The sequence below is a fragment of the Mesorhizobium oxytropidicola genome (assembly GCF_056174625.1).
In genome coordinates, this window is record NZ_CM149692.1 from 2115982 (window position 1) to 2173298 (window position 57317).

The following is a 57317-nucleotide window of genomic DNA, read 5'->3' on the forward strand; positions in this document are numbered from 1 at the left end:
GTCTGGGGTTGATGGTATCTGGCTAAATTATATACGCTGTACGGAAACGGACAAGGGCGCCGCGGGTTCCCAAGCGGTAGGTATCAGATCGCCCCGACGCCGCCGTCGACGGCCAGCGCATGGCCGGTCATGAAGGAGTTGGCCGGGTCGGCGGCGAACAGGATGGCGGTGGTGATTTCGTCGACTTCCGCCACGCGCTTCATCGGCACGCCGCGCGTCAGTTCGGCCAACGCCTCTGCCTCCGGCGCGCCGGAGACGCGCACGAAGCTGTCAACCACCGCCGTCCTGGTGTGGGCAGGGCAGATGGCGTTGATGCGCACACCCTTGGTCGCGTATTCGGCGGCGGCCGATTTGGTCAGCCCGACGACGCCATGCTTGGCGGCGGCGTAGACCGAAAGCTTTGGCGCGCCGACCAGCCCGGCAACCGAGGCGATGTTGACGATGGCGCCGCCCTTGGCCGTGGCCTTGAACTGTTGCTCCATCTGCGGGATCTGATGCTTCATGGCATAGAAGACGCCGAGCAGGTCGATCTCCAGCACGCGGCGGGCTTCGTCCGACGGCACCTGCGGCAGGCGCACGAAACTCTGGACGATGCCGGCATTGTTGATGGCGACATCCAGCCGGGCGAATCTTTCGACCGCCAGCCTGACCAGGTCCTCGGACAGTTTCTCCTCCGCTACGTTGCCGGCCAGGATCGCGGTTTCGGCCGGCAAGGTCGCGGCAAGACCGGCGAGCGCCTTTTCGTCGATGTCCGACAGCACCAGCCGGGCGCCTTCGGCGGCAAAGCCTTTCGCGGCACCCCTGCCGAGGCCGCCGGCGGCACCCGTGATCAGCACCGTTGCTCCGTCAAAGCGGCCCATCCCGTCTCCCCATCAATTCTGCTTGTCGATCAGTCTGGCGGCGAGATGCGAAAGCAGTTTCACCGCCTCGCCATAGGTCCTGGCCTTTTCCGGATTGGAGGCGTTGCCGTCCAGCGCGCGCTTGTAGACACCCTGGCAGATCGCCGCCAAACGGAAGAAGGAGAAAGCGAGGAAGAAGGTCCAGTTGCCGATATCGCTGAGCCCGCGCCGCCGGCAATAGGCGGCGACATAGTCTTCTTCCGAGGGCAGGCCGAGCGCCGCGCGGTCGATGCCGCCCAGGCCGCGAAAGCCCGAAGCATGCGGCAGGCGCCATTGCATGCATTGATAGGCGAGGTCGGCAAAGGGATGGCCCAGCGTCGACAGTTCCCAGTCGAGCACCGCGATGACCCTTGGCTGGTCCGGCGCGAAGATCAGATTGTCCAGCCGGTAGTCGCCATGCACCAGCGATATCAGGCCGTCATCAGCCGGCATATGCGTTTCCAGCCAGGCGATCAACTGGCCCATGTAGGCAATGGTGCCGGTTTCCGAAGCCCGGTACTGGCTGGTCCAGCGCGCCAGCTGCCGCTCGAAATAATTGCCCGGCCGGCCGAAATCGCTGAGACCCACGGCCTCGACATCGACATCGTGCAGCGCCGCGAGCGTGCCGTTCATGGCGTCGTAGATCGCGGCGCGCTCGTCATTGTCGCGCGCCTCAAGCAGTGCCGGATCCCAGAAGATGCGGCCGTCGAGGAAATCCATGACATAGAACATGCGGCCGATCGGCGAGTCCTCGGCCGACAGATGCAGCGTTGCCGGCACCGGCACGGCGGTGCCGGCAAGCGCCTTCATCACGCGGAATTCGCGGTCGACCTGATGCGCCGATTTCAGCAATTGCCCCGGCGGCTTGGCGCGCAGCACATAGCGGCCGCTGGCCGCCGTCAGGAGATAGGTCGGGTTGGACTGGCCGGATTTGAATTTTTCGATTGAAGCAAGCCCGGAAAAGCCGGGGATTTCCGCCTCGAGGTAAGGCGCAAGCGCTGCCCGGTCGAGCGCGTTGGCGTCGCTCATGCGGTCTCGGGCTGGCGTTCGATCAGCGTCAGCGTCAGCCAGCGGGCGGTCAGCGCCGGTTTCTTCGAGCCCTCGATCTCGATCGTCACGTCATGCGCGGTCTGCACCCAGCCGGATGGCCTGACCTTGACATCGGCCAGTACGAAATGGGTGCGGATGCGCGCGCCGGTCTTCACCGGCGCCAGGAAGCGCAGCGAATCGAAGCCATGGTTGACGCCCATCTTGCCGTTTTCCAGCGGCGGCATGGTCTCGAACGTCATTGCCGACAACAGCGACAGCGACAGGAAGCCATGCGCGATGGTGCCGCCGAACGGCGTCTCGCGCTTGGCCCGCTCAGGGTCGCAGTGGATGAACTGGTGGTCGTCGGTGGCGTCGGCGAACTGGTCGATCATGCGTTGCGTGACCACCCGCCACGGCGAGATGCCGACTTCCTTGCCGACACTGGCCAGAAGCACATCGAGACTGATCGGTTCCACGCTCATGTCCTCCAGTTCACCTCCGGCTTCTACGGCCGGAAAATGTCATTCCTTGAACAAGGTCAATCCATGCTGCACCGACTGCCCACCGTCGATCGGCAGGATGGCGCCGGTGACATAGCTGCCTGCACGGCTGCACAAATAGAGCGTTGCGCCGGCAATGTCATCCGCCGCGCCGATACGGCCGATCGGAACATGACTACCGACATGTCTAGCCTGCTCATCCGTACCGGTGGCAAAGGCCGTCATGCGGCTCTGGAAGGGGCCGGGAGCAAAGGCGTTGACGGTGATGCGGCGGGCGGCGAACTCCAGCGCCAAGGTGCGCGTCAGATGATGCACTGCGGCCTTGGACGCCGTGTAGGAATAGGCGTCGTCGGCCAGCGGCTGCGTGCCCATCACCGAACCCAGATTGATCACCCGGGCCGGATCGGCGTCGCTGGCGGCTGCTTCGAGCAACGGCAGCAATTCGCGCGTCAGATGGAAGACCGCGGTGACATTGACGCCGAACACCTTGGCCCATGCCGAATAGGGAAAACTTTCCAGCGGCGCGCCCCAGGAAACGCCGGCATTGTTGACCAGAATGTTGAGCCTGTCGGTCCGTGCCTTGACCTCGGCGACGAGCGCGGCGATGCCAGCCTCGCTGGAGACATCGCCGGCAAAGCCCTCGGCCCGACCCGGGGCGCCGAGCGTGTTCAACGCATTGGCGACCTTGATGCAATCCTCGCCCTTGCGCGAGGCGATCATGACGCTGGCGCCGGCTCTGACCAGCGCTGTCGCCGCCATGCGGCCGATGCCGGTCGCCGCGCCCGTCACCAGCGCGGTCTTGCCGGCCACCGAAAACAGCTCGTCGAGATAGGCCATCACAATCCTCCGCGCACGGCATGCGGGCAAAACAGTTCGCGTTGACAAGGCTATCCGAAGTACGGTCATCCTTGCCACTGACAAAATGCCGGGCCTCTATGAAGGGTTAGCGACCGATGACGGAGATGAATCTCGGCATGACCGAGCGGCTGAAGCCGATCCACGCGCGCGTCGCGGCCATGGTGCGCGACGAGATCATGCCGCTCGACAAGGAATTTTTGGGCGAGGTGGGCAAGGCAGGCAACCGCTGGACCTACAGCGCCCGCCAGAGCGAGATCCTCGAAGGACTGAAGAAGACCGCAAAAGAGCGTGGCCTGTGGAATTTCTGGCTGACCGGCTCGGAACGCGGCTACGGCCTGTCCACCGTCGAATACGCCTATCTCGCCGAGGAGATGGGCAAGGCGCATCTCGGTGCCGAGACCTTCAACTGCTCGGCCCCCGACACCGGCAATATGGAGGTGCTGGAGCGCTACGGCTCGGCCGACCACAAGAAAACATGGCTTGAACCGCTTTTGGACGGAAAAATCCGCTCGGCCTATCTGATGACCGAGCCGGATGTTGCCTCGTCCGACGCCACCAACATTTCGATGCGCTGCGACCGGCAAGGCGAAGACTATGTGCTCAATGGCGAAAAATGGTGGGCATCGGGCGCCGGCGATCCACGCTGTGCCATCTACATCGTCATGGTGCGGACCGGCGGCGACGGGGAGCCGCAGCACCGCCGCCATTCGATGATCCTGGTGCCTGCGGACACGAAAGGCGTGACCAAGGTCCGCGCCATGCAGGTCTATGGCGACGATGACGCGCCGCATGGCCATATGCACCTGCGCTTCGACAATGTCAGGGTCCCGGCAACAAACCTGATCCTCGGCGAGGGCAGGGGGTTCGAAATCGCACAAGGCCGGCTCGGTCCCGGCCGCATCCATCACTGCATGCGCGCCATCGGCCAGGCCGAGATGGCGCTGGAGATGCTGTGTCAACGCTCGGTGCGCCGCGAGGCCTTCGGTCAGCCCCTGGCAAAACTCGGTGCCAATTTCGACATCATCGCCGAGTGCCGCATGGAAATTGAGATGGCGCGGCTGCTGTGCCTCAAGGCGGCGTGGATGATCGACCAGGGCGATGCGCGCGCCGCTGCCCCATGGATCAGCCAGATCAAGGTCATCGCACCGCGCGTCGCACTCAAGGTTACCGACGAGGCGGTGCAGATGTTCGGCGCGCAAGGCATCAGCCAGGACACGCCGCTGGCGCGCTCGTGGACGCATCTGCGGACATTGCGCCTCGCCGACGGGCCCGACGCCGTGCATCGCCGCCAGGTGGCGCGGACGGAGCTGAGGAAATACACGCAGGAGAAGGTCTGAGCAGCAGCTCGGTCCTCTGCGCTATGGTCCTTCTGCCAACAACCAAGGAGTGTCACCGATGACCATCCCCTCCGAAATGAAGGCACTGCTCCTGGTCGGCGACGGCTACACCAAGACGCCGAGCGGCAGTTTGCTCGAGGCGATGGAGCCCTATCTCGAGCCGGGCAGCATCGCGGTGCCGTCGCCCGGACAGAGCCAAGTGCTGATCAAGGTCAGCCTGGCTTCGATCAACCCATCCGATGTCGCCTTCATCAAGGGCCAGTACGGCCAGCCGCGCGCCAAGGGCCGGCCGGCTGGCTTCGAGGGTGTTGGCACCGTCGTCGCCGGCGGCGACGAGCCCTATGCCAAGAGCCTCGTCGGCAAGCGCGTCGCCTTCGCCACCGGCCTCAGCAATTGGGGCTCGTGGGCTGAATTTGCCGTCGCCGAGGCGGCAGCCTGCATTCCGCTGCTCGACACGGTTCGCGACGAGGATGGCGCGGCAATGATCGTCAATCCGCTCACCGCCATCGCCATGTTCGACATCGTCAAACAGGAGGGCGAAAAGGCCTTCATCATGACCGCCGGCGCCAGCCAGCTTTGCAAGCTGATCATCGGCCTTGCCAGGGAGGAAGGGTTTCGGCCTATCGTCACCGTGCGCCGCGACGAGCAGATCGCGCTGCTCAAGGAGATCGGCGCGGCCCATGTGGTCAACGAGAAGGCGCCGGATTTCGAAACCATGCTGCGCGAGGTGATGAAGGCCGAACAACCGCGCATCTTCCTCGACGCGGTCACCGGGCCGCTGGCCTCGGCCATCTTCCATGCGATGCCGAAACGGGCGCGCTGGATCATCTATGGCCGGCTCGACACCGACGCCACCATCATCCGCGAGCCCGGCCAGTTGATCTTCCAGCACAAGCATATCGAGGGCTTCTGGCTGAGCGAATGGATGCGGCAATTCAAGGAGCGGCGCGGTTCGGCGATCCTGGAAGCGCAGAAGCGTTTTTCCGACGGGCGCTGGTCGACCGACGTGACAGCCGTCGTGCCGCTCGCCGAGGCAATCGCGCGGGTGCCGGCGGAACTGGCCAAGCCCAACGGCAAGGTTTTCATCCGGCCTTGAGTGACCATGACCGAGTGAGATGAAGTCCGGCAACTGCAAAGAAACGGGGGCTGCTTATGAGAAGATGGTGGTTTGTGCCGATCGTCCTGCTGTCGATGGTCGGCACCATCGGTGCGCAGGCTGCCGACAAGTTTCCGCCGTTTTGGCGCAAGGCCATGACGAACGATCCGAATACGAATTACTTTCTCAAGAAATATTCCGCTCCCCTGGACGACCCCGCCGCGACCGCGGTCAGGAACATCATGCTGGCGCGGGTGGTCGGTGCCGAATGTCAGTCGTCCAGGCTCAACAAGGCCAAGATCAAAGCCTACCGCGACAGGACGATAGCCCCGCTCACGCCCGAGCAACTCAAAGCAGCAGCATTCGACAGTGGTATTGCGTTGCGCGGTTTCGGCTACCAGGATCTCGCTTACCTTTGTGCCGGCATCGACTATCAATTCGGACCGAAAGGGGTGCTCATCCCGGGGGCTGTTTCAACCGGCAAGGGTGAGCCAAAGCATCGATACGACCCGAGCAATCCCTATTTTAGCCTGCCTGAATTTACAGGCGACTAGTCAGGTCGCCTGCTTCGGGGTGGCGAAGATGCGCCGATCAATCCCCCTATGCCTCGCCGCTTTGTCCGTGATATGCCGCCGCCATCGTATGCCGGGACAGTGCTGGACCGAGCCTGTTCCGGGTGTTGTGGGGTGTCTTGATGACGATGTCCAAGCTGGTTTTCGACCGTTTGGGACTTGGCCTGTGGATCGGAGCGTTCCTGGTCGTTCTTGTCCTCGTCCTGCTGGCGCCCGACACGCGCAGCGTGCTGTCGGCCTACAGATATGGCAGCCAGGAATTTCTGGCCGGCCGGCCGCTCTATGATCTTCAGTCCGAGATGGGGTATCTCTACGCCCCGGCCTTTGCCGCGCTCTATGTTCCGCTGTTCAAGCTCGGCCCACATCTGGGCGGCCTGGTGTGGCATATCATCGGCTTCGCGGTGCTGACCTTCGCCGCGATGCGGCAGGTGCGCAAGCTCGGCGGCGGGGAGTTGCCATGGTTGCTGTCCTTCGGGCTGTTCCTTGCCCTGCCGATGGCGCTGGGGGCGATCCGCAACGGCCAGGCGACGATCCTGTTGACCGGCGCCTGCTGGCTTCTCACCTTGTCGGCGCTCGAAGGACGGCGCGCCGAAACCTTCTTCTGGGGTTCGGTCGCCATCATCGCCAAGCCGACAGCGATCATCATGCTGTTGTTGGTGGGCGCCCTGCGCCTGCGGCTGATACCGGTGCTAGTGCTGGCGGTGCTGTTCGTGCTCGCACTGCCTTACGCTTTCGCTCCCGCAAGCTATCTCAACGACCAGTATCGTGTTTTGGCCAGATGCTGACCTCGATGGCCGTCGACAACACCAGCCATTTCGTTCCCACCGATTTCACGGCGCCGTTCACCCGTGTGGGGCTGCCCCTCCCGGAATTCGGCGCCACGATCGTGCGCATCGTCATGGCCCTGTTCACGCTTTCAGCCGTCATCTGGTTCGACCGCAAGCTCGAACGCGGAACGGCTGGTCTCGCCATCTTCCTGACGGCGACGTTCTACATGTGTGTCTTCAACCCGCGCGTCGAGCCCAACACCTATGCCATGATCGCCGTGCCCGCCGGTCTCGCTGTCGCCTTGTTGTGGCGCGAGGAACGCGGCGGTGCTCTGGCGTCGGTGCTCGCGGTGACCCTGTTCCTGACAGGGCTAACCGGCGTCGAGCGCCATATCCAGGATTTCACCTACCCTTGGTTCCGGCCGATCGCGGTCACCGTTATCGCCAGCTCCCTGATCTGGTGGTTCTGGGCGAAAGCAGGAGACAAGGTGACGCGAGGCAAGATGATGAATGAAAGGCCTGTCGCAAATGGCTAAGTCGCGGCCCGTTCTCGATATCGTGGCGCCGTTCTTCAACGAGGCACAATCGGCGTCGGCCTTTGCCGCATTGCTCGACAAGCTTGAAGCCGAAGTGTCGCAGCGCTTCGGCATGGAAGTCCACAAGATCCTGGTCGACGACGGCAGCCGCGACGATGGCGCCGAGCGGTTTTCGCGGGCGCTGTCGGGGTCCTGGGAGATCGTGCGGCTCAGCCGCAATTTCGGCAAGGAGGTCGCGGTGCTCGCCGGCCTCGACCAGTCGCGCGGCGACATGGCGCTGGTCATGGACGCCGACCTGCAGCATTCGATGGACACCAGCCTGAGGATGATCGCCGAGCTGGTGGAAAACCCGGATATCGATGTCGTCTTCGCGCAGAACGACCGCCGCGAGGCCAGCTGGCGGCGCAGCCAACTCGCGAAGCTGTTCTACAGCCTGATCAACAGCAGCCAGCGTTTCGACATTCCGGAGAACGCGGGGGATTTTCGCGTCATGCGTGGCGCCGTGGTGCGCGCACTGACGAGCCTGCGCGACAAGCGGCGCTTCAACAAGGGCCTGTTCGCCTGGGCGGGCTTTCGCCAGAAAGCCATACAATACTCGCCGGAAAACCGCGCTGTCGGCACGTCGAAATGGAGCCGGCTCAACCTGATCGCCTTCTCGCTGGAAGGGTTTACGTCGTTTTCCGTCATTCCGCTGCGCATCATCAGCCTGAGTGGGATGCTCGCGGCGTTGGCGGGCATCATCTACGGAGCCAAAGTGTTCTTCGAGGTGCTGTTCTACGGCATCGCCGTCCCCGGCTATCCCAGCCTTATGGTCGCCGTCGTCCTGCTCGGCGGTCTCAACCTCACCTTGCTCGGCCTGATCGGCGAATATGTCTGGGTCACGCTTTCGGAAAGCAAGGACCGGCCGGTCTATCTCGTGCGCGATGTCGTGCGCGGCGACGTTTCGGACAGGCCACCAGGCCCATGACGCGGCGCATCCGCCTGATTGCCGACGACTACGGCCTGGCGCCTGGCGTCTCCACCGCGATTCTCGACCTGCTCGATCGCAGGCGCCTGACCGGCACCAGCTGCATGACCGGCTTTCCGGAATGGCCTGTGGAGGCTGAGCGCATAAAGCCGCTGTGTGGTCGTAAGGCGGTCGGGCTGCACCTGACCCTGACGGACCAATCGGCTGTCACCGGCCGGTCGAGCCTGGCGCCGGAAGGCCGGCTGCCGCCGCTGCGTTCCTTGGCACTGCCGGTCCTGCGCGGAAACATTAACGAGCGGGATGTCCATGCCGAGCTCGACGCGCAGTACAGCCGCTTCGTCGAAGCGCTTGGCCGCCAACCTGACTTCATAGACGGGCACCAGCACGTGCATTTCCTGCCCGTCGTGCGCAAATGGCTGCGGGCGCATTTTTCCGAAGCTGGCGGCAGGCCGGCGCTGCGCGGTGCGCCGGCGCTGGGCAATGCCGCCGTGGCGCCGAAAGTCGCGGCAATCGCTGCCGTGGCTGCCGGCTTCAACCGCTCGATGGCGCGCGCCGGGTTCGCCCTTTTCGCGCCGCTGACCGGCATCTATGACTGGCGGCAACCCGATAGATTTGCTCCGGTTCTGCAGGCCGCTGTCGAGGCGCTGCCGGAACGAGGCCTGTTCATGTGCCATCCCGGCCATGTCGACGAGACGCTGCGGGCGCGCGACCCGATGCAAGGCGTGCGCGAGGTGGAATACGCGGTCCTGGCCTCGGACGCCTTCGGCGCCAGCCTCGCCCGCGCCGGTGTCGAGATCATGGACGGCAAGGGATGAGCGGCACGGACCAGCCCCGCCGTTCGACCGGCAGCAAGATCGTGCGCTTTGCCATTGTCGGGCTGGCGAACACGGCGATCGACCTTGCCGGCTTTTTCCTGCTGCTCAAGCTGCATGTCCCGCCGCTGCCGGCCAACGTCATCTCATGGTCGATCGCCGTCGTCTTCTCCTTCGTGGCCAACGGCTTCTGGTCGTTCGAGCGCAACCACGCCATCCGGCTGCATGATGCTTTCCTGCGTTTCGTTTCGCTCGGGGCGCTGATTTCGCTCGGCGTCTCCAGCCTGTCGATCGCACTGTTCGCCGGCATCGCCGGAGTGTGGCCGGCAAAGATCGGCGGCGTCATCGTGGCGGCGGTGCTGAATTTCCTTGCCGCGCGTTGGTCGATCGAAGGCCGATTGCTGAAATAGGCTTACTGCGCCGCGCGGATGTTGTGTCCCGCGCTACAAGACATCAACTTCCCATCTTTGCCCTAACGCAGCCCTTCCATTTCCCGAATACGCCGGGCCCCGTCGGCCTCGAGCTGTCTGGTGACGGCACCGATCAGCGTTTCGGCGACGACGAAAAGTGCTGCCGAGGAATCCCATGCGGACGGCACAGCGGTTCGTCCGGCGATGACGTGGCGGGCAAAACGGGCAATCGGCGACAGCCACTGGTCGGTGAACAGCACGATCTGGACGCCGCGCTGATGCGCCTTCTCGGCGAAGCGGACGAGGCTGTCCTGGTAGCGCCTGATGTCGAAGATCACCAGCACGTCGCGCTTGCCCATGTCGATCAGCCGGTCGCGCCACATGCTCTCCTGGCCGGCAAGGTGAAAGACATCGGGCTGGATGACGGCGAGGTGGGCGGCCATGTAACGCGCCAGCGGATCGGTGAAGCGGCCGCCGATCAGGAATGTCTTGCCACGCCGGTCGGCAAGCCGCGCGGCGATATCCGCAAGCTGCTTGTCGGAGAGGTGGCGGAAGGTCTCGCGCATATTGTCGAGCGTCGCTTCCAGCATCGGCGACACCGTGCCACCGCCGGGCAAGGGCGGGTTCAGCGTGCGTATCGCCGGCGACTGCAGCTGCGCCGCCAGTTCGTCCTGCAGGCTCGACTGGAATTCCGGATAGTTTTGGAAGCCGAGCCGGGCGACGAAACGCAGGATCGTCGGCGAGGAGACGCCGGCCGCGGTCGAGAATTCGGCGACTGTCTTCAGGCCGATCATCGGATAGCTCGCAATCAGCGTCTGCGCCGCGCGCCGTTCGCCGGCCGGCATCGTGCCGAGGCGGTCGGCGATCAGTTCGGCAATGCTGGAAATCATCTTTTCCCCCACCCCTTGGCCTGGCCCACGAGATCGCATTTGACAAAGCCGGGCAAAGTGTATGAAATCATCCATAGGGACGCAATGAGGCAAAATACGTAACATACGATACAGCGCTCCCCGGGGACCGCAGACTATGGAGAAAGCACGGCCCGCCAGCCTTGCATCGTCCGATACCGTGAGGGTTACCAACCCGAGCGGATCGAGCCCTTTCGTGCTGACCTGCGACCACGCTTCCAATTTCCTGCCCGCCGGATTCGGTACGCTCGGCCTTGCCGCCGAAGACTTGTCGCGCCACATCGCCTGGGATCCCGGCGCGCTGCCGGTGGCGCTGCGCATGGCGCAGGCGCTCGATGCGACGCTGGTCGAAACCCGCATTTCCCGTCTCGTCATCGACTGCAACCGGCCGCTCGACGCGCCGGACCTTGTGCCGCCGGTCAGCGAGACCACGGCGATACCGGGCAATACCGGCCTGACGGAAAAGCAGCGCGCCGAACGGGTCGCCCTGTCATGGCAGCCGTTTCACAGCGCCATCGAGCATATCGTCGAAGACAGGCTGGCGCGCGGCCAGGAGACCCGCCTGGTCTCCGTGCATTCCTTCACCCCGGTCTACAAGGGCTACACCAGGCCGTGGCATATTGGCATTATCCATGATGAGGACCGCCGGCTGGCGTCACCGCTGATATCGGCGCTCAAGCGGCTTGCCGGCATCACCGTCGGCGTCAACGAGCCGTATTCGCCTGCTGACCGCGTCTATTTCACGCTGGAACGGCATGCACGCTCGCGCGGGCTGCCCTGTGCGATGATCGAAATCCGCAACGATGAAATCGCCGGCGAGACCGGGCAGCGGAAATGGGCGGATCTGCTCACGGGCATTTTTTCGAATCTGGAGCCCGTGGAGGCCAAGGGCTCCCGACAACGCGCAATGGGAAAGTCAGTTCAATCGGCCAGCTAAGAACCATAAGGGGAACTCCAGCATGACAACGGATCACACAGAGAAATCGGAGGACGTAAAGATCCTTCACAGTATGGGCTACGCCCAGGAACTGGCCCGCCGCATGAGCGGCTTCTCCAACTTCGCCATATCCTTCTCGATCATTTGCATTCTGGCCGGTGGCATCACCTCATTTCCGCTGGCCATGGGTACCGGCAGCGGTTTCGAGGCGACCGTTGGCTGGGTCATCGGCGGTGTCTTCGCTCTTATCGTCGCGGCCTCGCTCGGCCAGATCGGCTCGGCCTATCCGACCGCCGGCGGCCTCTATCACTGGTCGTCGATTCTCGGTGGACGCGGCTGGGGTTGGGCAACGGCCTGGATCAACCTGCTTGGCCTGATCTTCGTCGTGGCTTCGGTGAATGTCGGCGTCTATCTGCTGTTTCAAGGGCTCGTCGCGGGTCCGATCTTCGGTTGGGACACATCGACCTGGGGGTTCTGGCAGCAGACGGCGGCAGTCGTCTTGATTACCGTCACCCAAGGCCTCTTCAATCATCTCGGCATCAAGACGACGACGATGTTGACCGACTTTTCCGGCTATCTCATCCTCGTTGTTGCGGTCGTGCTGACGCTGACTTTCCTGATCTGGGGCGCGCATGGCTTCGATCTTGCGCGGCTGACGACTTTCGTCAACACGACCGGCGATCCCGGTGGTGGCTATGTTCCGACGGCTCGTACGGCGCTCGTGGCCTTCCTCATCGGTCTTCTCTATCCGCTTTATACCATCACCGGCTTCGACGCCTCGGCGCACACCGCCGAGGAAACACACAACGCCCGTGTCGCTGTGCCTAGAGGCATGATCCACGCTGTGCTGTGGTCTCTCGTCTTCGGCTTCGTGATGGCGGTTTCTTTCGTTCTCGCCAGCCCCGATCTGGTCGCGACCGCCAAGGATGGCGGCAACGCCTGGTTCAACCTGTTCAACAACCTGCCGGCGCCAACCTGGCTGAAGGCTCTGCTCGGCATCGCCATCGTGCTGTCGAACTATCTGTGCGCGCTGGCCGGGCTCACTTCGACCTCGCGTATGATCTTCGCCTTTTCGCGTGACGGAGGTCTGCCTGGGTCGTCCTTGTGGAAGCAGGTTTCGCCGACCTGGCGCACGCCGGTACCTGCCATCTGGCTCGGCGTGGTGCTCTCGATCGCCGCCACGCTCTATTCGCCGGCTTTCGCGGCGCTCGCTGCCGGTTGCGCTCTCTTCCTTTACGTCTCCTATGCCATGCCGATCGCAGCCGGACTTCTTGCGGAAGGCAAGAGCTGGACTGAGTTCGGTCCGTTCCGTCTCGGCGTCTGGTCAAAGCCGTTCGCGGTCATCACCGTGCTCGGTGTCCTGGTGTTGATGTATGCCGGCATCCAGCCTCCCTTCGACATCCTGATCAACTACGCCATCGGACTGATCATTCTGCTCGTGGTTCTATGGTTCGGCATAGAATCGCGTCGCTTCAAGGGTCCGCCGATCGGTGCCGACATTGCTCGTCGCGCGGCGGAGATCGCGGCTGCGGAAAAAGCGGTCGGCCAGACAGCCGGCTAACGGCAAGGCAATATCGCCCGATCGGCTCAGGCCGATCGGGCACCCCGTCGACCATCAGTTTTCAGTTTGAAAGATGTTATCAAGTGGCCGGGAATTTCTTGTCCGATCCGTTGAAGAAGAAGTTTCCGGCGACGGGATTTACGCCGTGCTGGCCTGCATCGTCGGTATGCAGGACCGGTCCAGCAGAGAACCATAGGGGAATTCCGAGATGACAACACCCGGTTATACAGATTCAGACAAGGCGGAGGACGTAAAGGCCCTCCACAGCATGGGCTACGCCCAGGAACTGGAGCGGCGCCTCAGCCGCTTCTCGAATTTCGCGGTTTCCTTCTCCATTATCTGCATCCTGTCGGGCGGCATCAATTCGCTGGCGCAGGGCACGTCCGGCGCCGGCGGCATCGGCATCGGCGTCGGCTGGCTGGTCGGCTGCTTCGTATCGCTGACCTTCGCCGTCGCCATGTCGCAGATCAGCTCGGCCTATCCGACAGCCGGCGGCCTCTACCACTGGGGGTCGATCCTCGGCAATCGCGGCACCGGCTGGGTGACGGCCTGGCTCAACCTGCTTGGCCTGATCACCGTGCTCGGCGCCATCAATGTCGGCACCTGGACGTTCTTCGTCGGCGCCTTCGGGCCGGCACTCGGCATCGAGGGCACGCTGACCAACCAGATGATCTTCCTGGTCGTCATCACCGGTCTCCAGGCGCTGATCAACCACCTCGGCATCAAGCTGACCGCGAAGCTGACCGATTTCTCGGGCTATCTGATCTTCTTCGGCGCGATCCTCATCGCCGTGGTCTGCCTGATTTTCGCCGAGCATTGGGATGTCAGCCGTCTGTTCACCTTCCACAATTATTCAGGTGATGCAGGCGGCGGCGTCTGGCCGTCGGTGTCGAATGCCTGGGTGTTCGCGCTCGGCCTGCTGCTGCCGATCTATACGATCACCGGTTATGATGCCTCGGCGCATACGTCGGAGGAAACCATCAAGGCGGCATCTTCCGTGCCGCGCGCCATGGTCATGTCCGTGGTCTGGTCGGCCTTGTTTGGTTATCTGTTCCTGGCCGCTTTTGTGCTGATGATCCCGAACATGGACGACGCTGCCAAGCAGGGCTGGAACGTGTTCTTCTGGGCCTTCGACCAGCGCGTTCCCTCCGGTATCAAAGAGTTCGTCTATCTCGTCGTGTTCGTCTCGCAGTTGCTCTGCGGTCTCGCCACGGTGACGTCGGCCTCGCGCATGATCTTCGCCTTCTCGCGTGACGGCGGCCTGCCGGGTTCCTCGGCTCTGGCCAAGGTCAGCCCAACCTACCGCACGCCGGTGGCGGCGATCTGGACGGCGTCGATCCTGTCGGTGCTGTTCGTCTGGGGCTCGACGCTGGTTTCGGTCGCCGGTACTTCGGCCTACACCATCGTGGTGTCCTGCACCGTCATCTTCCTGTTCTTGTCCTTCACCGTGCCAATCGTGCTCGGCATGCTGGCCTGGGGCACGCCGAAGTGGGACAAGATGGGGCCGTGGAACATGGGGCGCGGCGTCTTCATGCTGTTTGCCGTCCTGTCGATCGTGTCGATGATCCTGATCTTCGTCATCGGCATCCAGCCGCCGAACGACTGGGCGCTCTACATCACCGTCGGCTTCTTCATCCTGACGGCGATCGTCTGGTTCGCCTTCGAGCGCAACCGCTTCCAGGGCCCGCCGCTCGGCGACATCATCGCCGCGCGTCAGGCGGCGATCAAGGCAGCAGAACAGGCGGTCGGCGAGACCGGCCACTGACATCGACCATCAAAGCCATGGCCGGCATCGCGCCGGCCATGGTTTCGTTTATCCCCTTTCAATGACCAAGCGCTGGAGTGCCAAAGGAATGGCCGGAAATTTCTCGTTCGATCAGTTGAAGAAAGCGGTCTCCAGCGGTGAGATCGACACGGTGCTGGCCTGCATCGTCGACATGCAGGGGCGGCTGGCGGGAAAGCGTTTCCTGGCGCAGTATTTCGTCGATTCCGCGCATGACGAGACGCATGGCTGCAATTATCTCTTGGCCGCCGACATCGATATGGAGCCGGTGCCCGGCTACAAGGCGGCAAGCTGGTCGAAGGGCTATGGCGACTTCGTCATGAAGCCGGATCTCGCCACGCTGCGGCGCATCCCGTGGCTGGAGAAGACCGCGCTTGTGATCTGTGACGTGCTCGATCACCACACTCATGGCGACCTGCCACATTCGCCGCGCGCCATCCTGAAGAAGCAGGTCAAGCGGCTCACCGAGCGCGGCTATATCGGCTATTTCGCTTCCGAACTCGAATTTTACCTGTTCAACGAGACCTATGATTCCGCCCGCAAGAAGCACTGGCAGGGCCTCGACACCGCTTCGCCCTATATCGGTGACTACCAGATCGGCATCACCACCAAGGAAGAAGGCGTCATGCGCCGGCTTCGCAACGAGATGGAAGCCGCCGGCATCCCGATCGAGAATTCCAAGGGGGAATGGGGACCGGGCCAGGAAGAGATCAATGTGCGCTATGCCGAAGCACTCGACATGGCCGACCGTCACGTCATCCTGAAGAACGGTGCCAAGGAGATCGCCGAGTCCGAAGGCAAGGCGATTTCCTTCATGTCAAAGTACAATTACGGCCTCGCCGGCAACTCCAGCCACATCCACAATTCGCTGTGGAGCGCCGACGGCAAGACGCCATTGTTCTTCGACAAGAAGGCGGACTGGACACTATCCACCCTTGGCCAGCAATGGGCGGCGGGCCAGCTCAAATATGCCAAGGAGTTCACCTGGTTCCTGGCGCCCTACATCAATTCCTACAAGCGCTTCCAGGCCGGCACTTTCGCGCCGACCAAGATCATGTGGAGCGAGGACAACCGCACCGCCGGCTTCCGCCTGTGCGGCGAGGGCACCAAGGGCATCCGCATGGAATGCCGCATCGGCGGCGCCGACCTCAACCCCTATCTCGCCTTCGCGGCGCTGATCGCCGCCGGCCTCGCCGGCATCGACGAGAAGCTTGAACTGCAGAAGCCTTTCGTCGGCGATGCCTATCAGGCCTCTCGTTTGCCGGAGATCCCGAAGACGCTGCGCGACGCCACCGAGACGCTGGCCAAGTCGAAGATGCTGAAGCAGGCGCTCGGCGAGGACGTGCTCGAACATTATGTCCACACCGCCAAGTGGGAGCAGTTCGAATACGACCGGCGCATTACGGATTGGGAACTGCACAGAGGGTTTGAGCGGTACTAAACTATGTCGGCGCCGCCCCCTGGCCATCGTCTGAATGGCGGGCGGCGTCAAAAATCAAGATTTCATGAAGTGCGAGGACTGAAGGAATGACCGAAACGGTCAAGTTGATATCTCCCATCGATGGCTCGATCTATGCCGAGCGGCCTGTGGCTACAGACCAGGCGATCAATGCCGCGGTCGAGCGCGCGAAGGCGGCGCAGGAGAAGTGGGCCGAGACGCCGATCGTCGAACGCGGCAAGTACATTCTTGCGATGCTCGAAGCGCTGGTCGCGATGACCGACGAGATTGTGCCGGAGATCGCCTGGCAGATGGGGCGCCCGGTGCGTTACGGCGGCGAGTTCGGCGGCGTCAAGGAACGCACCAACTATATGGTCGAGATCGCCGAACAGGCGCTTAGATCCGTGCCAGCCTCCAACCCGAAGGATGGCTTCCGCCGCTACGTGAAAAAAGATCCGCTCGGCGTGGTCATGGTGATCGCGCCCTGGAACTATCCTTATCTGACCGCCGTCAACACCATCGTGCCGGCGCTGATGGCCGGCAACGCCGTCATCCTCAAGCATGCGGCGCAGACGCTGCTGGTCGGCGAGCGCTTTCAGCAGGCCTTCGACAGAGCCGGCCTGCCCAAGGGCGTGTTCCAGAATGTCGTGCTCAACCATGCCCAGACCGAAAAGCTGCTCGGCTCGGGCAAGATCGACCATGTCAATTTCACCGGTTCGGTCGGTGGCGGCCGTGCCATCGAAAAGGCGGCGGCCGGCACCTTCATGACGCTCGGCCTCGAGCTTGGCGGCAAGGATCCGGCCTATGTGCTGCCCGACGCCAAGATGGATCATGCGGTTGCCAATCTGGTCGACGGTGCCTTCTACAATTCCGGCCAGTGCTGCTGCGGCATCGAGCGCGTCTATGTGCATGAGAAGGTCTATGACGAGTTCGTCGAGGGCTTCATCGCCGAGACCAAGAACTATGTCGTCGGCAATCCACTGGAGCAAGCGACGACGATGGGGCCGATGGCGCAGGCGCGTTTCGCCGACCTGATCCGCGAGCAGAAGGCCGAAGCGTTGCGCAAGGGTGCCAAGGCGCATGTCAACATGAAGGTGGCTAACGACAGAGCTGGCTCGCCCTATCTGGCTCCCGAAGTGCTGACCGAGGTCGACCACCAGATGAGCGTCATGCGCGAGGAAAGCTTCGGCCCGATCGTCGGCATCATGAAGGTGCGCAACGACGAGGAGGCGATCGCGCTGATGAACGACAGTCAATACGGACTGACAGCTTCGATCTGGACCAGAGATACCGAGCATGCGGTGACGATCGGCAACCGCATCGAGACCGGCACGGTGTTCATGAACCGCTGCGACTATCTCGATCCGGCGCTGGTCTGGACCGGCGTCAAGGACACCGGCAAGGGCGCGGGACTGTCGGCCATCGGCTACGACAATCTGACCCGGCCGAAATCCTTCCACCTGCGCGAAGCCATCTGATTTTTTTGAAAGACAAAAAATGTCCAAGCTGATCTCCAAATGGAACTACCCAACCACAGTCCGCTTCGGCGCCGGGCGCATCAAGGAACTGCCCGAGGTTCTTGAAGCCACCGGCATCAAGCGGCCGCTCTTCGTCACCGATCCGGGGCTGGCCAAGCTGCCGGTCGTCGCTTCGACGCTGAAGATCCTCGACGACGCCAAGGTGCCTTATGGCGTGTTTTCCGAGGTGAAGCCGAACCCGGTCGATTCCAACCTCACCGCCGGCATCGCCGTGTTCAAGAAGGGCAAGCATGACGGCGTCATCGCCTTCGGCGGCGGCTCGGCGCTCGATCTTGGCAAGCTGATTGCCTTCCAGGCCGGTCAGACGCGGCCGGTGTGGGATTTCGAGGATGTCGGCGACTGGTGGACGCGCGCCAATTCGGACGCGATCGCGCCGATCATCGCCGTGCCGACCACCGCAGGCACCGGCTCGGAAGTCGGCCGCGCCGGCGTCATCACCAATGAGGCGACGCACACCAAGAAGGTGATCTTCCATCCGAAGCTTTTGCCGGCCATCGTGATTGCCGATCCGGAGCTGTCGGTCGGTATGCCGGCTTTCATCACCGCCGGCACCGGCATGGATGCGCTCGCCCATTGCCTGGAAGCCTATTGCGCGCCGGGCTATCACCCGATGGCCGACGGTATTGCCGTCGAGGGTGTCCGGCTGGTGTTCGAGAACCTGCCCAAGGCCTATGCCAACGGCAAGGACCTTGTCGCGCGCGCCCATATGATGAGTGCGGCCGCCATGGGCGCTGCCGCCTTCCAGAAGGGACTGGGCGCCATCCACTCGCTGTCGCACCCGATCGGCGCGCTCTACGACACCCATCACGGCATGACCAACGCCGTGTTCATGCCCTATGTGCTGGCCTTCAACCGCGACTCCATCGAGGAGCGTATTGCCCGGCTCGCCGCCTATTGTGGCATCAAGGGCGGTTTTGACGGCTTCGCCAAGGCGATCATCAAGCTGCGCAAGGAGCTGAAGGTGCCGCACGCCCTGCCCGGCCTGATCAAGGGGCTCGACATGGACAAGAAGCGCAAGGCGCTGATCGCCGACATGGCGGTGGTCGATCCGACCGCCGGCGGCAACCCGGTCAAGCTGACCAAGAAGGCGGCGCTGACGCTGCTGGAAAACGCCATCGCAGGGACGATCTGACGGCATCGTCATTGCCGAAAATTGATCTGGAAAATCAGGGCAAACCAAGGGGGAAAGGATGAAATGCAAGGCGGAAAGTGATTAGCCGGAAAAATAAGTGATGGCTAATTGCTACAGCCCGTTAAAAAGAGTTAACTTTTTCTGCTGCCGGCCAATGGTTTCATAAAGCTTTCATCTGGCTGTCACATGAAAACGATACCGCATCGCAGGCGTCCAACGGCGTCAGTTCAACGGAGAGAACACATGTTCAAATTCACGGGGAAGGTGCTTTCCCTTTCGGCCGCGACCCTTATGGTGTCGTCGGTGATTTCGTCCGCGGCTTCGCTGGATGATCTCGTCAAGGCCGCGAAGGCTGAAGGCCAGCTCACCACCATCGCGCTGCCGCATGACTGGTGCGGCTACGGCGACGTCATCGCCGGCTTCAAGGCAAAGTATCCGGAAATCACCGTCAACGAACTCAACCCCGATGCCGGCTCCGGCGACGAGGTCGAGGCGATCAAGGCAAACAAGGACAATAAGGGCCCGCAGGCGCCCGACGTCATCGACGTTGGCCTGTCCTTCGGCCCGACCGCCAAGAAGGACGGCCTGTTGCTGCCTTACAAGGTGTCGACCTGGGACTCGATCCCGGACAGCGCCAAGGATGCCGATGGCGCCTGGTACGGCGACTATTACGGCGTTCTGTCGTTCATGGTGAACAAGGACCTGATCAAGGAATCGCCGAAGGACTGGGCCGATCTCCTGAAGCCGGAATTCGCCAACGCGGTTGCTGTCGCTGGTGATCCGCGCGCTTCGAACCAGGCCATCCAGGCGGTGTATGCCTCCGGTCTGTCGACGGGCGCCGCTGCTGGTGAAGCCGCCGGCACCGCCGGCCTCGACTTCTTCAAGAAGCTCAACGCCGCCGGCAATTTCGTCCCGGTCGTCGGTAAGCCCGCAACGCTCGCCCAGGGCCAGACCCCGATCCTGATCAACTGGGATTACAACGCGCTTGCTGGCCGTGATACGCTGAAGGGCAACCCGCCCGTCGACGTCATCGTGCCGAAGACCGGCGTTGTCGCTGGTGTCTACGTGCAGGCGATCAGCGCCTACGCGCCGCACCCGAACGCGGCCAAGCTGTGGATGGAATACCTCTATTCCGACGAAGGCCAGATCGGCTGGCTGAAGGGCTATTGCCACCCGATCCGCTTCAACGATCTCGCCAAGGCCGGCAAGATCCCGGCTGATGTGCTGGCCAAGCTGCCGCCGGCGGAATCCTATGCCGCGGCCGCGTTCCCGACGCTCGATGAGCAGGGCAAGGCCAAGGAAGCCATCAGCAAGAACTGGGACGCCGTTGTCGGCGCCAACGTCAAGTAAGACTTGGATGATCCACCGGGCGGTCGCGAGGCCGCCCGGCCTTCCCTCGAAGACGGTAGCCGGCGCATGACCGATCTCTCGCTTTCAAATCGAACGATTGCCACCAAGCCCGCGCCGCCGAATGCGGCGACCGCTTTCCGGTTCCCGACGCAATGGATCGGTGTGGCGCCGTTCTTCATTTTCACCATCATGTTCCTGATCCTGCCGACGCTTTATCTTGTCGTTGGCGCCTTTCAAGACGGGGATGGCCACCTAACGCTGGATAACCTCCTGCAACTGGTGAGCGACCCGTCCATCAGCAATGCCTACTGGGTTTCGATCAAGATCAGTTTCTGGTCGGCCATTATCGGTGCATTTGCCGGACTCGCGCTGGCTATCGCTATCGTGCGCGGCGGCCTGCCCAACTGGATACGGTCGGCGACCCTGACATTCTCTGGGGTGGCCTCTAACTTCGCCGGCTTGCCGCTCGCCTTCGCGTTCATAGCAACGCTCGGTCGCGTCGGTATTGTGACGGCGCTCCTGCGCGATGTGTTCAACCTCAACATCTACGCGATGGGGTTCAATTTCCTGACCACGGCCGGGCTGATCGTGGTTTACCTGTTCTTCCAGATTCCGCTGATGGTGGTCATCATCGTGCCGGCAATCGATGGTTTGAAGAAGGAATGGGGCGAGGCGGCCGCCACACTCGGTGCCACCCAGGCGCAGTACTGGCGCATGGTGGTCATACCGGTGTTGTGGCCAAGCTTTCTCGGCACGGTCATCCTGCTGTTCGCCAATTCCTTCGGCGCCATTGCCACGGCTTATGCGTTTGCCGGCCCGGCGCTCAACATCGTGCCCATCAAGCTGTATTCTCAGATCAATGGCGACGTGCTGCACAACCCGCAACTCGGCTACGCCATCGCCTTCGGCATGATCGTCATCACGGGCTTGGCCAATGTCTTCTACATCTGGTTCCGGACGCGTTCTGAGAGGTGGCTCAAATGAAGTCGGGAAAATTCTGGGCTTGGGTCGTTTTCGCGCTTAGCGCGGCATATTTCTTCATTCCTCTGCTCGCGACGTTCGAGTTTTCGCTGCGCCTGCGGCGCGGCGTCCATTCCTTCGACGCCTATCAGATCGTGTTGGGCGACCCACGGTTCCAGGCAACGTTCATGTATTCGGTGATTGCCGCGATCTTCACCATCATCCTGGGCGTGCTGGTCGTGGTGCCGGCGGCCTACTGGATCCGGCTGCGGTTGCCGCAGTTGCGGCCAATCGTGGAATTCATCACGCTGCTGCCGCTGGTCATACCGGCCATCGTTATCGTCTTCGGCTACATCAGGATGTACGGCTCGAATTCGCCACTGCCGTTCCTTGCCAGCGATCTGGGCGCCAGTTCCTTGCTGGTGATCGGCTATGCGACGCTGTCGCTGCCCTATATGTACCGCGCGGTCGATACCGGACTTCGCACCATCGACGTGCGCACGTTGACCGAAGCGGCGCAGATACTTGGTGCCGGCTGGTCGACGATCATCACAAAGGTTATCCTGCCCAATGTGCTGATCGCGGTGTTGTCGGGCGCGTTTCTGACCTTCGCGATCGTTATCGGCGAGTTCACCATGGCAAGCCTGCTCAACCGGCCGGCCTTTGGGCCCTACCTGCAGAACATCGGCGCCAACCGCGCCTATGAGCCGGCGGCGCTTGCCATCATCGCCTTCGCCATCACCTGGGGCTGCATGTCGCTGATCCAGATCCTGTCCCGCTTCGCGCCGAAATCGGCGAACCGCCCGAATTGATCGAGAGAAAAGCCATGGTCGAGCCATTCCTGTCCATCCAGCATGTGCGAAAGTCCTACGGCACCAACACCGTGGTCCAGGACTTCAGCCTCGATGTCGCACCGGGCGAGTTCGTCTCGTTCCTCGGACCATCCGGGTGCGGCAAGACCACGGTGCTGCGCATGGTCGCCGGCTTCGAGGAGCCATCGGCCGGCAAGATCGTCGTCGCCGGCAAGGACATTACCCGGCTGAAGCCCAACCAACGCAATGTCGGCATGGTGTTCCAGGCCTATGCGCTGTTCCCGAACCTGACCGTGGCACAGAACATCGCTTTCGGGCTGAAAGTTGGCGGCATGAACAAGCCGGACGCCGACCGGCGCGTCGCCGAGATGCTCGAGATCATCAAGCTGCCGCAGATGGCTGAGCGCTACCCCTACCAGCTCTCGGGCGGCCAGCAGCAGCGCATCGCGCTGGCGCGCGCCATCGCGCCGAAGCCGAAGCTGCTTCTGCTCGACGAGCCGCTGTCGGCGCTCGATGCCAAGGTGCGTGTCTCGCTGCGTGAAGAAATCCGGTCGATCCAGAAGAAGCTCGACATCACCACCATCTTCGTTACCCACGATCAGGAAGAGGCGCTGTCGATCTCCGATCGCATCGCCGTCATGTATGGCGGCAAGGCGGAGCAGGTTGGTACGCCGTTCGAGATCTACAACCGCCCGGCGACGAAGTTCGTCGCCAATTTCGTTGGCACACTGAATGTGCTTGAAGGCACCGTCACCGACGCAGCGGCGGGCACGGTGCGGGTCAATTCCGAACAGGTCTCGCTGAAGGGCAAGCTCAACGGATCCAAGTCGGGCGATACGCTGACGCTGGCGCTGCGTCCCGAGGCGATTTCGCTCGGCCGTCAGCCCGGTCGCGATTCCAGCCTGTCCGGCGAGATCTCCGAAGTGCATTTCCTCGGCTCGGTGATCCGCGTTCGCGTCGGCATTGGCGGCAACACGGTGTCGCTCGACACGTTCAACAGCCCGGCAACGCCGCCGCCTGCCGTCGGCGAGAAGGCCGAGATTTCGTTCTCATCGGACGACATGCTGGTGCTGCATTAAGAACCGCAACACCGGCTTGGATAGCCAAGGAAGCCAAGCGAGGCCAGTGTTCTATTCGGTGGGGCAACGTCCCCAAAGGATAGGCTGCGCGAAGCTGAAATCGATCTCCAGCAGGGTATTGGGTGACATCATCAGCAATGCACTCGTCCCGTTGGCGTTCTTCAGAATTTCCTTACCGTTTCCACTGCCGAGCACCTCAATTTGCTGTTCGATGTTCCATCGGTAGTTGTAGGATATCCCCGTTTTGAAAATGTACTCTCTGTGGATCGCGTGCTTCGAGCGGGTAATCGGACCAATAATGTCGAACGAATAGTCCGTCAGTTTCTTGAAGGACTCTCCAAACTTATCGCAGTATTGCTTCATCTTGTCTTCGCTGGCCAGGTCGGAATAACCAAGGTCGATCCACTTCCCTTCGATGAGAGACATCAACGTCTCGTTAGTCTGCTGCGCCCAAAGTCCCATGCCTGGGTCCGGTCGCGTCGTTCCTAGTAGTTTGATCTTAGCCGCCGCCAACTCATCATATAACGCGGAAGCGCCAGCCGCCGGCGAGAGCAGTATCAATGTGCACAGCGTTGCAGACAATCTCAGCATTGGGGGTCCTCGATCAGCCAATTGTTGCGACATGACTTTGGCGATCAGTAATAAACGACCGCTGGTTTTCAAAGGTCAAGGCTGATTGTTATGCTGGCCCGGCTTCAAGCTGGCGCGATGAAGGGCTGCGAAATCGCCTGGAAGACCGGCAGCGCTTCCATCCGCGCAGCGTGCGCGTCGAGCGCCGGGAAATCAGCCAGCGACACCAGACCCGGATGCGCCTCGCCGATGAAACGCAGCACCGCAGCAACCGCGATGTCGGCGTGGCCGATGCGGTCATCGAACCAGTAAGGTGTCGACCGGCCGGCTCGCTCGGTTTCTAGCACGGCAAGCACTGCCGCGATCTGCGTGCGGCAGCGGCCGGCCCAGACGTCGGAGACCTGCTCATGCAGCCGCTTCTCGTAGAAGAGGCTGACGGCCTTGTCGCCGAGGCCGGTGGCCAGGGCCGAAACCTTCAGCGCCTGATGGCGCGTCGGCTCCGTCGCCGGAAACATCCTGCGATCGGCTGGGACCAAACCGTCCAGATAGTCGAGCATCAAATGGCTTTCGATCAGCACCTCGCCACTGTCCAGCACCAGTGTCGGCACCCGCGTCAGCGGGTTGTAAGGCCGAATCTTGTCGGCATCGCCGAAGGCCGACCACGGACGGTGCTCGAATTGTATGCCGTACAGGGTCAGCGCGATGCCGACACGGCGCACGAAGGGCGAGTCATATTGGCCGATGAGGATCATACCGATCTTGTAAGGCAGGAGGCGGTTGAGACGTATGGCCAGAGGGCTTGAGTTTGATGGCCAATCCACCGCATCCTGCACGAATATTTGCACCGGCACTCCGTCTTACAGAAGTAACCGCCTATGGCTCTTTTCGAACTGACGCTTGTCCTGCTTCTGACTGCTGTCGCGCTGACGGCGCTGTCGCGACGGCTGGAGATTCCCTATCCGTCCCTGCTGGCCTTGGCCGGAGCCGCCATTGCCTTCGTGCCTGGTGCGCCAATGATCGAGATCGATCCGGAACTGGCGCTTGCGCTGTTCATCGCGCCGGTGCTCCTCGATGCCGCCTATGACACGTCGCTGCGCGACCTGAAGCGCTACCGGCTGCCGCTGCTGCTGCTGGCGCTTGGCGCCGTTGTCTTCACCACTGTGATCGTTGCCTTCGTCGGCTGGAAGATGGCCGGCCTGCCGATCGCCGCGGCAATCGCGCTCGGCGCCATCGTCGCGCCGCCGGATGCGGTGGCGGCATCCGCCGTGCTCGGGCAGTTCAAGGTGCCGCACCGCATCACCGCCATCCTGCAGGGCGAGAGCCTGCTCAACGATGCCACAGCGCTCTTGATCTACCGGCTGGCGGTCTCGGCCGCGCTCGGCTCGATCATGCTAAGCAACGCCATTCCGACGATCCTGTTGTCAACCATAGGCAGCCTGGTCGCGGGTTATGTGCTTGGCCGCTTATCGCTGCTGACGCTCACCCGGATCGAAGATGCGGCGAGCAGCACAGTCGTGCAGTTCGCCGGCACGTTCGGCGTGTGGATCCTGGCCGACAAGCTCGGCCTTTCCGCCATCATCACCATCGTCGTCTACGCCATCACCCTTGCGCGCAGGGCGCCACGCCGCATGTCGGCAAGGCGGCGCGTCAGCACCTATTCGGTGTGGGAGACGGCGGTGTTCGTGCTCAACGTGCTGGCGTTCGTGCTGATGGGCCTGCAGGCGCGATCGATTGTCGGCCGGCTTTCGGGCGAAGGGCAAGGCGAGGCCTTTCTGTTCGCAGCAACAGTGCTGGTCGTCGTCATCGTGGCACGCCTTGTCTGGGTGGCGAGTTATGTTGCGATCATACGGTGGTTTGCCCGCTTCGGCGGCGAAGACAAAAAGCGGGATGTGCCGACCTTTGGCGGCGCCGTGCTCGTCGGCTGGTGCGGCATGCGCGGGCTGGTGACGCTGGTGGTGGCCATCGCGCTGCCGGCCGGCTTTCCCGGCCGCGATCCGATCGTGCTCGCCGCCTTCGCGGTGGTTCTGGGCACGCTGGTGCTGCAGGGTATGACGCTCAAGCCTTTGCTGCGGGTACTCAACTTCGATCCGGATAGGACGGTCGACAACGAGGTGGCGCAGGCGCGCGTTGCCATCATGCAGGCGGCACTCGATGTGCTGAGCCGAAAGACATCGGCCGCGGCAGCTGTCGTGCGCGAGCAGTACGAGGCTGAGCGCATCGTTGCGGAAAACCCGGAGGACGCGCAGGCGGCAACCGAATATGACCGGCTGCGCCTCTACGCCATCGATCGCCAGCGCGACACGCTGGAGGAATTGCGCCGCAACGGCACAATCGGCGACGAGGCCTATCACCGGCTGGAGGAAGAGATCGACTGGGCGGAACTGGCGGCGTCTCCGGCTGGCCGGTTCCAGCCGCTGACGACCTATTAGGACGGCTCATCGTCAGGACCTGAGCCGCCGGCGTCGGTAAGGCGCCTCGCGGCGTTTTCCGACGTGCGGAGGATACCGGAGCGGTCCGGAATCGGTGCAAGATCGCGCAGCAGGGTCGGGGGAGTGCTTCTGGCATAAGCCGCTTGCATTCTCCTGCACATTGCAACCAATCCACTGAGCCGCTACTGCCATCACCGAAAGTGAGCCGGATAAGCAATGAAGCTGATCAGCTACAACATCCAGTACGGGTTCGGCAGCGACGGTCGCTACGATCTTTCGCGCGCGGCGCGGATCGTCGACGGCGCCGACATCATTGCCCTGCAAGAGGTGGAGCGGCACTGGCAGCGCAGCCATTTCGACGACCAGCCCGAGCTGCTGTCGCGCCTGCTCCCGAACTATCATTGGGTCTACGGGCCGGCCTTCGACATGGATGCCAGCGAGCGTCGCGACGGCCGTCTGGTCAACCGGCGCCGGCAGTTCGGCACGATGGTGCTGTCGAAGCTGCCGATCGCCTGGTCGCGGCTGCATGCGCTGCCGATGCGCCGGACGCTCAGGCCACTCAACACGCGCAACGCCGCGCTCGAATGCATGATCCTCACACCGGCCGGCCCGGTGCGGGTGTTCTCGCTGCATCTCGCCCATATCGCCGCCGAGGAGCGGCTGGAGCAAATCGACTACCTGCTTGCCGAACATCGCCGCGCGCCGTCCGAGGGCGGGCCGTGGAGCGGCACTGACGACGAGCCTTCGCGCAACTGGACCAGTGGCGAAGCCGAGCCGGAAAACCCGCTGGCGGCGATCTGGCTGGGCGATTTCAACATGGAGCCGGGCAGCGCCGAATATCGCCGCATCGTCGGCAGCACGCCCTATCATCGCGGCGCTGCCTATCTCGACGGCTTCGTCGATGCCGCCGCCGTGGCGATCGAACCGGCTGATGACTTCCACACCCACGAGAAGATCATCGACGGTAGGCTGGCAAAGCGGCGGCTCGACCATTGTTTCGTCGGCGGCATGTTCGCCGGACGGGTGCGCTCGGTCGGATCCGACATAGGCGAGGTGGCGTCCGACCACTTCCCGGTCCGGATCGACATCGATCTCGAAACGCCGCTCGGCTTGGGAGGTCGATAAGGCCGAAATGACGCTTTTCGTCTTCTTCGCGGTGCTTGCCGCCGCCGCCATGCACGCGATCTGGAACGCGCTGGTCAAAGTCCACCTCGACCGCTTCCTGTCGATCACGCTGATGACATTGGGCATGGGCGCCGCCGCACTCGTGGTGCTGCCCTTCGTCGAGTTCCCGGAGGCGGAAGTGTGGCCCTACATTATCGCCTCCGTCATTTTCCACATGGGCTACCGCACCTTCCTGATCGGCGCCTACCAGGCCGGCGATTTCGCCCAGACCTATCCGCTGGCGCGCGGCACGGCGCCCTTGCTGGCCGCGATTGGCGGCATGTTCGTCGTCGCCGAAGTGCCGGCCCCGCTCGCCATAGTCGGCATCCTGCTGTTGTCGGCCGGCACGCTGGTGATGTCATTTCGCGGCGGCGTGCATCTGGAGAAGCTGAACCTGCGCGCGGTTGGCTTTGCCTTCGGCACCTCTGTCTTCATCGCCAGCTACACGCTGTCCGACGGCAGCGGCGCGCGGCTGGCGGCAACCGCGCAAAGCTATGCCGCCTGGCTGTTCATCTGCGATGCCTTTGGCGCGCTGGTGCTGTGCCTGATTTTCCGCGGACCCAAGGCGCTTCCGGTTCTGGCGCGCGACTGGAAGACCGGGCTGTTCACCGGCGTGCTCAGTGGTGCGGCCTACTGGATCGTGATGTGGGCGATGACCAAGGCGCCGATCGCCTCGGTGGTGTCGCTGCGCGAGACCTCGATCCTGTTCGCCATGCTGATCTCGGTTTACGCGCTCGGCGAGAAGATGACGGGCTGGCGCGGCGCCGCCGCGCTCAGCATCGTCGCCGGGGTTATCGCGCTGAGGCTTGGTTAGCTGCGCTCCAGAACCGTCATCACTTGGCCGCGCCGTTCCGGACTGAAGCGGATGACGACGATGATGCAGACGGCGACCACGCCGGCGAACAGCGCCAGCGCATAACCGTAGCTGCCGCCCGCGGCTTCAGCGATTCCGGCCTGATACGGACCACCATAGGACGCGGCGAGATTGCCGGCCTGATAGATGAAGCCGGGCAAGGTCGCGCGGACTGCACCCGGCGACAGTTCGTTCAGATGCACCGGAATGACGCCCCAGGCGCCCTGGACCGCGATCTGCATGACGAAGGCGCCGATGGCGAGCATGAACGGCGTCGAGCTGTAGGCCCACAGAGGGATTGCCGGCAGAGCGATCAGGCAGGCGAGCGTAATGGCATTGATCCGGCCGATCCTCTCGGACAGCGCGCCGAATGTCAGGCCGCCGACGATGGCGCCGAGATTGGCGACGATGGTGATCCAGCTCACCGTGTGCGGGTCGAATCCGTGCTGCTTCTTCAGGAAGGTCGGGTAGAGGTCCTGGGTGCCATGGCTGAAGAAATTGAAGAACATCATCAGCACGACGGCATAGAGCGCGACCCCCCAGTGCTTCTGCAGCGTTTCCAGGAGCCCCGGCTTCACGGATTTCTGCGCCTCGACGAAGGCCGGCGATTCCGGCACGTGCGAGCGTATGAAGAGCACGATGAGGGCCGGCACGAAGGAGAGCAGGAACATGGCGCGCCAGCCGACCGTGTAGCCGCCGATCGTCTGCTGATAAAGCAGGCCATAGACCACCGCCGCCAGGAGATAGCCGGCCGGATAACCGCATTGCAGGATGCCCGAGACCATGCCGCGGGCGCTGGGCGGGATGGACTCCATGGCGAGCGAGCTGCCTAGCCCCCATTCACCGCCCATGGCGATGCCGAACAGCGCGCGCAGGGCCAGGAAAATGCCGAGATTGGGCGAGAAGGCGGCGAGCGCGCCGATCACCGAATAGCTGACGATGTTGAGCATCAGGATGGGCTTGCGCCCATATTTGTCGGCGAGCATGCCAAAGAAAACGCGCCGATGAAGCGCGTCGCCAAGGTCAGGAACAGTGCCTTTGAGACTGCCGGGACATCCGTGTGGAATTCACTCGCAATATCGGTGAGCAGGAATGTCAGAAGGAAGAAATCAAAAGCATCGAGCGTCCAGCCCAGGAATGAGGCCAGAACGGTTTTCTTCTGCTCGGCGGTGAGATTCAACGCGTCCTCCTTTGGCTCCCCAGGGAACGATATGTCGCCCTGCTCGCAAAAGAGAACAGCGATCAGCCGGCTTTCGAAGAAGCGGCGGTCACTTTTTCGTAAGATCGAGATCGAAGACCATCAATCCGTCCGTGCCGCCTTCGAGTGCGGCGACCAGTCTTGCGCCGGCGCGCTGGTGCGCTTCATGCACGAGATAGGCGTCTCGCGCGGCGGCATCTCGAAAATCGATGGTGAAGCCATGGCTGAAGCCGCGCGCGAAAGGCTCGGGGCTGACATTGGCGCTGAAGTGGACGGTGTCCATGCCGTCGATCACTTGCCGCAGCGCTTCGAGGTCGGCGTGGATCGCCGCGCGCTCGTCCTCGGGGACATCGCCGCGAAACCTGACGAAGACACAGTGCCTGATCATTTTCTTCCCCCTTAAGCGGCCCGGTTGCCGGAAAACACCGCCGGCGGCAGCGGTTCGCGACCGAGGATCAGGTCGGCGCCCTTTTCGCCGACCATGATGGTCGGTGCATTGGTGTTGGAGGAGGGCACGCGCGGCATGACCGAGGCGTCGCAGACGCGCAAGCCTTCGATGCCGCGCAACCGCAGGTCCGGGGTTACAACGGCCATCTCGTCATGGCCCATGCGGCAGGTACCGACGGGATGATGATCGGTCTTTGACGTGCGGCAGGCGTAGTCGAAGAGTTCATCGTCGCTGGCGAGCGACGGGCCGGGCAGCACTTCGCGCAGCACGTAAGGAGCAAGCGCCTTCTGGCGCATGATCTCGCGCGCCAGCCGCAGCCCTTTGATCGACATTGCGCGGTCATAGGGATCGGACCAGTAGTTCGGATCGATCAGCGGATGGTCGGCCGGGTCGGCACTCTTCAGCCGCACCGTGCCGCGCGAGCGCGGCCGCAGGAAGGCCGAGTTCAAGGTGACGCCGGGATTCCTGAGCTTCTCGACGCCGGCCTCGATGCCGGAGCCCAGGCCGAGATGGAACTGGATGTCGGGCGAGGCGGCCGTCGGATCGGCGTACCAGAAGCCACCGGTCTCGAACAGGCTGGAGGCCACGGGGCCTTTCTTCAGCAGCAGATATTGCAGGCCAGCCCAGGCCGTGCGGTGCAGCTTGGCGTAATTGTCGTAAGTGTGATCGCCGGTGCATTCGGCGATGACGAACAGATCGAGATGATCCTGCATATTCGAGCCGACGCCGGGCAGGTCGTGCACCGGCGTGACACCCACCGATTTCAGATGATCGGCAGGGCCGATGCCCGACTGCATCAGCAGTTTTGGCGAACCGATGGCGCCGGACGAGACGATCACCTCGCGCTCCGCACGCAGGATTTCTTCTCGCCGCCCGGTTTGTCGACGACCTCAACGCCGATGGCGCGGCCTCTCTCGACGACGACGCGGGTCACCAGCACATCGGTCTTGACCGTCAGATTCTTGCGGGCACGGATCGGCTTGAGATAGGCGACCGAAGCAGAGGAGCGCCGGGCGTCCTTCTGGGTCAGTTGATAGTAGCCGACGCCCTCCTGGCTGGCGCCGTTGAAATCCGGGTTGAAGGGGATGCCCATCTCCTGGCCGGCGCGGAAATAGGCCTCGCAGATCGGCAGCGGCGAGATCGGGTTGGATACGCCGAGCGGCCCCTGGTCGCCGTGAAAATCGTTGGCGTAGCGTTGGTTGTTCTCGGCGCGCTTGAAATAGGGCAGCACGTCGCGGTAGCCCCAGCCGGCGAGACCCTCTTCCCTCTCCCAGGCATCGTAGTCGCGGGCATTGCCGCGCGTGTAGATCTGGGCGTTGATGGAGGAGCCACCGCCGACCACCTTGGCCTGCGTGTACCAGAAGACGCGGTCCTTCATGTTTTTCTGCGGCACGGTCGACCAGCCCCAGGAGGCGATACCCCTAGTCATCTTGGCGAAGCCCGCCGGCATATGGATGTAGGGATGCCAGTCCTTGCCGCCGGCTTCGAGCAGCAGTACTGAATTCAAGGGATCCTCGCTCAGCCGGTTGGCCAGAACACAGCCGGCCGGGCCGGCGCCCACGATGATGTAGTCGGTCATGGCATCACCCTTACAACCGCGGCACGGAGAGCGCGCCGTCGACATTGATGATCGAGCCGGTCGAAAAGCCGAGCTTGCCCGAGGCAAGCGTTGCCACCACCGCGCTGATGTCTGACGCTTCGCCCAGCGTTTGGCCGGTACCAGCCCGCTGTCGATCAAGGCATCGTATTTGGCGGTCACGCCTGCAGTCATGTCGGTGCGGATGATGCCCGGGCGGATCTCGAATACGCCGATGTTTTCCGGGGCGAGCCGCAGCGCCAGGTTCTTCACCCACATCGAAAGCCCGGCCTTCGAGACGCAGTATTCGGAGCGCTCGGGCGAGGCCATCTCGGCGCTGACCGAGGTGACGGTGATGATCGATCGGGGATGATCGCCCGGTGTGGCCAGCATCGCCCTGGCGACGGCCTGGCTGAGGAAGACCGTGCCGCGCAGGTTGATATCCAGCGTACGGTCGAAATTCTCCGGCTTCAGCTCCAGCAGATCACCGCGCACGACAGCGCCGACGCCGGCATTGTTGACGAGGCAGTCGATGCGGCCGAAGGCGTGCATCGCGGCATCGACGAGTGCAACGTGGCTGTCGAGATTGGCGATGTCGCAGCTGACATAGGCGAGTTTCGCACCGCGCGCTGAGATGTTGGCGGCGAGTTCGTCTGCGGCTTTCTCGGCCAGATCGGCGACGAGAATGTCAAAGCCGGCGTCGGCCAATGCCTCGGCACAGGCCAGCCCAATGCCGCGTGCGCCGCCGGTGACGATGGCCGCCGGGCGGGTCATGCGCCAAGCTCCACCTTGCGGATGTGATCAGCAACCCGCAGCGCCTGCGCGGCGATCGACAGCGCTGGGTTAACCGCAGCCGAGTTCGGCAGAAAACTGCCGTCGACGACGAACAGGTTCCGGTGGTCGAACGCGCGGCAGAACGGATCGAGCGGCGCGGTCACCGGATCGTCGCCCATCTTCACCGTGCCGCACTGGTGCGAGGGGGTGCGCTTGTCGAAGGGGCGCGACAGCACGATGGGGTAGCCGCAGGCGCGGAAGTTTTCGCGCATCACCTTGGTCAGCCCGTCGAGCGACTGCATGTTGGATCGCCGCCACTGCATGACGATGTCCTTGCCGTCGACCATGATGCGGCTTTCCGGATCGGGCAGGTCCTCGCACATCAAATACCAGTCGACGGCGTGGCCGGCCATGTAATCGAGCACGAATTTCGGTATCGTCTTCACATTGGCCTTGAGCATGTTGCCGTCGATCTTGCCGAGCAGCTGGACGTTGCCGAGCGGTTTGCCGCCCTTGCCGTCGGACAGGTAGTAATCGTTCAGCATCAGCGTCTTCTGGTAGACGGCATCGTTCCTGCGGCGCGGATCGATCGCGAGCATGGCGCTGGAATTGTGGTTCATGAAATTGCGGCCGACCTGGTCAGAGCGGTTGGCGAGGCCCTTGCCATCGGATGAGGGCGAGCGCAGCAGGATGACGGCGGAATTGACCGCACCGGCTGAGAGGATGACCAGCTTGGGCGACAGTTTCTTCAGCTCGCCATTCTGGCGGTAATGGATCGCAACGATGCTTTTGCCATCGGGCGATGCTTCGAGATATTCGACGTAGCAGCCGGTCTCGAGCCGGATATTGCTGTCCTTGAGCGCTGCCGCCAGTGGCGCTGTCTGGGCGTCCATCTTGCCCTGGCCGGTGTTGGGGAAAGCGTCCCAGCCGGTCTTGCCGTCCTTCAGCCAGGTATTGATGTCTACGCCGAGCGGCAGTGAGGCTGGATGCAGGCCAAGCCCCTTGAGTTCGGCGCGGGCGCGGGCGATCGGCGCTTCGTCGGGCACCGGCTTGAAGGCGTAGGGGATCGAGTGAAACGGCTCGGTCGGGTCCTCGCCCAGCGTGCCGCGCACGCGAAACAGCTGCTCGGCCTTGGAATACCAGGATTCGAACTCGTCGTAGGAAAACGGCCAGGCCGGAGAGACGCCACCGAAGTGCTCCATGGCCGAAAAGTCTTCCTTGCGGTAGCGAATCAGCACCGCGCCGTAGAATTTCGAGTTGCCGCCGACATAGTAGTAGTTGCCGGGGTTGAAGGCAGCGCCGCCGGCCTCGCGCCACATCTCCTTGGGCCGGTAGTGGCCGTCGACGAAGATCGAGCGCGTGTCACGGGCATGCGAGGTTGCCGGCAAGGGCTCGCCGCGCTCCAGCATCAGGATCGAGGCGCCACTGCCGGCCAGACCGGAGGCGATCGTGGCGCCGCCAATGCCGGAGCCGATGATGACGATGTCTGGATTTGCCATAGCCGTCAGCGGATGCGGTTCTCGGTCGCCGGATCGAAGAACACCGCCTTGGTCAGGTTGAAGGCGAGCGGCGTGCTGGTGCCCGGCTGGATGTTGGCGTCGGCGCGCAGCCGCGCCACAACGGGCTTGCCGCCGAGATTGGTCACCGCGAAGGTGTCGGAGCCGGCCGGCTCGACGACTTCGATGTGCAGGTCGGCGGTGGCAATGTTGGAGGCGTTGCGTTCGGCACCCTCCGGATCGGTCAGCGCTTCCGGCCGCACGCCGAAGATGATCGGCTTGCCCTGGAATGCCGAGAGACCCGTCGGCGCGTTGGCCATCGGCAGTGTGATCGGCTCGCGCGCCTCGCGCTGCAGCACGACGGACAGCGCATTGCCCGATGTGGCGATGGTCGCCGGGATCAGATTCATCGCCGGGGAACCCATGAAATCGGCGACGAACAGGTTGGTGGGGTTGTTGTAGATCTCGGCCGGGGTGCCGAACTGCTGCACCTCGCCGTCGCGCATGACGGCGATCTTGGTCGCCAGCGTCATCGCCTCGATCTGGTCGTGGGTGACGTAGACGATGGTGGTGCCTGTCGTGGCATGCAGGCGCTTGATCTCGATGCGCATGTCGACGCGCAGCTTGGCGTCGAGGTTGGACAGTGGCTCGTCGAACAGGAACAGCTTGGGGTCGCGCACCAGCGCACGGCCCATGGCGACGCGCTGGCGCTGGCCGCCGGAAAGCTGGCTTGGCTTGCGCTGCAGCAAGTGGCCGATCTGCAGGACCTTCGCCACCTTGTCGATCGCCTTCTGGCGCTCGTCGGCCGGCACGCCGCGCATTTCCATGCCGAACGAGATGTTCCCGGCCACCGTCATGTTCGGGTAGAGCGCGTAGCTCTGGAACACCATGGCGATGTCGCGCTTCGAAGGATGCAGATCGTTGATGGCGCGGCCCTCGACGCGGATCTCGCCCTCGGTGATCTGCTCCAGCCCGGCAATGGTGTTGAGCAGCGTGGACTTGCCGCAGCCGGACGGGCCGACCAGCACCAGGAAGCCGCCCTTTTCGAGCTCGACATCGATGCCCTTCAGGATCTCAACATTCCCGAAACGCTTCTTCAGCCCGTCAATTTCCAGAAAAGCCATGGTCGTTCCTTCTGAATTGGTCAGCCTTTGACCGCGCCCGCCATCAGCCCGCGCACGAAATAGCGGCCGGCGACGACATAGACGATCAGGGTGGGCAGAGCTGCGATCATCGCGGCCGCCATATTGACATTGTATTCGACGACACCGGTCGAGGTGTTGACGACGTTGTTGAGCGCCACGGTCATCGGCATGGCGTCGCCGGTGCCGGCATAGGCGGAGGCGAACAGGAAGTCGTTCCAGATGTTGGTGAACTGGTAGATGACGGTGACGACGAAGATCGGCATCGAATTCGGCAGCATGATGCGGCGGAAGATCTGGAAAAAGGAGGCGCCATCGACCTGTGCAGCCTTGATCAATTCGGTCGGAAAGGCCTCGTAGTAATTGCGGAAGAACAGCGTGGTGAAGCCGATGCCGTAGACGACGTGGACGAAGACGAGATTGACCGTCGAATTGCCGAGGCCGAAACTCTGTCCGACCGAGTTCTGCAGCGTCACGCCGAAACGGCCGACGCTGCCGAGGATCGTCGCCATCGGCAGCAGCACCGACTGGAACGGGATGAAGCAGGCGAACAGCATCAGCCCGAAGACCAGCGTCGCGCCGCGAAAGCGCCATTTGGTCAGCACGTAGCCGTTGAGCGCGCCGAGCATGGTCGAGATCAGCACGGCGGGAACCACCATCTTGATGGAGTTCCAGAAGTAGCCCTTGATGCCGGCGCAGGTGAGGCCGACGCAGGTCTCGCCCCAGGCCTTCAGCCAGGGATCGAAGGTCGGCGCCTTGGGCAGCGCCAGCATGTTGCCGTTCTGGATCTCGTCCATGGTCTTGAACGAGGTGACCAGCATGACGAACAGCGGCATCAGGTAGAACAGCGCAAACAGGGCCAAGAGCCCGTAGATGACGATGCGGTTGATGGTCTTGGTGCTGATGCCGCCGGAGGCCTGGCGGGCAGGGGTGGCGACGGCGCTCATCGCGGCTTCTCCCGCAGTTCCGAATAGAGATAGGGCACGATGATGGCGACGATGGTCATCAGCATGATCACGGCACTGGCCGAGCCGACCGCCATTTCGTTGCGCTTGAACGTGTATTCGTACATGAAATTCGAAGGCAGCCAGGCCGAGCCGCCGGGGCCGCCGGAGGTCAGCGCCACCACAAGGTCATACGACTTGATGGCAAGGTGGGCGAGCACGATGAAGGCCGACAGGAAGATCGGTCGCAGCAGCGGAATGACGATGCGGCGATAGAGCTGGAAGGTGGTGGCGCCGTCGATCTGCGCCGCCTTCATGATCTCGCCGTCAATGCCGCGCAGGCCGGCCAGGAACATCGCCATAATGAAGCCGGAGGCCTGCCAGACGCCGGCGATGACCACCGTGTAGATGACGAAATCCTTGTTCTTGATCCAGTCGAAATGGAAACTCGTCCAGCCCCATTGATGCAGCGTCTGCTCAAGGCCGAGACCCGGATCGAGGAACCATTTCCAGGCGACACCGGTGACGATGAAGGACAGCGCCATCGGGTAGAGATAGATCGGCCGCAGTACGCCTTCGCCGCGGATCTTCTGGTCGAGCAGGATGGCCAGGAACAGGCCCAGCGCCAGGCAGATCAGGATGTAGAGAAAGCCGAAAATGCCCATATTGGTGATCGACGTGTACCAGCTCGATGGCGGGTCGGTGTCGAAGGTCCAGCCCCACAGCCGCTGATAGGCGCGCGAGCCGGTGATGACATAGGACGGGAAGGTCTTGGAATTGGTGAAGGACAGATAGATCGTCCACAGGATGAAGCCGTAGACGAAGACGATGGTGATGGCGAAGCTCGGCGCCAGCACGATCTTCGGCAAGGCGTCCTGCAGGCGCGAACGCACAGAGGGGCGCGACCGCTCCGGTGTCAGCTTGATCTGGCTTGTTGCTACCGTGCTCATGAGCTCCTCCCGCTTCGGGTCGTCCGTGCTCTGCCGTCAGGCGGCAAGGCGACCCATGCATACGGGTCTTTGGTCGGCATGGTGTCGAGCCGGCCAATCCTGAGATGAAACCTTCCCCGCCGAAGCGGGGAAGGTGTTTTTCTGGCTAGCTTACTTGGCGTCGTCGATGGCCTTGACCAGTTCGGTCACGGCTTCGTCCGAGGTCTTGATCTGACCATGGACGAACTTCGAGACGACGTCCTTGTAGGCATTGGCAACCGCCGGAGGCGCGCCATAGCCCTGGGCCAGCGAGCCGAACAGCGTGCCGCCGTCGTTGGCCTTCTTCAGGTCGGCGATGCCCTTCTTGCCGCAAGCGTCGAAGTCGGTGTCCGGAACGTCGGTACGGGCCGGAACCGAACCCTTGACGACGTTGAAGGCCGACTGGAAGCTCTTCGACAGTGTGGCGGTGGCCAGTGCGACTTGGGCGGCCTTGCGGTCGTCCGGAACGTTGAACATGCCGAACATGTCGGAGTTGTAGATCACGGAGCCGTCGGTGCCCGGGAAGCGATAGCACAGGAAGTCCGTGCCCGGGGTCTTCTTGGCGGCGTGGAACTCACCCTTGGCCCAGTCACCCATGACCTGCACCAGGGCATCGCCCTTGATGACCATGGCGGTGGCGAGGTTCCAGTCGCGGCCCGAGAAGTTCGGGTCGACATAGGTGACGAGCTTGGCCAAATTGTCGAACGACTTCTTCATCGTGTCGGACTTGAGCGAGGCGTCGTCGAGGTCGTTGAAGGCCTTCTTGTAGAACTCAGGCCCGCCGGTCGACAGCACGACCGAGTCGAACATGGTGGCTTCCTGCCAGTTCTGGCCGCCGAGAGCGAGCGGGATCACGCCTGCCGCCTTAGCCTTGTCGAGCAGGGCAATGAAGTCGTCGAAGGTCTTCGGCTCGGTGCCGCCGATCTTGTCCATGACGGCCTTGTTGATCCACAGCCAGTTGACCGAGTGGACGTTGACCGGAGCGGCAACCCACTTGCCTTCATAGACCGAGAACTTCTGCAGGGCCGCCGGAACCGACTTGTCCCAGCCTTCCTTCTTCGCCGTCTCGGTCAGGTCGCCCATGACGCCGGCAGCGGCATAGTCGAGCACGGTGTAGCCGAGCATCTGCGAGGCGGTCGGATAGTTGCCGGCCGCGACCATTGCCTTCAGCGCGGTCATGGCAGCGTCGCCGCCACCGCCGGCCACCGGCACGTCCTTCCAGGCATAGCCTTCCTTGGCCAGATCGCCCTTGAGGACGTTGAGAGCAGCCGCTTCGCCGCCCGACGTCCACCAATGCAGCATCTGCACTTCCTTGACGTCCGCGGCATGCGCCGAGAAGGCAAAGCTCGTCGCAAGAGCCGTTCCGATAAGCAGTTTGCGCAACATGTACTTCCTCCCTTGTTGCATTACACGACCGGTGGCAGCCCACCGGGTTCTTCCAAACTCAGCCGACCCACCATCCGGTGCGCTGGCCGCGATGAAACTGGATTGTCTTTTCCTCGGTATAATCCTCGACGGCGCGTTTGCCGAGTTCGCGTCCGAGACCGGACTGCTTGTAGCCTCCGAAAGGCAGTTCGGGATAACCTTCCATGAATGTGTTCACCCAAACCGTCCCCGAACGCACCCCACGCGCCACCGACATGCAAGTGTCGATGCTGGCGCTCCACACGCCTGCAGACAGACCATAGGGCGTGTTGTTGGCGATGTGCAACGCCTTTTCAATCGTTTCAAAAGTCAGCACGGAGAGCACCGGTCCGAACACTTCCTCACGCGCAATCGCCATGTTCTCGGTGACGTTGCGTAAGATGGTCGGATCGAGATATTGGCCGGCATTGGAGACCAGCTGCTTGCCACCGCTGTAGACGTTGCTGCCTTCGTTTGCCGCTGCCGCAACATAATCTGTCACCTTGGCCAGATGGTCGGATGAGATCATCGCGCCGACCTTGGTTCGATCATCCAGTGGATCTCCCACGGTCACTCTCGACGTAAGTGCCTTTACAGCGTCAAGAAAATCGTCGGCGATCGCTTCATGCACGATCAGCCGGCTGCCGGCGTTGCAGCATTCGCCGGCATTGAAGAAGCCGCCGAACACCGCCGCGTCGGCCGCGGCCTCGAGATCGGCGTCGGGGAAGACGATCTGGCCATTCTTGCCGCCGAGCTCCATCGAGACCTTCTTCAGCGACTGCGCGGCCGAGGCCATTGTCATCTTGCCGACGCGGGTCGAGCCGGTGAACGAGACCATCTCGACCAGCGGGTGGCTGACCATCGGGGCGCCGACATCGGCGCCAAGACCAGCGAGGATGTTGACGACGCCTGCGGGCAGGCCGGCCTCAAGCAGGATGTCGCCGAGCACGAAGGTCGAGGCCGAGGTCATTTCGCTCGGCTTGACCACGGCCGTGCAGCCGGCAGCGAGCGCGAAAGGCAGTTTCTGGCTGACGATGAGGAACGGGAAATTCCACGGCGTGATGATCGACACGACGCCGATCGGCTCGCGCACGACCACGCCCAGCATGGCGTCGCCGAGATTGGCATAGCTCTCGCCATGCAGAGTTCGGGCGAGCGAAGCGGCGTAGCGCCAGATGTCGACGGCGCCGCCGATCTCGCCGCGCGCCTGGGCGATCGGCTTGCCGGATTCCAGCGCATCGAGCCGGGCGATGTCCTCCAGCCGGGCCTCGATCAGGTCGGCCGTCCTGAACAGGATCGCGGCGCGTTCGGAGGCCTTCATGCGCGGCCAGGGGCCGGTCTCGAACGCTTTGTGCCCAGCCTGCACGGCGGCTTCGACCTCGGCCTCGCCGGCCTGCGCATAGCGCGAAACAGTGAAGCCATGGCCGGGGCTCTTGCGCTCAAGGATACGGCCATCGCGGGCGTCGACATGCTTGCCGTCGATCAGCAGCCGATAGGTTTTTGGTGCGGCTGACGCCTCGGCGGGCATGGCGATGTTGAGGGGGGCGTTCATCAGGATTGTTTGCTCTAGCTTCTTGAAAATGCCGGCTTCTGCTTGGTCTTGAAGGCTCCGACGCCAGCCTTGAGGTCGCCGGTAAGCGCGATGAAGCCGCTGGCCAGCGCTTCGGTCGCGGCCGCATTTTCCTCGCCTTCGGCCACCGCGATCATCAGCTTGGCGGCTTCCGTTGCCAGCGGGCCGCGCTCGGCGATCTTTTCGGCCCAGCTTCTGGCTTCGGCCAGCCCGTTGCCGGTTTCAACCACCCGGTCCACCACGCCCAGGGCCAGTGCTTCGCGAGCGAGCAGGATCTCGCCGCCCAACGCCATGCGCCGCACCGTCTGCGCGCCGAAGCGGCGTACGGCGCGTTGCGTGCCGGACCAGCCGGGCACGACACCGATCGAGGTTTCGGGGAAGCCGAGCTTCACATGGGTTTCCGCGACGCGGAAATCGCAGGCGACCGCCAGTTCCAGCCCGCCGCCCAGCGCATGGCCCGAGAGCACGGCGATGGTCGGTTGGCGGAGCCTAGCTAGCCGGTCGAAGACACGATGGCCGTACCGCACCCATTGCACCTGGAAATCGGCGGCGCTCATCTGCGCCCACGCCTCGACATCGCCGCCGGCGCAAAAGCCTTTGCCTTCGCCGCGAAGCAGCACGACGCGGACGCCTTCGGCCATCTCCGCCTCGTCGAGCGCGGCTTCCAGCGCGCGCAGCATCGGGATATCCAGCGCGTTGAATTTTTCCGGCCGGCGCAATGTGACGATGCCGATGGCGCCATCCTGCTCAAATGTAACGAGGCGCTCAGCCATCCGCGCCTCCGAGCGAGGCGCCGCCATCGAGCGACAGGCCGATCGGCCGGTCCTGGTAGAGCGCTGCCGGCGTCACCTTGAGGTCGTTGGCGACACCGAGCGGCATCTCGGCCTGGGCCAGGACGTCGCGCTCGAGGTCAATGCCGGGCGCCAGTTCGGTGACCATCAGGCCGTCCGGCGTCAGCTTCATCACGCAACGCTCGGTGACATAGGTGATGTCTTGCCCCTGCGCGACGGCACGCTTGCCGGAGAAGGAGATGTGCTCGACCTCGTTGACCACCTTCTTGACCTTGCCCTCCTGGTCGATGCGGAGGCCGCCATCGGCCAGCGAAAGCTTGGCGCCGGCGTTGAAGAAGCCGGAGAAGACGATCTTCTTCGCCCGCGCGGTGATGTCGACAAAGCCGCCGGCGCCGGCGGTGACATGCGGCCGCGCCGATAGTTTCGACACATTGACCGAGCCGTGGCGATCGATCTGCAGAAAGGAGAGCAGCGAAGCGTCGAAGCCGCCGGCCTGGAAATAGATGAACTGGTGTGGCGAGGGCATGAATGCGTCGGCGTTCGACGAACAGCCGAACTTGAAGTCGAGCAGCGGCACGCCGCCGACCGCCCCCTGTTCGATCACCCAGGTGACCTTGCCGTGCTGGCCTTCTTCGAGAAGGATGCGCGGCACATTGGCCGAGATGCCGAAGCCGATGTTGACGGCCATGCCGTCGCGCAATTCCATGGCGACGCGGCGCGCGATCACCTTCTGCACGTTCATCTCGGCATTGCGGAAGGTCGACAGCGGCCGGAAGATCTCACCCGAAATCGCCGGATCGTAAGGCGTCAGCGTCGTCTGCAACTGGTCGGGCGCCACGACGATATGGTCGACCAGCACGCCCGGCACGCGCACATCATGCGGCTTCAGCGTGCCGTTCTCGACGACGCGCTTGACCTGGGCGATGACGATGCCGCCATTGTTGCGGGCGGCGAGCGCCTGTTCGAGGCCGCCGAGATAGGCGCCTTCGTGCTCATAGGTGAGGTTGCCGCGCTCGTCCGCCGTGGTGGCGCGGATGATCGAAACCTGCGGGACGATCGAGCGGAAATAGAGCCATTCCTCGCCGTCGAACTGCTGCACCGACACAATCGGTTCGCTTGCCGCCGCGTTCATGGCGCAGCCCTGGTGACGCGGATCGGCAAACGTGTCGAGACCGACCTTGGTCAGCACGCCCGGCCGCTTGGCGGCGGCCTCGCGGTGCATGTCGAACAGGATGCCGGACGGCACGTTGTAGGCGGCGACCGAATTGTCGCCGATCATCTTCCAGATCTGCGGTGGCTCGGATGAGGAGGGGCCGGACGGATAGGAGCCGCACAGCGTGCGCTTCAACAGGCCCGGCTTGGCCAGGTGATCGATGCCCTTGATGCCGTACATGTCGCCGGCGGCGATCGGGTGCAGCGTGGTGATGTTCTTCGGGTGGCCTTCCCCGTCGAAGCGCTCGCCGATGGCGGCCAGCACCGCGTCCGGACAGCCGAGGCCGCTCGACGACGACACGGATACCGTCATGCCATCCTTGATCAGGCTGGCTGCCTGTGCTGCGGAAACGACCTTGCTCAATTCATGCTCCCGAGTTTCGGGTCTATCTTGACGGCCTTGCCGGAACTGGCCGATTGAAGCGCCGCCTCGGCTGAGGCCAACGACCAGATGCCATCCTCTCCGGTGGCGGCAGGCCGGCCGACACCGTGGATCGCGGCATGGAACTGACGCACGGATCTGACGTAGAGATCCTCGCGGTCGAAGCTCAATTGCTCTTCACCGCTGGCCGTGCGCAACAGCACCGAGCCGTCCGGCTTCTGGGTCATCACATTGCTGGCGATCAGCGAGCCTTCCGAACCATGCACCTCGAAGCCGGTGCCGGCGAATTTGGTGATGAAGCCTTCATGCGACTGGGCGATGAGGCCGGACTTGAAGCGCCAGATGCACATGGCGCCGTCTTCCAGCCCGCTGCCGGCCATGCCGGCGGCTTGCGTGAAGGCCGAGACCTCGACCGGATCGTCGCCGAGCACGAAGCGCAACGTGTCGGCATCGTGCACGGTGATGTCGAGCACGACACCGCCGCCGGCTTCCGGCTTGGTGATGCGCCAGCCCTGCAGGCCCTCGGGCAGATAGACGGAATGGAAGACGCGAGCGGCGATCGGCTTGCCGATGCGCCCCGCTGCGATCGCTTCGCGCATGGCGCGATGTGCGCCGGCATTGCGCAGATGATGGTTGGTGCCGAGCACGATGCCAGCGGCCTTGGCCGAACTGACCATTTTGCGCGCGTCGGCGCTGTTCAGCGCCAGGGGCTTCTCGCACAGCACATGCTTTCCCGCCTTGATGGCGGCAAGCGCCTGTTCGAGATGCAGTTCGTTGGTGGTCGAGATGTAGACGGCGTCGATATCCTCGCCAAGGAGCTCGTCAAGCGTCGAGACCGCAAGCGGAATGTTGTTTTCCACGGCATATGCCTGGGCCCGCTCCGGGCTGGAACTCATCACCGCCGCGATCTTGCCATCGGCCTGCGCGCGGATGGCGTTGATCATGAATTGCCTGGCGATCGTGCTGGCGCCGATCAGCCCCCATTTGACACTCACGCGGCGCCTCCCGTTCCCGCAGGCCTGTTTCGCGTACGGCGATCCGGACCGCAGCTTTCCCTGACCACGAGATTGACCGCGCCGATATGATCTTCGGCGCGGGTGGTGCGCGACTGGATCATTTTCAACATGACATGGGCGGCGCGTTCGCCGAGCCCCGCGGAGTCCACAGCGACGCTGGTCAAAGCCGGCATATAGTGCTCGGCCTCGGCGACGTCGTCGAAACCGACGATGGCGAAATCCGCACCGGGCTCAAGCCCACGCTTGCGCAACGCCAGCATGGCGCCAAAGGCGACTGCGTCGTTGAAGCAGAGGGCAGCGGTCGGCGGTTCAGCCATCGCCAGAGCCGTTTCGAGACACGCGATACCACCTCTGCGGCTGGTCTCCCCCTCAACGACAAGCGCGTCGCGCGCGGCGATGCCTTGCGTCTCGCAGGCCTCGCGAAATCCGCCAAGGCGCTCGTGATAGACAACCAGATCGGACGAGCCGCCGAAGAAGACGAGCCGGCGATGTCCCTTGCCGATCAGATGGGCGGTGGCGAGATAGGCGCCGCGATGATTGTCGGGCGCAATCACCGGGATGCGGCTTTCCGGCAAGCGGCGCATGGCAAAGACCACCGGCACGCCCGCCATCTCCAGCCGCCGGAAAGCGCCTGGCGTGGTGCCGCGCGCCGGCGACACGATGAGCCCGGCGACGCCCTGTTCCATCAGCGACTTCAGCACCTCTTCCTGACGCACCGGATTCTCTGCCGTGTTGCCGATGAAAGGCACGATGCCGGCCGACTGGAAGACACGCTCCATGCCGACCGCCAGCTCGGCGAAGAAGGGATTGGTGAGATCGTTGATGACCATGCCGATGACGTTGGAATGGGCCTTGCGCAGGTTGGCGGCGCCGCGGTTGTAGACGTAGCCGACATCCTCGATCGCCTTGCGCACCTTGACCGCGGTCTCAGGCCGAATCAGCCCGCTGCCCTGGAGCACGAGCGATACGGTCGATTTGGACACGCCCGCCTCACGGGCGATGTCGAAGATCGTCGCCTTGGCCCGGCTGGCCATCCCAGATATCTCCTCCCGGTTTTCTCATCAAATCTATTGGAACGTTCTAATCATTGCTCCAATCGAGAGTCAATCGCGATTTTTTCTCGGCCTGAAAAGCCGATTGTGCGTACTCAAATGGCTTACTTTGCAAGGCCTTTCGTGTTGCAACGCAGCATTTGTTCGCGAATGCGCCCCCAATCTAAAGGTTCTTGATTTATTGGAACGTTCCATTTATAGGCGCTGCGAAGGGAGAGATCCATGGACATTGCCTTGCCTGGTGAGGGTGGCCGCAGCACCCGTTACACGCTTGTCGGACAACCGGTGCAGCCGGTGACCGGCGCGCGGTTTTCGCGCATCGCCTATGCCGCCGCGCATGTCGTTGCCGATCCCCTCGAAATGACAGATCCGTGGTCGCGGCCCGTGGTCGACTGGGACAGAACGATGGCGTTCCGTCACCATTTGTGGCGGCTCGGCTTCCGCATCGCCGAGGCGATGGATACGTCGCAGCGCGGCATGGGTTTCGACTGGGCAAATGCAAAAGAATTGATCCGCCGGTCGATCGCCGAGTCCCGCACCGTCGATGGCGCCGATCTCGCCTCGGGTGCCGGAACCGACCATCTGGCGCCGGCGTCGGCCAGGACACTGCACGATGTGATCGCCGCCTATGAGGAGCAGTTCGCTTTCATCGAAGGACAGGGCGGCAAGGCGATCATGATGGCCAGCCGCGCGCTGGCGGCTGTCGCGAAGGGGCCGGACGACTACGCCGCCGTCTATGACCGCATCTTAAGCCAAGCCTCCGGCAAGGTCATCCTGCACTGGCTGGGCGACATGTTCGACCCGGCCTTGAACGGCTATTGGGGCAGCGGCGATTTCGAGACCGCGCTCGATACGGTGGTCGCCATCATCGGGCGCCACGCGAGCAAGATCGAAGGCATCAAGATATCGCTGCTCGATGCCGGCAAGGAGGTCGCGCTGCGCAACCGGCTGCCGGACGGCGTCGTGATGTTCACCGGCGACGACTTCAACTATCCCGAACTGATCGTCGGCGATGGGAAGAAACATTCACACGCGCTGCTCGGCATTTTCGATGCCATTGCCCCGGTCGCTAACGCCGCGCTGGCAAGGCTCGCCGCCGGCGACCACGCCGGCTATGACGCGCTGATGGCGCCGACTGTGCCGCTGTCGCGAAAAATCTTCGAGGCACCGACCGAATATTACAAGGCCGGCATCGTCTTCATGGCCTGGCTGAACGGCCATCAGGACCATTTCGCCATGGTCGGCGGCATGCAGTCGGCGCGCGGCATCCGCCATTATGCCGAAATCTTTCAGCTTGCCGACCAGGCAGGCCTGCTGGCCGATCCCGACCTTGCGGTATCGCGAATGAAGAGCCTGTGCGCCGTCGCGGGCGTTTGAGCCTGACGAAATTGGGTGGGAAGTATTCCCCCTGCCTCGGGCATTTGCGGAGGTGCAGAGACGCAGCCCTGCGAGATCTACAATCTCGGCGCCCAGAGCCACGTCCGCGGTTCGCCGTGGCCTGGCGTGTATCATTTTAATACAATCCCCAATTGGTAGACTCGCGCGAGACACAGGCAGTTAATCCCTCCCGTCAGGCCAAAAGGAGGGAAAGGCCGCAGACCGGGAGGAAACGATGTCTGTGCAAAAAGAAGATTATCGAACGAACAAAGCCGACTATCTGATTGCTGCGACGTATGGCCGAACGACCGCGGATGATGCCGACCGCGATGAACTCCTGGCAAAAGGGAAGCTCCTGTGGCTAAGAGATCGGCGATTCGCCAAATTGGCGACAAACCCGGCGGAAAGCTCGCCAGGGCCGAGAGCCAGACCGCGTGGTTAGCGACGGCAACTCGTTTTAGCGCGTTGAACGCATGAAAAGCCCCGCCGACCGGGAGTCAGGCGGGGCCTTCTGGACAGGCTTTTAGGATGTCCGACGATCCGAGAGGATCGGTTTCAATGTGGAGCCCTGCTGGATCCAGCGCATCGGCCGAATAGATGACGGTCGACCGATTGGACGTCCGCCAAGAACAACGACTATCTGCGCTGGCAAGGGTTCCAGGCGCTCACGCTTGTTCAGGACGGCGTGGGAAACGGCGACCGATAACGGTGTCTCGATCCGGCCATTGTCGTGGAGTGCCGACGCGACTGGCAAAGCTATCGCCTAAGTTTTTGAAAGGATGGTGGGCGTGACAGGGATTGAACCTGTGACCCCTGCAATGTCAATGCAGTGCTCTCCCGCTGAGCTACACGCCCATCCGAAGCCGCGCATACACCATTTTTGGTCCGGCGCGTCAATAGCGAGAAAAAGGAAAGAAGGCGTCGTCTCGCCGCACCGGCAAACAGGTGCCGATGCCTCAGCGGAAGGGGCGGCTCAGGCCGCGTGCAGCATCTTCTCGACCTCGTTGACGAGATCGCGCAGGTGGAAGGGCTTCGACAGCACCTTGGCGTCTTTCGGCGCCTTGGAATCCGGGTTCAGCGCAACGGCGGCAAAACCGGTGATGAACATGACCTTGAGGTCGGGATCGATCTCGGTGGCGCGGCGCGCCAGTTCGATGCCGTCCATCTCCGGCATGACGATGTCGGTCAACAGCAGCGAGAACGGCTCCTCGCGCAGCCGCTCATAGGCGCTGGCGCCGTTGTCGAAATCGCTGACTTGATAGCCGGCGCGTTCCAGCGCCTTGACGAGGAAACGACGCATATCGTCGTCGTCTTCCGCCAGAAGAATGCGTGCCATGATATCCCGTCCGAATCACCCGCTCGAGACTGCCGTCGGGCAGGCCCGTTAACCATCCTGTATATGAGGAGGTGACGGTAAACATCAAGTGAACGCGGCGAAGCATTATCCGCATTCGGCAAGGCGATGCGAATGGCGAAATGCTGGACATGCGGCCAGCAAGGTGGCACTTTCATACCATGATGCATCGGTGTTTTCGGGTTCGTGCAAATTGAAGACGGCAGCCGAGGATTTTGCGGTCGTTCAACCCTTCGAAATCCGATCGGGCGTCGAGCAGCGCGTCCCCTTCCTGTTCAACTCGCCGCATAGCGGCCGCTACTATCCGGAACGCTTCCTCGCCATGGCGAGGCTCGACCGCAACGCCATCCGCCGCTCGGAGGATTGCTATGTCGATGAGCTGTTCGGCGGCGCCGTGGCGCTCGGCGCGCCGATGCTGGCGGCGAATTTTCCGCGCGCCTATCTCGACGTCAACCGCGAGCCCTGGGAACTCGATCCGCGCATGTTCGCCGAGCCGGTGCCGTCCTTCTGCAACATCCGCTCGGCGCGGGTGGCGGGCGGACTTGGCACCGTGCCCAAGCTGGTGGGTGAGGGGCTCGACATCTATTCCGGCCGCCTGCCGCTCTCCGAAGCCGTTGCCCGCATCGAGGCCGTCTACAAGCCCTATCACGAAACGCTGAAGCGGCTTTTGACCAGAACCCATGCCCGTTTCGGCTTTGCCGTGCTGATCGACTGCCATTCGATGCCGGCAAGCATTCGTGTCGGCGACAGCGGCCTGCGGCCGGACTTCATCATCGGCGACCGTTTCGGCATTTCCGCCACGGCGGCCCTGACCGAGACGGCGATCGGCCTGCTGACCGCGATGGGCTATACTGTCGCCCACAACAAGCCTTATGCCGGCGGCTTCATCACCGAACATTACGGCCGCCCGGCGCGCCATCTGCATGCGCTGCAGATCGAGGTCAATCGCGGGCTCTACATGAACGAACGGACATTCGAGAAGGTCGCCGGCTTCGACGCGCTGGCCGACGATCTGACGCGATTTTCAGCGGATCTGATGGCAATGCCCGACCATCATTTCATCGACCTGCCGTTGGCGGCGGAGTGAAATCGGGTCTTGTTTTCATGGATGTCGTCGCCCCAGAACCGCTAAGCACTTTTGGGCGACATGCATTGGAAATCGCGGCGTAAAAAAGACCGCATCGTTTGCACGATACGGTCGAAGTCTAGGGAGGAAACGCCCAAGGAGGGCATGGACAGGAAAACCTGTCCGAGATTGAGGGTATTGTGCGGTGCACAAATGTCAAGCGACCTTCAGGCTTTTTTAATTCAGAGTGATGTGGAAATTGCGTTTCGATGACGTTCATGTGACATTTGGGCAACAGCTGTCGCAGCGAATAAATCGATAAACAGGCTTGTTTTGGCGGGGAAGTGTCGGCAGAGCCCGGTTGGGCACTCGGCAATGCGGGAGAATCAGTTGGATATCAGCATCGATTTCATGCGCCGTATCGCGCACGCGGCAGCGGCCGAGACCTTGCCGCGCTTTCGCGCCCAGGGTGCCGTGGCCAACAAGGAAAAGGGCAGTTTCGACCCGGTCACCGAAGCCGACCGCGAGGCGGAACGCGCCATCCGGGCGCTGATATCGGCGCAGTATCCCGACCATGGCATTCTCGGCGAGGAGCACGGCAGCGAGAACATCTCCAGCCGGCATGTCTGGGTGATCGATCCGATCGACGGCACGCGCGCCTTCATCTCCGGCCTGCCGGTGTGGGGGACGCTGGTCGGGCTGACGGTCGACGGCGACGCGGTCGCCGGCATGATGGCGCAGCCCTTCACCGGCGAACTGTTCTACGCCAACGCCTCGGGCTCGCACTATGAGGGGCCGGGCGGCCCGCGCAGGCTTTCGACCCGCAAGACGACCAGCCTGGCGGATGCCACGCTGTTCACCACGACGCCGGCGCTGTACAAGGGCGAAGCACGCACCCGCTATGACGCGTTCGAGAAGCAGGTTCAACTCGCCCGCTACGGTGCCGATTGCTATGCCTTCGCCATGATCGCATCGGGAAGCGTCGACATCGTCGCCGATCCGGGCCTGAAGCCCTACGATATCGTGGCGCTGATCCCGATCATCGAGAAGGCCGGCGGCGTCGTCACCACCTTCGATGGCGGACCGGCGGAAAAGGGCGGCGATGTGCTGGCGGCGGCAACACCGGAGTTGCATGCGGCCGCCATGGCGGCTTTGCGCGGCTGATATCGCTGCGCTTGCTTGAACCGCACTAACGCAGCTTGATCGAGCGCTGGAACTCCGCCGGCGTGCGTCCGTAGACCTGCCTGAACGACGCACTGAAATGGCTGTGGCTGGAGAAGCCGAGATCCATGCCGAGCGTGGTCAAATTGTCGTAGCGGCCGAGCAGGTCGAGCGCGCGCGCCAGCCGCAGGCGCAGATGGTAGCGATAGAGCGGCATGGCCTCGACCTGCTGGAACATCTGCGTCAGATAAACCGGTGAAACGCCGACCTCGGCGGCAATCTCGGCCAGCGTCCAGCGCCGCGACAGGTCCGACGCCAGGACGAGCTTGGCGCGGTCGACCAGCTTCTGCCGTCCGGGGCTGGCCCCGGCGACATGCGAGGTACGCTCGCCGAGCGAGCGCCGCACCAGTGTCAGCGCCAGGGTCTCGGCCTCCAGCGTTTCCGCAACGTTGCGGCGCAGGCTGTGGCGCAGCAGCGCCACCAGTGCCTGCGCGCGCGGATCGATGCGCCGGCGCTGGCGACGAAACGCCAGGACGCCGCCAAAGCGCAGCTGCTCCTTCGGCGCCAGTTCCCGCAATTGGCCTTCCTCGATGACGAGGTCGAGGCAGGCATCGCCGCCCTCGACGGGATGGCTGACCTGGTAAGGCTCGGCCTCATTGAAGAACAGCAGCTGATTGGCTTCAGCGACCGCGTCATTGCGGCCGACATGGCGCACGAAGACGCCGCGATAGGGAAACACCAGATGCGTCGCCGCCGTGCACTCTTCATCGCTCCTATGCCGGCATTCGCCGCTGCAGAGGACATCCCGCACTCTGACCGTGCCGGTGTCCAGAAGCGGATGAACCGTGAATTGCGACATAGCCGTTGTGCTCTTCCCTCGTACCGGAAAACGATTCCGGAATGACGACGGTCAGTTTACGCAAGCGGCCTGCCCAATCCTGTCAGGAGACTTCTCGGCAAGCGCCTCTCAATCCCACAGAAGCAGTTCGCCGTTTCATGGAATCGGCGAACTGCTCCTGCTTTTTGTTTTGACGCAATTCCCGTGGGAAAACCGCTTCCCACTTTTCCCGGAATTGCTTTAGCGCCGCCTGAACTCCGAATAGGCCTGGCCGCGCGACAGACCGATGTCCTTGAGCTGTTCGTCGGTCATTTCCAGCAAGGCAAGCCGGCTTCGGCGTTTCTCCATCTGGCGGGCGATCCATTTCGCTGCCGCGATGCATTGGGTGTGCAAGGCCTGCGGGATGGTTTCGGTGCGGACCGGCGGCGCCGGGACCTGGCCAGCCGGGCGTTGTGCCGCTGCGTGATCGGTGCGCATGGCTCAATCCTCGCTCGCGCCGGCCGCCGAGGCGCCGGCCTCGTTCAGCGCCTTCGCGCATTCCTCGCAGCAGACCTCGACGGTCTTGCCGCCGACCTTGACGCGGATCGGGTTGGCGTCGAGCTGGCAATCGCAGGCGGCGCAGGTTTTCTCGGTCATGATTTCATCTCCATGGCGTTCAATTCGACGCATTAAGATGAGCATTCCGGGGCAGCGCGGGCTGTCAGAATCTTTAGCGCTTTGCGTGCCGCGGGGCGCGGCCGATCGATCATCCTGACAACGGTGTGTCAGCTATGCCGGCCTGTGAAGGAACCGCGGCGCCGGTCAGGCCGTCGGATCGTCGGAGCCGGGGATGAAGGCGTCGAAGGCGGCGAGGAATTGTTCGCGGTAGAGGTCGACTTCCTGCAGGATTTCATGCTTGGAGCCGTCGATCATCAGCAGGGAACCGAGCCTCAGACTTCTGGCGTAGGCTTCCACCGCCCTGGTCGAGACGACCTGGTCGGCGCCGGCCGCGATGACCAGCAGCGGCACCTGGATCCTTGCCATGAAGTCTGGATCGCTGACCGCTTCCGACGCCTTCGCCGCTGCCTGCAGCCAGCGGATCGTCGGGCCGCCAAGCGCCATTCGCGGGTGCTCCTCATAGATGCGCGTATTGCGGCGATAGCGCTGCGGATCCGACGTCACCTTGTTAGCCTCGAAAGGCAGCGTGTGTCTGGGACGTGGACCCCAGGCGGCATAGAGCCGGCCAAGGCCCAGAGCGCAGAAAATCGAACAGATGCGGCGGACCGTCGTGATCGAGACCGGCAGGTCGGGGAGTGTCAGGAACGGCGCGATCAGCACCATGCGGCGCACGCGGTTCACCATCGACGGCGCAGCAAGCAGCGCGATCACTGCGCCTGCGGAATGGGCGAGGATGTAATACGGCCCGCGGCAATCGGGCAGCACGATCTCCTCGAAAAACTGCTCCAGATCGGCCGTATAGTCGCGGAAGGAGCGGACATAGCCGCGCTGGCGATCGCGGATCAGCCGGTCGGAATCGCCCTGGCCACGCCAGTCGAGCGTGGCGACGCCAAAACCCCGGGCGGCAAGGTCGCGGATGGTTTCGAAATATTTCTCGATGCACTCGTTGCGGCCGGACAGCAGCACCACCGTGCCCCGCATCGGACGCGTCACCGCCGCGAACAGGCCGTAGCGGATCTTCTTACGATCGCGCGTGACGAAGAAGCCGCCGGTGGCGTTTTCCGGTCGCGGATTGCCCTCGGTATCGTGGAAAAGCGGCGTGTCGTCGAAAAGGTCCGTCATGCGGCGCTTTGTGCTCGGCGTCTTCAGGTGCCAGCCTGTCGCGGCTGGCCTCGTCAAGGTGATAGACGCCAACGCATCAAAAGCAAAGCAAATCCGGGTTGTGCCAGGACTGCGACGGGGAAGGCCGGAAGCCGCTCGAAGGCGTGCTTCCGGCCTCTGTCGATCCGGGAGGAAGGGACGTTAACACCCGGTTCGGCCTCGTTGCGGCGCCTCTGTAAATTCCGGCGCCGCCAATCCTTGATCTTGACGTCACTTTAGCGGCGGCTGCCTGAACGGGCGCCGAAGCGACGGTTCATCTGCCGTTCATCAAGGGCAGGGCGCTTCGCTTTTTGCCATACGGCGAAATCTTGAAATGCCTTCCGGCGCTCCCCAGATGTGGGTTGCGGTCGCCAATGTTGGGGCCGCTGGTCCTGCCGAAACGCCGCTTACGGGTTTCGCACCGGCCATACGCAAACCATGTTGCTCAACAGGAGAACACCTCATGCGTCACGTTGATTTTTCCCCGCTCTATCGCTCGACCGTCGGCTTCGACCGTCTCTTCACAATGCTGGATTCGCTGGCGCAGCCCGATGGCGCGCAGACCTATCCGCCCTACAATATCGAGCGCACCGGTGAGGATTCCTACCGGATTTCGATGGCGGTCGCCGGCTTCTCGGACGAGGAAATCTCGATCGAAGCCCACCGCAATGTGCTGACCGTGAAGGGTGAGCGCAAGGACGAGGGCACCGGCGAAGGCTCCGAGCTGCTCTATCGCGGCATTGCCTCCAGGGCCTTCGAGCGCCGCTTCCAGCTTGCCGATCACGTTGAAGTCGTCGGTGCCGCGCTGAAGAATGGCCTGCTCTTCGTCGACCTCAAGCGCAACATTCCCGAGGAGTTGAAGCCGCGCAAGATCGCGATCACCTCGGCTCCGGCCAAGGCCAAGCAGATTGAGGCCAAGACCGCTGCGTAATGTAGCCCAGGAATAGAAGCGTCTCCTCCCGAGACGAAAGCGGCGCCGAAAGGCGCCGCTTTTTTGTTGTCCGGAAAGCTGACTATCCGGCGATCAATTGGCCAAAGCGATCAACTTCCTCGGCTGACGTCGCGAAGCTGGTGACGAAGCGGTAGAGCAGTTCGTTCTCGCCGATATGGCCGTCAAAGCCGTGCGGCTTGTGCCAGTCGTAGAAGGCAGCGCCCGCCGCCTGCAGCCTGTCGGCCTCGGTCTTCTTGATCACCGCGAACACTTCGTTGGCTTGCGGCAGCCAGGCCAGTGTCGCGTGGGCCGAATCCTCGATTGCTGCCGCCAGGCGCGCGGCCATGGCGTTGGCGTGGCGCGCGGTGTCGAGCCATTGGCCGTCCTTGAAATAGGCTTCGAACTGCGCCGCGACGAAGCGCGACTTGGAAAACAGCTGAGCGGCACGCTTGCGCAGGAAGGCCAATTCCTTGGCGCGGTCGAGGTCGAACAGCACGATCGCCTCGGCGCACCAGCAGCCATTCTTGGTGCCGCCGAAGGAGAGGATGTCGACGCCACGTTTCCAGGTCATTTCGGCCGGTGTCGTTTCGAGCGCCGCCAGCGCATTGGCAAAGCGGGCGCCATCCATGTGCAGCGGCACGGAATGCTGTTTGGCGATGGCTGAAATCGTCTCGATCTCGTTCAGGCCGTAGATGGTGCCAACCTCGGTCGACTGGGTGATCGAGACCGCCATCGGCCGTCCCCAGTGGACGATTTCGGGCGCGAAGCGGCCAATGGCCCGCTCCAGATTGTGCGGGTCGATCTTGCCGAGCGCGCCGTCGACGGCATGCAGGCGCGAGCCGCCGGAAAAATATTCCGGCGCGCCGCACTCGTCTTCGATGACATGCGATTCTCGGTGGGCAAAGGAGATGCCGCCGGGCTTGTTGAAGGTGGTCAGTGACAGCGAGTTGGCGGCGGTGCCGGTCGCCACGAAGAACACCGCGACCTCGCGCTCGAAAATCTCGCTGAAGCGCTGGTAGACCGCCTGGTCGAGCGCGCTGTCGCCATAGGCGGTGGCAAAGCCGCCGGCCGCGGCCGACAGGCCGGCAACGATATTGGGATGGGCGCCTGCCCAATTGTCGGAAGCGAAGAACATGCATCTGCCTGTGTTGGGGGAAATCGGTGGGGAGTTGACCGGTTTCACGTCCCAACCGCAAGGGGCCAGATGCCGGAAAACCGTTGAAGCCAATCAACTCAGCGCTAAGGGATTGGCGACTGAAGCTTACGTTTTCCCTCAACTTCACGTAATTTTATGTCGCGGAAAGCCCAAGTTTTTTGTGAAATCGGTCTTGTGTGCGTCGGGGAATTCTGCCATAAAAATTTAGGACAGTAGTGCTGTCTTATTTTGTCGCACAAAACAGGCTGGATTGGCGTAACATATTGGCCTCTCCGGCTGTTGCTGCGAGCGACAGGTGGACGGCCAGACTCTGGCCTGTACGATACCAGACGCGAACCATGCGGAAAGCCGCCTGGTTCGGCAAGGATTTCGAAAAGACGTGCCGCAAGGATCAGGGTGAGCCAAGCGCTTGCCGAGGCAAATTAGCGACCTAAGAATGGCCAGCGCCTGAAGGGCTGGAATGGAGGACAGGACAATGACGGACATGACGCTCTCTGCGACGAACGGCCAGGCCGCGCAGACGAAAGCGGCTGCCGTCAAAAATACGTCCCGAACCGCCATTGGCCGAACCGACATCGGCCGAACCGATATTGGCCAAACCGGTTTTGCCCCTCGGGGCCTCTACGATCCGCGCAACGAACACGACGCCTGCGGCGTCGGCTTCATCGTCAACATGAAGGGCGTGAAGTCGCATCAGATCGTCAAGGACGGCCTTGCCGTGCTCGAAAACCTGACCCATCGCGGCGCCGTCGGCGCCGACCCGCTGGTCGGCGATGGCGCCGGCGTGCTGGTGCAGCTTCCCGACCAGTTCTTCCGTGAGGAGATGGCAGCGCAAGGCATCGAACTGCCGGCAGCGGGCCAATACGGCGTCGGACACTGGTTCATGCCGCAGGACGCGGCGCTGCGCGCCCATATCGAGGACATCATCGCCGAATCGGCGCAGTCCGAAGGGCTGCCGCTGCTCGGCTTTCGTGACGTGCCCGTCGACAATTCCTCACTGTCGAAGGCGCCCGACATCGTCGCGTCCGAGCCCTTCCACCGCCAGGTCTTCATCGGCCGCACGGCGGATATTCCCGATGACGAGGAATACGAGGCCCGGCTCTATCTGCTGCGCAAGGTCATCTCGGGCCGCATCTATGCCGAGAACGACAACCAGGACATCGGCGCCTATTGCGTGTCGCTGTCGGCGCGCACCATCGTCTACAAAGGCATGTTCCTGGCCTACCAGGTTGGTGCCTACTACAAGGACCTCAAGGACCCGCGCTTCGAGACCGCGCTGATCCTCGTCCACCAGCGCTTCTCGACCAACACCTTCCCGTCGTGGAAGCTGGCGCATCCCTACCGCATGGTCGCGCACAATGGCGAGATCAACACCGTGCGCGGCAACAACAACTGGATGGCGGCGCGCCAGGCCTCGGTCGATTCCGAGCTGTTTGGCAACAACATCTCGAAGCTGTGGCCGATCTCCTATGACGGCCAGTCGGACACCGCGTGCTTCGACAATGCGCTCGAATTCCTGTTCCAAGGCGGCTACAGCCTCAGCCACGCCATGATGATGCTGATCCCGGAAGCCTGGGCCGGCAACAAGCTGATGGATGCCGACCGCAAGGCTTTCTACGAATACCATGCGGCATTGATGGAGCCGTGGGACGGGCCGGCGGCGGTCGCCTTCACCGATGGCCGCCAGATCGGCGCCACGCTCGACCGCAACGGCCTGCGCCCGGCACGCTACATCGTTACCGACGATGACCGCGTCATCATGGCTTCGGAAGCCGGCGTGCTGCCGGTGCCTGAAGAGAGGATCGTCAAGAAGTGGCGGCTGCAGCCGGGCCGCATGCTTCTGATCGACCTTGCCAAGGGCCGCATCGTGCCCGACGAGGAGATCAAGTCGGAGATCGCCACCAAGCATCCCTACAAGACCTGGCTCGCCAACACGCAGCTCATCCTGGAAGATCTGAAGCCGGTCGAACCGCGCGCGCTGCGCAAGGATGTCAGCCTGCTCGATCGCCAGCAGGCGTTCGGCTACACCCAGGAAGACACCAAGCTGTTGATGTCGCCGATGGCGACCACCGGCCAGGAAGCCGTGGGTTCGATGGGCACCGACACGCCGATTTCGGCGATGTCGGACAAGTCGAAGCTGCTCTACACCTACTTCAAGCAGAACTTCGCCCAGGTCACCAACCCGCCGATCGACCCGATCCGCGAGGAATTGGTGATGAGCCTGGTGTCGTTCATCGGGCCGCGGCCGAACATCTTCGACCTGGTCGGCAATTCGCGCCGCAAGCGGCTCGAAGTGCGCCAGCCGATCCTGACCAATGGCGATCTGGAGAAGATCCGTTCGATCGGCCACACCGAGGACCGTTTCGACACCAAGACCATCGACATCACCTATGGCTCGAATGAGGGTGCTGCCGGCATGCAGGGCGCCATCGACCGGCTCTGCGAGCGGGCGGAGGCGGCGGTCGCCGGCGGCTACAACATCATCATCCTGTCCGACCGCCAGCTCGGCCCGGACCGCATCGCCATTCCGGCATTGCTGGCGACGGCGGCGGTGCATCATCACCTGATCCGCAAGGGGCTGCGCACCTCCGTCGGCCTCGTCGTCGAATCCGGCGAGCCGCGCGAAGTGCATCATTTCTGCTGCCTCGCCGGCTATGGCGCCGAGGCGATCAACCCCTATCTCGCCTTCGATACGCTCACCGACATGCACAAGCGCGGCGAGTTGCCGGAAGAGGTCGATGCCTACGAGGTGGTGTCGCGCTACATCAAGTCGATCGGCAAGGGCATCCTCAAGGTGATGTCCAAGATGGGCATCTCGACCTACCAGTCCTATTGCGGCGCGCAGATTTTCGACGCGATCGGGCTGAAGAGCGATTTCGTGCAGCAGTATTTCACCGGCACCGCGACGCTGATCGAAGGCGTCGGGCTGGATGAGGTCGCGGGCGAAACCGTCAGCCGTCACACGGACGGTTTCGGCAACGATCCGCTGCTGCGCAACAATCTGGAGGTCGGCGGCGAGTATCTGTTCCGTATGCGCGGCGAGGCGCATATGTGGTCGCCCGACGCGGTGGCCACCTTGCAGCATGCCGTGCGCCAGGGCTCGTGGGAGACGTTCAAGGAGTATTCCGCGCAGATCGACAGCGAGACGGCCCGCGCCCAGGCCATTCGCGGCCTGTTCAAGATCAGACTGGCGGAGGAGACCGGGCGCAAGAAGGTCGCGCTCGACGACGTCATGTCGGCGGCCGACATCGTCAAGCGCTTCTCGACCGGGGCGATGTCGTTCGGCTCGATCTCGCGTGAAGCGCACACCACGCTGGCGCGCGCCATGAACCAGATCGGCGGCAAGTCGAACACCGGTGAGGGCGGCGAAGAGGCCGACCGCTACCTG

General features: G+C 63.0%; 49 protein-coding genes, 1 tRNA gene and 4 pseudogenes (1 of these 54 running past the window's edge). 26 read left to right on the forward strand and 28 right to left on the reverse strand.

Annotated elements, in window-relative coordinates; all coding sequences use genetic code 11:
* Nucleotides 1-83: 83 nt before the first annotated feature.
* Genes AC0V8S_RS10630 through AC0V8S_RS10645 form a run of 4 tightly spaced genes read right to left on the reverse strand, consistent with a single transcriptional unit; the run spans nt 84 to nt 3244 of the window.
* Nucleotides 84-860, reverse strand: coding sequence for an SDR family NAD(P)-dependent oxidoreductase (locus AC0V8S_RS10630; RefSeq protein WP_475437648.1), 777 nt, complete (start codon nt 858-860; stop codon nt 84-86).
* A gap of 12 nt (nt 861-872) precedes the next feature.
* A complete protein-coding gene (locus AC0V8S_RS10635) occupies nt 873-1907 on the reverse strand; it encodes a phosphotransferase (RefSeq protein ID WP_475437649.1) in 1035 nt (344 codons plus the stop codon).
* Nucleotides 1904-2389, reverse strand: coding sequence for a MaoC family dehydratase (locus AC0V8S_RS10640; RefSeq protein WP_280515956.1), 486 nt, complete (start codon nt 2387-2389; stop codon nt 1904-1906). Before AC0V8S_RS10640 ends, AC0V8S_RS10635 begins: the two co-directional genes overlap by 4 nt.
* A 39-nt stretch (nt 2390-2428) precedes the next feature.
* A complete protein-coding gene (locus AC0V8S_RS10645) occupies nt 2429-3244 on the reverse strand; it encodes an SDR family oxidoreductase (protein WP_475437650.1) in 816 nt (271 codons plus the stop codon).
* 116 nt (nt 3245-3360) lie between these two features.
* Here AC0V8S_RS10645 and AC0V8S_RS10650 point away from each other — a divergent pair, with 116 nt between their 5' ends.
* The 8 genes from AC0V8S_RS10650 to AC0V8S_RS10685 all read left to right on the forward strand — a co-directional run bounded on the left by AC0V8S_RS10650 (nt 3361) and on the right by AC0V8S_RS10685 (nt 9762).
* On the forward strand, nt 3361-4602 hold the full coding sequence (locus tag AC0V8S_RS10650) for an acyl-CoA dehydrogenase family protein (protein ID WP_475437651.1): 1242 nt from the start codon (nt 3361-3363) through the stop codon (nt 4600-4602).
* Between the two features lie 58 nt (nt 4603-4660).
* The gene (locus AC0V8S_RS10655; RefSeq protein WP_475437652.1) at nt 4661-5698 is read left to right on the forward strand and encodes a zinc-binding dehydrogenase; all 1038 of its coding nucleotides are present in this window, start codon (nt 4661-4663) and stop codon (nt 5696-5698) included.
* Between the two features lie 74 nt (nt 5699-5772).
* Nucleotides 5773-6252: a hypothetical protein gene (locus AC0V8S_RS10660; RefSeq protein ID WP_183462985.1), complete on the forward strand. Its 480-nt coding sequence runs from the start codon at nt 5773-5775 to the stop codon at nt 6250-6252.
* A 140-nt stretch (nt 6253-6392) separates the two neighbouring features.
* Nucleotides 6393-7055 carry a glycosyltransferase 87 family protein gene (locus AC0V8S_RS10665; RefSeq protein ID WP_475437653.1) on the forward strand — a complete coding sequence of 221 codons (663 nt, stop codon included), beginning with the start codon at nt 6393-6395 and terminating at the stop codon, nt 7053-7055.
* Entirely contained in the window at nt 7049-7573 is a 525-nt protein-coding gene (locus tag AC0V8S_RS10670) for a hypothetical protein (RefSeq protein WP_475437654.1), read from the forward strand. The genes AC0V8S_RS10665 and AC0V8S_RS10670 overlap by 7 nt, the downstream gene beginning before the upstream one ends.
* Nucleotides 7566-8540 (forward strand): glycosyltransferase family 2 protein, encoded by a 975-nt coding sequence (locus AC0V8S_RS10675; protein WP_183462982.1) that lies wholly within the window; start codon nt 7566-7568, stop codon nt 8538-8540. Before AC0V8S_RS10670 ends, AC0V8S_RS10675 begins: the two co-directional genes overlap by 8 nt.
* Nucleotides 8537-9355 carry a ChbG/HpnK family deacetylase gene (locus tag AC0V8S_RS10680; RefSeq protein WP_183462980.1) on the forward strand — a complete coding sequence of 273 codons (819 nt, stop codon included), beginning with the start codon at nt 8537-8539 and terminating at the stop codon, nt 9353-9355. Before AC0V8S_RS10675 ends, AC0V8S_RS10680 begins: the two co-directional genes overlap by 4 nt.
* Entirely contained in the window at nt 9352-9762 is a 411-nt protein-coding gene (locus AC0V8S_RS10685) for a GtrA family protein (protein ID WP_183462978.1), read from the forward strand. Before AC0V8S_RS10680 ends, AC0V8S_RS10685 begins: the two co-directional genes overlap by 4 nt.
* 62 nt (nt 9763-9824) lie before the next feature.
* On the opposite strand, the gene AC0V8S_RS10690 is transcribed toward AC0V8S_RS10685, so the two are convergent.
* Nucleotides 9825-10652 (reverse strand): MurR/RpiR family transcriptional regulator, encoded by an 828-nt coding sequence (locus AC0V8S_RS10690; protein WP_183462976.1) that lies wholly within the window; start codon nt 10650-10652, stop codon nt 9825-9827.
* Between the two features lie 136 nt (nt 10653-10788).
* On the opposite strand from AC0V8S_RS10690, the gene AC0V8S_RS10695 reads away from it, so the two are divergent.
* From AC0V8S_RS10695 to AC0V8S_RS10740, 10 genes are all read left to right on the forward strand, one after another.
* Nucleotides 10789-11607, forward strand: coding sequence for an N-formylglutamate amidohydrolase (locus tag AC0V8S_RS10695; protein ID WP_183462974.1), 819 nt, complete (start codon nt 10789-10791; stop codon nt 11605-11607).
* Between the two features lie 22 nt (nt 11608-11629).
* Nucleotides 11630-13168, forward strand: coding sequence for an amino acid permease (locus AC0V8S_RS10700; RefSeq protein WP_096450011.1), 1539 nt, complete (start codon nt 11630-11632; stop codon nt 13166-13168).
* A 208-nt stretch (nt 13169-13376) separates the two neighbouring features.
* On the forward strand, nt 13377-14933 hold the full coding sequence (locus tag AC0V8S_RS10705) for an amino acid permease (RefSeq protein ID WP_183462972.1): 1557 nt from the start codon (nt 13377-13379) through the stop codon (nt 14931-14933).
* A gap of 88 nt (nt 14934-15021) precedes the next feature.
* Entirely contained in the window at nt 15022-16392 is a 1371-nt protein-coding gene (locus AC0V8S_RS10710; protein ID WP_475437655.1) for a glutamine synthetase family protein, read from the forward strand.
* Between the two features lie 86 nt (nt 16393-16478).
* On the forward strand, nt 16479-17867 hold the full coding sequence (locus AC0V8S_RS10715; protein WP_475437656.1) for an aldehyde dehydrogenase family protein: 1389 nt from the start codon (nt 16479-16481) through the stop codon (nt 17865-17867).
* 19 nt (nt 17868-17886) lie between these two features.
* Nucleotides 17887-19059: an iron-containing alcohol dehydrogenase gene (locus tag AC0V8S_RS10720; protein ID WP_475437657.1), complete on the forward strand. Its 1173-nt coding sequence runs from the start codon at nt 17887-17889 to the stop codon at nt 19057-19059.
* Between the two features lie 243 nt (nt 19060-19302).
* Nucleotides 19303-20409: an ABC transporter substrate-binding protein gene (locus AC0V8S_RS10725; RefSeq protein WP_095199431.1), complete on the forward strand. Its 1107-nt coding sequence runs from the start codon at nt 19303-19305 to the stop codon at nt 20407-20409.
* A 66-nt stretch (nt 20410-20475) separates the two neighbouring features.
* A complete protein-coding gene (locus AC0V8S_RS10730) occupies nt 20476-21393 on the forward strand; it encodes an ABC transporter permease (RefSeq protein WP_095199430.1) in 918 nt (305 codons plus the stop codon).
* Entirely contained in the window at nt 21390-22181 is a 792-nt protein-coding gene (locus AC0V8S_RS10735) for an ABC transporter permease (protein WP_095199429.1), read from the forward strand. The genes AC0V8S_RS10730 and AC0V8S_RS10735 overlap by 4 nt, the downstream gene beginning before the upstream one ends.
* A gap of 14 nt (nt 22182-22195) precedes the next feature.
* Nucleotides 22196-23260 (forward strand): ABC transporter ATP-binding protein, encoded by a 1065-nt coding sequence (locus tag AC0V8S_RS10740; RefSeq protein ID WP_183462966.1) that lies wholly within the window; start codon nt 22196-22198, stop codon nt 23258-23260.
* 51 nt (nt 23261-23311) lie between these two features.
* Here the strand turns inward: AC0V8S_RS10740 and AC0V8S_RS10745 are convergent, their stop codons facing one another.
* Entirely contained in the window at nt 23312-23923 is a 612-nt protein-coding gene (locus AC0V8S_RS10745) for a hypothetical protein (RefSeq protein ID WP_475437658.1), read from the reverse strand.
* A gap of 32 nt (nt 23924-23955) precedes the next feature.
* Nucleotides 23956-24582: a glutathione S-transferase family protein gene (locus AC0V8S_RS10750; RefSeq protein WP_475437659.1), complete on the reverse strand. Its 627-nt coding sequence runs from the start codon at nt 24580-24582 to the stop codon at nt 23956-23958.
* Between the two features lie 123 nt (nt 24583-24705).
* Here AC0V8S_RS10750 and AC0V8S_RS10755 point away from each other — a divergent pair, with 123 nt between their 5' ends.
* The 3 genes from AC0V8S_RS10755 to AC0V8S_RS10765 all read left to right on the forward strand — a co-directional run bounded on the left by AC0V8S_RS10755 (nt 24706) and on the right by AC0V8S_RS10765 (nt 28237).
* Complete coding sequence (locus AC0V8S_RS10755) at nt 24706-26259, forward strand: cation:proton antiporter (protein WP_475437660.1); 1554 nt, start codon at nt 24706-24708, stop codon at nt 26257-26259.
* 216 nt (nt 26260-26475) lie between these two features.
* The gene (locus tag AC0V8S_RS10760) at nt 26476-27384 is read left to right on the forward strand and encodes an endonuclease/exonuclease/phosphatase family protein (RefSeq protein ID WP_475437661.1); all 909 of its coding nucleotides are present in this window, start codon (nt 26476-26478) and stop codon (nt 27382-27384) included.
* A gap of 7 nt (nt 27385-27391) precedes the next feature.
* Nucleotides 27392-28237, forward strand: a complete 846-nt coding sequence (locus AC0V8S_RS10765; protein WP_475437662.1) for an EamA family transporter — start codon at nt 27392-27394, stop codon at nt 28235-28237.
* Here AC0V8S_RS10765 and AC0V8S_RS10770 read toward each other — a convergent pair.
* From AC0V8S_RS10770 to AC0V8S_RS10835, 14 genes and pseudogenes are all read right to left on the reverse strand, one after another.
* Nucleotides 28234-29456, reverse strand: a pseudogene (locus AC0V8S_RS10770) (MFS transporter). The gene AC0V8S_RS10765 and the pseudogene AC0V8S_RS10770 overlap by 4 nt on opposite strands.
* Nucleotides 29457-29544: 88 nt before the next feature.
* Complete coding sequence (locus AC0V8S_RS10775) at nt 29545-29862, reverse strand: Dabb family protein (protein ID WP_475437663.1); 318 nt, start codon at nt 29860-29862, stop codon at nt 29545-29547.
* 11 nt (nt 29863-29873) lie between these two features.
* Nucleotides 29874-31501 (reverse strand): annotated as a pseudogene (locus tag AC0V8S_RS10780) (GMC family oxidoreductase).
* A gap of 10 nt (nt 31502-31511) precedes the next feature.
* Nucleotides 31512-32272 (reverse strand): annotated as a pseudogene (locus AC0V8S_RS10785) (3-ketoacyl-ACP reductase).
* Nucleotides 32269-33771 carry an FAD-dependent oxidoreductase gene (locus AC0V8S_RS10790; RefSeq protein ID WP_475437664.1) on the reverse strand — a complete coding sequence of 501 codons (1503 nt, stop codon included), beginning with the start codon at nt 33769-33771 and terminating at the stop codon, nt 32269-32271. The pseudogene AC0V8S_RS10785 and the gene AC0V8S_RS10790 overlap by 4 nt, the downstream one beginning before the upstream one ends.
* A gap of 5 nt (nt 33772-33776) precedes the next feature.
* A complete protein-coding gene (locus tag AC0V8S_RS10795) occupies nt 33777-34892 on the reverse strand; it encodes an ABC transporter ATP-binding protein (protein WP_095199415.1) in 1116 nt (371 codons plus the stop codon).
* A 20-nt stretch (nt 34893-34912) separates the two neighbouring features.
* A complete protein-coding gene (locus tag AC0V8S_RS10800) occupies nt 34913-35857 on the reverse strand; it encodes a carbohydrate ABC transporter permease (RefSeq protein WP_475437665.1) in 945 nt (314 codons plus the stop codon).
* The gene (locus AC0V8S_RS10805; protein ID WP_095199413.1) at nt 35854-36804 is read right to left on the reverse strand and encodes a carbohydrate ABC transporter permease; all 951 of its coding nucleotides are present in this window, start codon (nt 36802-36804) and stop codon (nt 35854-35856) included. Before AC0V8S_RS10805 ends, AC0V8S_RS10800 begins: the two co-directional genes overlap by 4 nt.
* Nucleotides 36805-36954: 150 nt before the next feature.
* Nucleotides 36955-38208, reverse strand: a complete 1254-nt coding sequence (locus AC0V8S_RS10810; protein WP_095199412.1) for an ABC transporter substrate-binding protein — start codon at nt 38206-38208, stop codon at nt 36955-36957.
* 58 nt (nt 38209-38266) lie between these two features.
* The gene (locus AC0V8S_RS10815; protein WP_475437666.1) at nt 38267-39778 is read right to left on the reverse strand and encodes an aldehyde dehydrogenase family protein; all 1512 of its coding nucleotides are present in this window, start codon (nt 39776-39778) and stop codon (nt 38267-38269) included.
* 14 nt (nt 39779-39792) lie between these two features.
* Nucleotides 39793-40569, reverse strand: a complete 777-nt coding sequence (locus tag AC0V8S_RS10820; protein WP_183462938.1) for an enoyl-CoA hydratase/isomerase family protein — start codon at nt 40567-40569, stop codon at nt 39793-39795.
* The gene (locus tag AC0V8S_RS10825) at nt 40562-42112 is read right to left on the reverse strand and encodes an acyl CoA:acetate/3-ketoacid CoA transferase (protein ID WP_475438600.1); all 1551 of its coding nucleotides are present in this window, start codon (nt 42110-42112) and stop codon (nt 40562-40564) included. Before AC0V8S_RS10825 ends, AC0V8S_RS10820 begins: the two co-directional genes overlap by 8 nt.
* A 47-nt stretch (nt 42113-42159) precedes the next feature.
* A complete protein-coding gene (locus AC0V8S_RS10830) occupies nt 42160-43176 on the reverse strand; it encodes a Gfo/Idh/MocA family protein (RefSeq protein ID WP_475437667.1) in 1017 nt (338 codons plus the stop codon).
* Entirely contained in the window at nt 43173-44231 is a 1059-nt protein-coding gene (locus AC0V8S_RS10835) for a LacI family DNA-binding transcriptional regulator (protein WP_183462933.1), read from the reverse strand. Before AC0V8S_RS10835 ends, AC0V8S_RS10830 begins: the two co-directional genes overlap by 4 nt.
* 240 nt (nt 44232-44471) lie before the next feature.
* On the opposite strand from AC0V8S_RS10835, the gene AC0V8S_RS10840 reads away from it, so the two are divergent.
* Nucleotides 44472-45626: a dihydrodipicolinate synthase family protein gene (locus AC0V8S_RS10840; RefSeq protein ID WP_475437668.1), complete on the forward strand. Its 1155-nt coding sequence runs from the start codon at nt 44472-44474 to the stop codon at nt 45624-45626.
* Nucleotides 45627-46406: 780 nt separating this feature from the next.
* Here the strand turns inward: AC0V8S_RS10840 and AC0V8S_RS10845 are convergent.
* A tRNA-Val gene (locus AC0V8S_RS10845) sits at nt 46407-46481 on the reverse strand.
* 118 nt (nt 46482-46599) lie between these two features.
* Entirely contained in the window at nt 46600-46962 is a 363-nt protein-coding gene (cpdR, locus tag AC0V8S_RS10850; protein ID WP_010911372.1) for a cell cycle two-component system response regulator CpdR, read from the reverse strand.
* Between the two features lie 163 nt (nt 46963-47125).
* Here cpdR and AC0V8S_RS10855 point away from each other — a divergent pair, with 163 nt between their 5' ends.
* Together AC0V8S_RS10855 and hisN are read left to right on the forward strand one after the other, a co-directional pair.
* Complete coding sequence (locus tag AC0V8S_RS10855) at nt 47126-48067, forward strand: N-formylglutamate amidohydrolase (protein ID WP_475437669.1); 942 nt, start codon at nt 47126-47128, stop codon at nt 48065-48067.
* 369 nt (nt 48068-48436) lie between these two features.
* Nucleotides 48437-49210, forward strand: coding sequence for a histidinol-phosphatase (gene hisN, locus AC0V8S_RS10860; protein WP_183462896.1), 774 nt, complete (start codon nt 48437-48439; stop codon nt 49208-49210).
* A 25-nt stretch (nt 49211-49235) separates the two neighbouring features.
* On the opposite strand, the gene AC0V8S_RS10865 is transcribed toward hisN, so the two are convergent.
* The 4 genes from AC0V8S_RS10865 to AC0V8S_RS10880 form a co-directional block, all read right to left on the reverse strand.
* On the reverse strand, nt 49236-50066 hold the full coding sequence (locus AC0V8S_RS10865) for a helix-turn-helix transcriptional regulator (protein WP_183462893.1): 831 nt from the start codon (nt 50064-50066) through the stop codon (nt 49236-49238).
* A 219-nt stretch (nt 50067-50285) separates the two neighbouring features.
* A complete protein-coding gene (locus AC0V8S_RS10870) occupies nt 50286-50522 on the reverse strand; it encodes a DUF1127 domain-containing protein (protein WP_183462891.1) in 237 nt (78 codons plus the stop codon).
* A gap of 3 nt (nt 50523-50525) precedes the next feature.
* Nucleotides 50526-50681: a hypothetical protein gene (locus AC0V8S_RS10875; RefSeq protein ID WP_183462889.1), complete on the reverse strand. Its 156-nt coding sequence runs from the start codon at nt 50679-50681 to the stop codon at nt 50526-50528.
* 165 nt (nt 50682-50846) lie between these two features.
* Nucleotides 50847-51824, reverse strand: a complete 978-nt coding sequence (locus AC0V8S_RS10880) for an alpha/beta fold hydrolase (protein ID WP_475437670.1) — start codon at nt 51822-51824, stop codon at nt 50847-50849.
* Between the two features lie 481 nt (nt 51825-52305).
* On the opposite strand from AC0V8S_RS10880, the gene AC0V8S_RS10885 reads away from it, so the two are divergent.
* Nucleotides 52306-52773 carry an Hsp20 family protein gene (locus AC0V8S_RS10885; RefSeq protein ID WP_013893124.1) on the forward strand — a complete coding sequence of 156 codons (468 nt, stop codon included), beginning with the start codon at nt 52306-52308 and terminating at the stop codon, nt 52771-52773.
* Nucleotides 52774-52855: 82 nt separating this feature from the next.
* On the opposite strand, the gene AC0V8S_RS10890 is transcribed toward AC0V8S_RS10885, so the two are convergent.
* Complete coding sequence (locus AC0V8S_RS10890; RefSeq protein WP_183462885.1) at nt 52856-53908, reverse strand: threonine aldolase family protein; 1053 nt, start codon at nt 53906-53908, stop codon at nt 52856-52858.
* A 496-nt stretch (nt 53909-54404) separates the two neighbouring features.
* Here AC0V8S_RS10890 and gltB point away from each other — a divergent pair.
* Nucleotides 54405-57317, forward strand: a pseudogene (gltB, locus tag AC0V8S_RS10895) (glutamate synthase large subunit); it runs 1847 nt beyond the window's last position.

Bases quoted from the DNA above. Each gene is read 5' to 3' on its own strand.
- AC0V8S_RS10805 (WP_095199413.1), bottom strand. From the start codon at position 36,804: ATGAGCACGGTAGCAACAAGCCAGATCAAGCTGACACCGGAGCGGTCG.
- AC0V8S_RS10810 (WP_095199412.1), bottom strand. From the start codon at position 38,208: ATGTTGCGCAAACTGCTTATCGGAACGGCTCTTGCGACGAGCTTTGCC.
- AC0V8S_RS10665 (WP_475437653.1), top strand. From the start codon at position 6,393: ATGACGATGTCCAAGCTGGTTTTCGACCGTTTGGGACTTGGCCTGTGG.
- AC0V8S_RS10820 (WP_183462938.1), bottom strand. From the start codon at position 40,569: ATGGCTGAGCGCCTCGTTACATTTGAGCAGGATGGCGCCATCGGCATC.
- AC0V8S_RS10755 (WP_475437660.1), top strand. From the start codon at position 24,706: ATGGCTCTTTTCGAACTGACGCTTGTCCTGCTTCTGACTGCTGTCGCG.
- AC0V8S_RS10890 (WP_183462885.1), bottom strand. From the start codon at position 53,908: ATGTTCTTCGCTTCCGACAATTGGGCAGGCGCCCATCCCAATATCGTT.
- AC0V8S_RS10710 (WP_475437655.1), top strand. From the start codon at position 15,022: ATGGCCGGAAATTTCTCGTTCGATCAGTTGAAGAAAGCGGTCTCCAGC.
- AC0V8S_RS10675 (WP_183462982.1), top strand. From the start codon at position 7,566: ATGGCTAAGTCGCGGCCCGTTCTCGATATCGTGGCGCCGTTCTTCAAC.
- AC0V8S_RS10750 (WP_475437659.1), bottom strand. From the start codon at position 24,582: ATGATCCTCATCGGCCAATATGACTCGCCCTTCGTGCGCCGTGTCGGC.
- AC0V8S_RS10765 (WP_475437662.1), top strand. From the start codon at position 27,392: ATGACGCTTTTCGTCTTCTTCGCGGTGCTTGCCGCCGCCGCCATGCAC.
- AC0V8S_RS10800 (WP_475437665.1), bottom strand. From the start codon at position 35,857: ATGAGCGCCGTCGCCACCCCTGCCCGCCAGGCCTCCGGCGGCATCAGC.
- AC0V8S_RS10735 (WP_095199429.1), top strand. From the start codon at position 21,390: ATGAAGTCGGGAAAATTCTGGGCTTGGGTCGTTTTCGCGCTTAGCGCG.
- AC0V8S_RS10790 (WP_475437664.1), bottom strand. From the start codon at position 33,771: ATGGCAAATCCAGACATCGTCATCATCGGCTCCGGCATTGGCGGCGCC.
- AC0V8S_RS10700 (WP_096450011.1), top strand. From the start codon at position 11,630: ATGACAACGGATCACACAGAGAAATCGGAGGACGTAAAGATCCTTCAC.
- AC0V8S_RS10815 (WP_475437666.1), bottom strand. From the start codon at position 39,778: ATGAACGCCCCCCTCAACATCGCCATGCCCGCCGAGGCGTCAGCCGCA.
- AC0V8S_RS10720 (WP_475437657.1), top strand. From the start codon at position 17,887: ATGTCCAAGCTGATCTCCAAATGGAACTACCCAACCACAGTCCGCTTC.
- AC0V8S_RS10685 (WP_183462978.1), top strand. From the start codon at position 9,352: ATGAGCGGCACGGACCAGCCCCGCCGTTCGACCGGCAGCAAGATCGTG.
- AC0V8S_RS10880 (WP_475437670.1), bottom strand. From the start codon at position 51,824: ATGACGGACCTTTTCGACGACACGCCGCTTTTCCACGATACCGAGGGC.
- cpdR (WP_010911372.1), bottom strand. From the start codon at position 46,962: ATGGCACGCATTCTTCTGGCGGAAGACGACGACGATATGCGTCGTTTC.
- AC0V8S_RS10840 (WP_475437668.1), top strand. From the start codon at position 44,472: ATGGACATTGCCTTGCCTGGTGAGGGTGGCCGCAGCACCCGTTACACG.
- AC0V8S_RS10640 (WP_280515956.1), bottom strand. From the start codon at position 2,389: ATGAGCGTGGAACCGATCAGTCTCGATGTGCTTCTGGCCAGTGTCGGC.
- AC0V8S_RS10635 (WP_475437649.1), bottom strand. From the start codon at position 1,907: ATGAGCGACGCCAACGCGCTCGACCGGGCAGCGCTTGCGCCTTACCTC.
- AC0V8S_RS10730 (WP_095199430.1), top strand. From the start codon at position 20,476: ATGACCGATCTCTCGCTTTCAAATCGAACGATTGCCACCAAGCCCGCG.
- AC0V8S_RS10690 (WP_183462976.1), bottom strand. From the start codon at position 10,652: ATGATTTCCAGCATTGCCGAACTGATCGCCGACCGCCTCGGCACGATG.
- AC0V8S_RS10775 (WP_475437663.1), bottom strand. From the start codon at position 29,862: ATGATCAGGCACTGTGTCTTCGTCAGGTTTCGCGGCGATGTCCCCGAG.
- AC0V8S_RS10795 (WP_095199415.1), bottom strand. From the start codon at position 34,892: ATGGCTTTTCTGGAAATTGACGGGCTGAAGAAGCGTTTCGGGAATGTT.
- AC0V8S_RS10630 (WP_475437648.1), bottom strand. From the start codon at position 860: ATGGGCCGCTTTGACGGAGCAACGGTGCTGATCACGGGTGCCGCCGGC.
- AC0V8S_RS10695 (WP_183462974.1), top strand. From the start codon at position 10,789: ATGGAGAAAGCACGGCCCGCCAGCCTTGCATCGTCCGATACCGTGAGG.
- AC0V8S_RS10865 (WP_183462893.1), bottom strand. From the start codon at position 50,066: ATGTCGCAATTCACGGTTCATCCGCTTCTGGACACCGGCACGGTCAGA.
- AC0V8S_RS10835 (WP_183462933.1), bottom strand. From the start codon at position 44,231: ATGGCCAGCCGGGCCAAGGCGACGATCTTCGACATCGCCCGTGAGGCG.
- AC0V8S_RS10725 (WP_095199431.1), top strand. From the start codon at position 19,303: ATGTTCAAATTCACGGGGAAGGTGCTTTCCCTTTCGGCCGCGACCCTT.
- AC0V8S_RS10645 (WP_475437650.1), bottom strand. From the start codon at position 3,244: ATGGCCTATCTCGACGAGCTGTTTTCGGTGGCCGGCAAGACCGCGCTG.
- AC0V8S_RS10875 (WP_183462889.1), bottom strand. From the start codon at position 50,681: ATGACCGAGAAAACCTGCGCCGCCTGCGATTGCCAGCTCGACGCCAAC.
- AC0V8S_RS10705 (WP_183462972.1), top strand. From the start codon at position 13,377: ATGACAACACCCGGTTATACAGATTCAGACAAGGCGGAGGACGTAAAG.
- AC0V8S_RS10760 (WP_475437661.1), top strand. From the start codon at position 26,476: ATGAAGCTGATCAGCTACAACATCCAGTACGGGTTCGGCAGCGACGGT.
- AC0V8S_RS10650 (WP_475437651.1), top strand. From the start codon at position 3,361: ATGACGGAGATGAATCTCGGCATGACCGAGCGGCTGAAGCCGATCCAC.
- AC0V8S_RS10715 (WP_475437656.1), top strand. From the start codon at position 16,479: ATGACCGAAACGGTCAAGTTGATATCTCCCATCGATGGCTCGATCTAT.
- AC0V8S_RS10680 (WP_183462980.1), top strand. From the start codon at position 8,537: ATGACGCGGCGCATCCGCCTGATTGCCGACGACTACGGCCTGGCGCCT.
- AC0V8S_RS10655 (WP_475437652.1), top strand. From the start codon at position 4,661: ATGACCATCCCCTCCGAAATGAAGGCACTGCTCCTGGTCGGCGACGGC.
- AC0V8S_RS10870 (WP_183462891.1), bottom strand. From the start codon at position 50,522: ATGCGCACCGATCACGCAGCGGCACAACGCCCGGCTGGCCAGGTCCCG.
- AC0V8S_RS10740 (WP_183462966.1), top strand. From the start codon at position 22,196: ATGGTCGAGCCATTCCTGTCCATCCAGCATGTGCGAAAGTCCTACGGC.
- AC0V8S_RS10885 (WP_013893124.1), top strand. From the start codon at position 52,306: ATGCGTCACGTTGATTTTTCCCCGCTCTATCGCTCGACCGTCGGCTTC.
- AC0V8S_RS10670 (WP_475437654.1), top strand. From the start codon at position 7,049: ATGCTGACCTCGATGGCCGTCGACAACACCAGCCATTTCGTTCCCACC.
- AC0V8S_RS10825 (WP_475438600.1), bottom strand. From the start codon at position 42,112: ATGACGGTATCCGTGTCGTCGTCGAGCGGCCTCGGCTGTCCGGACGCG.